Origin of the sequence: Xenorhabdus griffiniae (assembly GCF_001028135.1) — a bacterium.
Classification (GTDB): domain Bacteria; phylum Pseudomonadota; class Gammaproteobacteria; order Enterobacterales; family Enterobacteriaceae; genus Xenorhabdus; species Xenorhabdus bakwenae.
Genome location: NZ_LDNM01000049.1, coordinates 1 through 57,671 on the forward strand (window position 1 = coordinate 1; position 57,671 = coordinate 57,671).

55 protein-coding genes (1 of these 55 running past the window's edge) are annotated in these 57,671 nt (G+C 43.9%); 37 read left to right on the plus strand and 18 right to left on the minus strand.

The window, feature by feature from the left end:
* The 3 genes from AAY47_RS22735 to AAY47_RS11455 form a co-directional block, all read left to right on the plus strand.
* A partial coding sequence (locus tag AAY47_RS22735; protein WP_047769976.1) for a hypothetical protein occupies positions 1–193 on the plus strand: 193 nt, incomplete at its 5' end.
* Between the two features lie 186 nt (positions 194–379).
* A complete protein-coding gene (gene ghrA / locus AAY47_RS11450) occupies positions 380–1,330 on the plus strand; it encodes a glyoxylate/hydroxypyruvate reductase GhrA (RefSeq protein WP_047769979.1) in 951 nt (316 codons plus the stop codon).
* 85 nt (positions 1,331–1,415) lie between these two features.
* Complete coding sequence (locus tag AAY47_RS11455) at positions 1,416–1,958, plus strand: TorD/DmsD family molecular chaperone (RefSeq protein ID WP_047769981.1); 543 nt, start codon at positions 1,416–1,418, stop codon at positions 1,956–1,958.
* Positions 1,959–2,046: 88 nt separating this feature from the next.
* Here AAY47_RS11455 and AAY47_RS11460 read toward each other — a convergent pair whose 3' ends face one another.
* Positions 2,047–2,610 (minus strand): lipoprotein, encoded by a 564-nt coding sequence (locus AAY47_RS11460; RefSeq protein WP_047769982.1) that lies wholly within the window; start codon positions 2,608–2,610, stop codon positions 2,047–2,049.
* Between the two features lie 271 nt (positions 2,611–2,881).
* On the opposite strand from AAY47_RS11460, the gene rimJ reads away from it, so the two are divergent.
* The gene (gene rimJ, locus AAY47_RS11465) at positions 2,882–3,457 is read left to right on the plus strand and encodes a ribosomal protein S5-alanine N-acetyltransferase (RefSeq protein ID WP_047769984.1); all 576 of its coding nucleotides are present in this window, start codon (positions 2,882–2,884) and stop codon (positions 3,455–3,457) included.
* Here rimJ and AAY47_RS11470 read toward each other — a convergent pair.
* Entirely contained in the window at positions 3,446–4,396 is a 951-nt protein-coding gene (locus AAY47_RS11470; RefSeq protein WP_053014270.1) for a serine/threonine protein kinase, read from the minus strand. The genes rimJ and AAY47_RS11470 overlap by 12 nt on opposite strands.
* A 284-nt stretch (positions 4,397–4,680) precedes the next feature.
* On the opposite strand from AAY47_RS11470, the gene murJ reads away from it, so the two are divergent.
* Positions 4,681–6,219 carry a murein biosynthesis integral membrane protein MurJ gene (gene murJ, locus AAY47_RS11475; RefSeq protein ID WP_047769987.1) on the plus strand — a complete coding sequence of 513 codons (1,539 nt, stop codon included), beginning with the start codon at positions 4,681–4,683 and terminating at the stop codon, positions 6,217–6,219.
* Between the two features lie 76 nt (positions 6,220–6,295).
* Here murJ and argS read toward each other — a convergent pair whose 3' ends face one another.
* The gene (gene argS, locus AAY47_RS11480) at positions 6,296–8,026 is read right to left on the minus strand and encodes an arginine--tRNA ligase (RefSeq protein ID WP_047769989.1); all 1,731 of its coding nucleotides are present in this window, start codon (positions 8,024–8,026) and stop codon (positions 6,296–6,298) included.
* A 192-nt stretch (positions 8,027–8,218) separates the two neighbouring features.
* Between argS and AAY47_RS11485 the strand changes: the two genes are divergently transcribed.
* The 6 genes from AAY47_RS11485 to cutC all read left to right on the plus strand — a co-directional run bounded on the left by AAY47_RS11485 (position 8,219) and on the right by cutC (position 13,790).
* Positions 8,219–8,767, plus strand: coding sequence for a VOC family protein (locus tag AAY47_RS11485; protein ID WP_047769991.1), 549 nt, complete (start codon positions 8,219–8,221; stop codon positions 8,765–8,767).
* Positions 8,768–8,979: 212 nt separating this feature from the next.
* The gene (locus tag AAY47_RS11490; protein ID WP_047769993.1) at positions 8,980–9,891 is read left to right on the plus strand and encodes a 2-dehydro-3-deoxygalactonokinase; all 912 of its coding nucleotides are present in this window, start codon (positions 8,980–8,982) and stop codon (positions 9,889–9,891) included.
* Positions 9,842–10,459 carry a 2-dehydro-3-deoxy-6-phosphogalactonate aldolase gene (locus AAY47_RS11495; RefSeq protein ID WP_047769995.1) on the plus strand — a complete coding sequence of 206 codons (618 nt, stop codon included), beginning with the start codon at positions 9,842–9,844 and terminating at the stop codon, positions 10,457–10,459. The genes AAY47_RS11490 and AAY47_RS11495 overlap by 50 nt, the downstream gene beginning before the upstream one ends.
* Entirely contained in the window at positions 10,456–11,604 is a 1,149-nt protein-coding gene (gene dgoD, locus AAY47_RS11500; RefSeq protein WP_047769998.1) for a galactonate dehydratase, read from the plus strand. Before AAY47_RS11495 ends, dgoD begins: the two co-directional genes overlap by 4 nt.
* 112 nt (positions 11,605–11,716) lie before the next feature.
* Positions 11,717–13,009, plus strand: a complete 1,293-nt coding sequence (locus AAY47_RS11505; RefSeq protein ID WP_047770002.1) for an MFS transporter — start codon at positions 11,717–11,719, stop codon at positions 13,007–13,009.
* Between the two features lie 28 nt (positions 13,010–13,037).
* Positions 13,038–13,790, plus strand: a complete 753-nt coding sequence (cutC, locus tag AAY47_RS11510; protein WP_047770006.1) for a copper homeostasis protein CutC — start codon at positions 13,038–13,040, stop codon at positions 13,788–13,790.
* Positions 13,791–13,889: 99 nt separating this feature from the next.
* On the opposite strand, the gene cmoB is transcribed toward cutC, so the two are convergent.
* The 3 genes from cmoB to AAY47_RS11525 form a co-directional block, all read right to left on the minus strand.
* Positions 13,890–14,861 carry a tRNA 5-methoxyuridine(34)/uridine 5-oxyacetic acid(34) synthase CmoB gene (gene cmoB / locus AAY47_RS11515; protein WP_047770008.1) on the minus strand — a complete coding sequence of 324 codons (972 nt, stop codon included), beginning with the start codon at positions 14,859–14,861 and terminating at the stop codon, positions 13,890–13,892.
* A complete protein-coding gene (gene cmoA / locus AAY47_RS11520; protein WP_047770010.1) occupies positions 14,858–15,658 on the minus strand; it encodes a carboxy-S-adenosyl-L-methionine synthase CmoA in 801 nt (266 codons plus the stop codon). The genes cmoB and cmoA overlap by 4 nt, the downstream gene beginning before the upstream one ends.
* 191 nt (positions 15,659–15,849) lie before the next feature.
* The gene (locus AAY47_RS11525) at positions 15,850–16,248 is read right to left on the minus strand and encodes an MAPEG family protein (RefSeq protein ID WP_047770012.1); all 399 of its coding nucleotides are present in this window, start codon (positions 16,246–16,248) and stop codon (positions 15,850–15,852) included.
* Between the two features lie 269 nt (positions 16,249–16,517).
* On the opposite strand from AAY47_RS11525, the gene aspS reads away from it, so the two are divergent.
* From aspS to ruvB, 6 genes are all read left to right on the plus strand, one after another.
* Positions 16,518–18,287 carry an aspartate--tRNA ligase gene (gene aspS / locus AAY47_RS11530; RefSeq protein WP_047770014.1) on the plus strand — a complete coding sequence of 590 codons (1,770 nt, stop codon included), beginning with the start codon at positions 16,518–16,520 and terminating at the stop codon, positions 18,285–18,287.
* Positions 18,287–18,721, plus strand: a complete 435-nt coding sequence (gene nudB, locus AAY47_RS11535; RefSeq protein ID WP_047770016.1) for a dihydroneopterin triphosphate diphosphatase — start codon at positions 18,287–18,289, stop codon at positions 18,719–18,721. The genes aspS and nudB overlap by 1 nt, the downstream gene beginning before the upstream one ends.
* 30 nt (positions 18,722–18,751) lie before the next feature.
* Positions 18,752–19,495 (plus strand): YebC/PmpR family DNA-binding transcriptional regulator, encoded by a 744-nt coding sequence (locus tag AAY47_RS11540; protein WP_047770018.1) that lies wholly within the window; start codon positions 18,752–18,754, stop codon positions 19,493–19,495.
* A 108-nt stretch (positions 19,496–19,603) separates the two neighbouring features.
* Positions 19,604–20,125 carry a crossover junction endodeoxyribonuclease RuvC gene (gene ruvC, locus AAY47_RS11545; protein WP_047770020.1) on the plus strand — a complete coding sequence of 174 codons (522 nt, stop codon included), beginning with the start codon at positions 19,604–19,606 and terminating at the stop codon, positions 20,123–20,125.
* Between the two features lie 78 nt (positions 20,126–20,203).
* Positions 20,204–20,821, plus strand: coding sequence for a Holliday junction branch migration protein RuvA (gene ruvA, locus AAY47_RS11550; RefSeq protein WP_047770022.1), 618 nt, complete (start codon positions 20,204–20,206; stop codon positions 20,819–20,821).
* A 16-nt stretch (positions 20,822–20,837) separates the two neighbouring features.
* Positions 20,838–21,845: a Holliday junction branch migration DNA helicase RuvB gene (gene ruvB, locus AAY47_RS11555; RefSeq protein ID WP_047770024.1), complete on the plus strand. Its 1,008-nt coding sequence runs from the start codon at positions 20,838–20,840 to the stop codon at positions 21,843–21,845.
* An 89-nt stretch (positions 21,846–21,934) separates the two neighbouring features.
* Here the strand turns inward: ruvB and znuB are convergent, their stop codons facing one another.
* The gene (znuB, locus tag AAY47_RS11560) at positions 21,935–22,720 is read right to left on the minus strand and encodes a zinc ABC transporter permease subunit ZnuB (RefSeq protein WP_047770027.1); all 786 of its coding nucleotides are present in this window, start codon (positions 22,718–22,720) and stop codon (positions 21,935–21,937) included.
* A complete protein-coding gene (znuC, locus tag AAY47_RS11565) occupies positions 22,717–23,499 on the minus strand; it encodes a zinc ABC transporter ATP-binding protein ZnuC (RefSeq protein WP_047770029.1) in 783 nt (260 codons plus the stop codon). The genes znuB and znuC overlap by 4 nt, the downstream gene beginning before the upstream one ends.
* Before the next feature lie 52 nt (positions 23,500–23,551).
* On the opposite strand from znuC, the gene znuA reads away from it, so the two are divergent.
* The 3 genes from znuA (at position 23,552) to lpxM (ending at position 26,937) form a co-directional block, all read left to right on the plus strand.
* The gene (znuA, locus tag AAY47_RS11570) at positions 23,552–24,508 is read left to right on the plus strand and encodes a zinc ABC transporter substrate-binding protein ZnuA (protein ID WP_047770031.1); all 957 of its coding nucleotides are present in this window, start codon (positions 23,552–23,554) and stop codon (positions 24,506–24,508) included.
* Positions 24,509–24,528: 20 nt separating this feature from the next.
* Entirely contained in the window at positions 24,529–25,845 is a 1,317-nt protein-coding gene (gene mepM, locus AAY47_RS11575; protein WP_047770033.1) for a murein DD-endopeptidase MepM, read from the plus strand.
* Between the two features lie 123 nt (positions 25,846–25,968).
* A complete protein-coding gene (gene lpxM / locus AAY47_RS11580; protein ID WP_047770035.1) occupies positions 25,969–26,937 on the plus strand; it encodes a lauroyl-Kdo(2)-lipid IV(A) myristoyltransferase in 969 nt (322 codons plus the stop codon).
* An 82-nt stretch (positions 26,938–27,019) separates the two neighbouring features.
* Here lpxM and pyk read toward each other — a convergent pair whose 3' ends face one another.
* Both pyk and AAY47_RS11590 read right to left on the minus strand, forming a co-directional pair.
* Positions 27,020–28,462, minus strand: a complete 1,443-nt coding sequence (gene pyk, locus AAY47_RS11585) for a pyruvate kinase (protein WP_047770036.1) — start codon at positions 28,460–28,462, stop codon at positions 27,020–27,022.
* A gap of 228 nt (positions 28,463–28,690) precedes the next feature.
* Complete coding sequence (locus AAY47_RS11590; protein WP_047770038.1) at positions 28,691–29,539, minus strand: MurR/RpiR family transcriptional regulator; 849 nt, start codon at positions 29,537–29,539, stop codon at positions 28,691–28,693.
* Between the two features lie 470 nt (positions 29,540–30,009).
* Here AAY47_RS11590 and zwf point away from each other — a divergent pair, with 470 nt between their 5' ends.
* From zwf to mdtI, 3 genes are all read left to right on the plus strand, one after another.
* Positions 30,010–31,485, plus strand: a complete 1,476-nt coding sequence (gene zwf / locus AAY47_RS11595; RefSeq protein WP_047770040.1) for a glucose-6-phosphate dehydrogenase — start codon at positions 30,010–30,012, stop codon at positions 31,483–31,485.
* A gap of 569 nt (positions 31,486–32,054) precedes the next feature.
* Positions 32,055–32,465 carry a multidrug/spermidine efflux SMR transporter subunit MdtJ gene (gene mdtJ / locus AAY47_RS11600; protein ID WP_047770042.1) on the plus strand — a complete coding sequence of 137 codons (411 nt, stop codon included), beginning with the start codon at positions 32,055–32,057 and terminating at the stop codon, positions 32,463–32,465.
* Position 32,466: 1 nt separating this feature from the next.
* Positions 32,467–32,799 carry a multidrug/spermidine efflux SMR transporter subunit MdtI gene (mdtI, locus tag AAY47_RS11605; protein WP_047770043.1) on the plus strand — a complete coding sequence of 111 codons (333 nt, stop codon included), beginning with the start codon at positions 32,467–32,469 and terminating at the stop codon, positions 32,797–32,799.
* A gap of 91 nt (positions 32,800–32,890) precedes the next feature.
* Here mdtI and AAY47_RS11610 read toward each other — a convergent pair whose 3' ends face one another.
* Positions 32,891–33,235 (minus strand): RidA family protein, encoded by a 345-nt coding sequence (locus AAY47_RS11610; protein ID WP_047770044.1) that lies wholly within the window; start codon positions 33,233–33,235, stop codon positions 32,891–32,893.
* Positions 33,236–33,335: 100 nt separating this feature from the next.
* Here AAY47_RS11610 and AAY47_RS11615 point away from each other — a divergent pair, with 100 nt between their 5' ends.
* From AAY47_RS11615 to rnd, 5 genes are all read left to right on the plus strand, one after another.
* Positions 33,336–35,255 carry an ATP-dependent DNA helicase gene (locus AAY47_RS11615; RefSeq protein ID WP_047770045.1) on the plus strand — a complete coding sequence of 640 codons (1,920 nt, stop codon included), beginning with the start codon at positions 33,336–33,338 and terminating at the stop codon, positions 35,253–35,255.
* 77 nt (positions 35,256–35,332) lie between these two features.
* Positions 35,333–36,028 carry a tRNA (adenosine(37)-N6)-threonylcarbamoyltransferase complex dimerization subunit type 1 TsaB gene (gene tsaB, locus AAY47_RS11620; protein WP_047770046.1) on the plus strand — a complete coding sequence of 232 codons (696 nt, stop codon included), beginning with the start codon at positions 35,333–35,335 and terminating at the stop codon, positions 36,026–36,028.
* 134 nt (positions 36,029–36,162) lie between these two features.
* A complete protein-coding gene (locus tag AAY47_RS11625) occupies positions 36,163–36,747 on the plus strand; it encodes a Slp family lipoprotein (protein ID WP_047770047.1) in 585 nt (194 codons plus the stop codon).
* A 384-nt stretch (positions 36,748–37,131) separates the two neighbouring features.
* On the plus strand, positions 37,132–38,823 hold the full coding sequence (gene fadD / locus AAY47_RS11630; protein ID WP_047770048.1) for a long-chain-fatty-acid--CoA ligase FadD: 1,692 nt from the start codon (positions 37,132–37,134) through the stop codon (positions 38,821–38,823).
* Between the two features lie 93 nt (positions 38,824–38,916).
* Positions 38,917–40,047: a ribonuclease D gene (gene rnd, locus AAY47_RS11635; RefSeq protein ID WP_047770050.1), complete on the plus strand. Its 1,131-nt coding sequence runs from the start codon at positions 38,917–38,919 to the stop codon at positions 40,045–40,047.
* Between the two features lie 273 nt (positions 40,048–40,320).
* Here rnd and minE read toward each other — a convergent pair whose 3' ends face one another.
* From minE to minC, 3 genes are read right to left on the minus strand one after another with little or no spacing between them, the layout of a single operon-like run.
* Complete coding sequence (minE, locus tag AAY47_RS11640; protein ID WP_047770052.1) at positions 40,321–40,590, minus strand: cell division topological specificity factor MinE; 270 nt, start codon at positions 40,588–40,590, stop codon at positions 40,321–40,323.
* 3 nt (positions 40,591–40,593) lie between these two features.
* The gene (gene minD, locus AAY47_RS11645) at positions 40,594–41,406 is read right to left on the minus strand and encodes a septum site-determining protein MinD (protein WP_047770055.1); all 813 of its coding nucleotides are present in this window, start codon (positions 41,404–41,406) and stop codon (positions 40,594–40,596) included.
* A 23-nt stretch (positions 41,407–41,429) separates the two neighbouring features.
* Complete coding sequence (gene minC, locus AAY47_RS11650) at positions 41,430–42,113, minus strand: septum site-determining protein MinC (RefSeq protein ID WP_047770057.1); 684 nt, start codon at positions 42,111–42,113, stop codon at positions 41,430–41,432.
* A 156-nt stretch (positions 42,114–42,269) separates the two neighbouring features.
* Between minC and AAY47_RS11655 the strand changes: the two genes are divergently transcribed.
* The 5 genes from AAY47_RS11655 to ghoS all read left to right on the plus strand — a co-directional run bounded on the left by AAY47_RS11655 (position 42,270) and on the right by ghoS (position 45,332).
* Complete coding sequence (locus AAY47_RS11655; RefSeq protein WP_047770059.1) at positions 42,270–42,551, plus strand: YcgL domain-containing protein; 282 nt, start codon at positions 42,270–42,272, stop codon at positions 42,549–42,551.
* A 49-nt stretch (positions 42,552–42,600) separates the two neighbouring features.
* Positions 42,601–43,701, plus strand: a complete 1,101-nt coding sequence (locus AAY47_RS11660) for a lytic murein transglycosylase (RefSeq protein ID WP_047770061.1) — start codon at positions 42,601–42,603, stop codon at positions 43,699–43,701.
* A 45-nt stretch (positions 43,702–43,746) separates the two neighbouring features.
* Positions 43,747–44,403 (plus strand): fumarylacetoacetate hydrolase family protein, encoded by a 657-nt coding sequence (locus tag AAY47_RS11665; RefSeq protein ID WP_047770063.1) that lies wholly within the window; start codon positions 43,747–43,749, stop codon positions 44,401–44,403.
* Positions 44,404–44,420: 17 nt separating this feature from the next.
* Positions 44,421–44,858, plus strand: coding sequence for a YcgN family cysteine cluster protein (locus AAY47_RS11670; protein ID WP_200897778.1), 438 nt, complete (start codon positions 44,421–44,423; stop codon positions 44,856–44,858).
* Positions 44,859–45,020: 162 nt separating this feature from the next.
* A complete protein-coding gene (gene ghoS / locus AAY47_RS11675) occupies positions 45,021–45,332 on the plus strand; it encodes a type V toxin-antitoxin system endoribonuclease antitoxin GhoS (protein WP_047770067.1) in 312 nt (103 codons plus the stop codon).
* Between the two features lie 445 nt (positions 45,333–45,777).
* Here the strand turns inward: ghoS and AAY47_RS11680 are convergent, their stop codons facing one another.
* Positions 45,778–46,773 carry a 2-hydroxyacid dehydrogenase gene (locus tag AAY47_RS11680; RefSeq protein ID WP_047770069.1) on the minus strand — a complete coding sequence of 332 codons (996 nt, stop codon included), beginning with the start codon at positions 46,771–46,773 and terminating at the stop codon, positions 45,778–45,780.
* A gap of 246 nt (positions 46,774–47,019) precedes the next feature.
* Between AAY47_RS11680 and AAY47_RS11685 the strand changes: the two genes are divergently transcribed.
* Genes AAY47_RS11685 through AAY47_RS11695 form a run of 3 tightly spaced genes read left to right on the plus strand, consistent with a single transcriptional unit; the run spans position 47,020 to position 50,195 of the window.
* The gene (locus AAY47_RS11685) at positions 47,020–49,644 is read left to right on the plus strand and encodes a YdbH family protein (protein WP_047770071.1); all 2,625 of its coding nucleotides are present in this window, start codon (positions 47,020–47,022) and stop codon (positions 49,642–49,644) included.
* A gap of 44 nt (positions 49,645–49,688) precedes the next feature.
* The gene (locus AAY47_RS11690; RefSeq protein WP_235428349.1) at positions 49,689–49,865 is read left to right on the plus strand and encodes a YnbE family lipoprotein; all 177 of its coding nucleotides are present in this window, start codon (positions 49,689–49,691) and stop codon (positions 49,863–49,865) included.
* A 9-nt stretch (positions 49,866–49,874) separates the two neighbouring features.
* Positions 49,875–50,195, plus strand: a complete 321-nt coding sequence (locus AAY47_RS11695; RefSeq protein ID WP_047770079.1) for a YdbL family protein — start codon at positions 49,875–49,877, stop codon at positions 50,193–50,195.
* A gap of 57 nt (positions 50,196–50,252) precedes the next feature.
* Here the strand turns inward: AAY47_RS11695 and AAY47_RS11700 are convergent, their stop codons facing one another.
* Positions 50,253–50,891 (minus strand): FMN-dependent NADH-azoreductase, encoded by a 639-nt coding sequence (locus AAY47_RS11700; protein ID WP_047770081.1) that lies wholly within the window; start codon positions 50,889–50,891, stop codon positions 50,253–50,255.
* A gap of 301 nt (positions 50,892–51,192) precedes the next feature.
* On the opposite strand from AAY47_RS11700, the gene hrpA reads away from it, so the two are divergent.
* Positions 51,193–55,107: an ATP-dependent RNA helicase HrpA gene (gene hrpA / locus AAY47_RS11705; RefSeq protein ID WP_047770083.1), complete on the plus strand. Its 3,915-nt coding sequence runs from the start codon at positions 51,193–51,195 to the stop codon at positions 55,105–55,107.
* Between the two features lie 149 nt (positions 55,108–55,256).
* Here hrpA and AAY47_RS11710 read toward each other — a convergent pair whose 3' ends face one another.
* The gene (locus AAY47_RS11710; RefSeq protein ID WP_047770084.1) at positions 55,257–56,255 is read right to left on the minus strand and encodes a fimbrial protein; all 999 of its coding nucleotides are present in this window, start codon (positions 56,253–56,255) and stop codon (positions 55,257–55,259) included.
* Between the two features lie 65 nt (positions 56,256–56,320).
* Positions 56,321–57,671, minus strand: partial view of a fimbria/pilus outer membrane usher protein gene (locus AAY47_RS11715; protein ID WP_235428347.1) — the 3' portion only. 1,091 nt of this gene lie beyond the right edge of the window; only the last 1,351 of its 2,442 coding nucleotides appear in the window; its start codon lies off the right edge, out of view — the gene reads right to left on this strand; its stop codon occupies positions 56,321–56,323.

Sequence of the window (57,671 nt, forward strand, 5' to 3'; positions counted from 1 at the left end):
CGATACGTTTTCACGTATACACACTTTCCAGGCGTGCTCCTTCAGCCTCTCGGACACCTCACCATATTTTTATATTGCAGTGATTTCTCTTGAGTTCATCGCTGCAACGGGGCGCTACTATAGGGAAAAGCAGGGCAGGCGTCAACAGGCTTATGACGATTTTTTCAGGCTTTTTGACCGATTAGACAAATAAAAAACAATTTGTGTGGCTGGTAGCCAATTACGGGAGTAAAAATGCTTTTTTGTTGCAACGCGTCATGGCAAATTTGTTAACCAGATAACATTATCAATATTTTCATTCCTGTCTTCCTAATCGGAGGCTTGCAACCTTTCAGCAATAAGTTAACCCTATTAGAAAAACAAAAAGGAATGAGATTTTATGAACATCATTTTCTTTCACTCTTCTGCTCCTCATTTTAATTGCGATAAATGGTTTCAGGGCATACAAGCTAGGCTACCTGAGGCTAACATCCGGCAATGGGTGAGGGGTGATAATGCTCCTGCTGATTATGCTTTAGTTTGGTTGCCTCCCCATGAAATGTTATCTAGCCGCCAGGATATCAAAGGGATATTTTCGCTTGGGGCTGGAGTGGATGCCATCCTTCAAAAAGAGCTAGAAAACCCGGGAACATTACCTAAAGGGATCCCGCTAATACGTCTTGAAGATACAGGTATGGCACAGCAAATGCAGGAATATGCGGTTTCCTCAGTGTTATATTATTTCCGCCGCATGGATGAATATAAACAATATCAAGCACAGCGTCTTTGGAACCCCATGCCTGCCTATAATCGAAAAGAGTTTGTTATTGGCGTCTTGGGGGCAGGCATTTTGGGGCGTAGCGTTATTGAAAAATTGAAAGAATTTGGTTTCAACGTTCGTTGCTGGAGCCGAACGCCAAAACAAATTGATCATGTCGAGAATTTCTATGGGAAAGCACAGCTAGATGACTTTCTTTCTGAATGTAAGGTATTGATTAATATCCTGCCAGATACGCCAGAAACTCGTGGTCTCTTAAATCTTTCATTATTCAGGCAGTTAAAATCTGGCTCATATGTGATCAATATTGCACGAGGCGCTCAATTGGTAGAGCAAGATCTGCTGACAGCCATTGATAAAGGTTATGTGGCCGGTGCGACCCTTGATGTATTTGTTGACGAACCACTATCAAAATTTCACCCTTTCTGGACTCACCCACGCATTAATATCACTCCACATATCGCGGCTAAGACTATTCCTGATGAAGCTATGGATATGATTTGTGACAATATCAGACGAATGGAAAAAGGCGAATCACCCATTGGTCTCGTTGATATGCGCCGTGGTTATTAACAAGTCGCTTTACAGCAAGGCAGACGATTAGGGACAATAACAGATATCTATTATTTAGGTAAGTTATTGGGAGGTAAATTAAACCATGAACGAATTTTCTATTGTCTGCCGCATATTGGGAACATTGTTTAACCGGGCACCACAAGATCCTGTTTTGCAACCTATAATCACCCTGATTGCTGAGGGAAAATTGAAACCATTGTGGCCTTTGGAACAGGATGAGTTATTGGATAGGTTACAGAAAAACAGTGAGTTATCGGTAATTGAAGTCGATTATCATGCCTTGTTTACCGGAGCGTCTGCGGGTGTTGCAGTCTGCCGTTCTGATTATACTGATCAGGATGAAAGTGAAGTACGCCAGTTTTTGGTGGAACGAGGCATGCCTTTGTCTGATACTCCGGCCGATCAATTTGGCTCCTTATTGTTGGCTGCATCATGGCTGGAAGATCAGGCCGCAGAAGATGAAGTCCAGGCCCAGATTAAGTTGTTTGATGAATATTTGTTGCCTTGGTGTGGGCAATTTCTTGGTAAAGTTGAAGCCCATGCGACCAGCGGTTTTTATCGAACACTGGCGATGATGACCCGAGAGGCATTGCAAGCGTTACGTGAAGAGCTGGAAGTAGAGTGATCACTCACACAGATAAGTCAATCTAGCGACAATAAGTAAGGACGGGTTGTTAAATGACCCGCCTTTGCTATTTTATCGATAATGAAAATTATTTATCATCCAAATCAATAACCAATTTACCAGGTTGAATTTTCAAGCCCTTGGCTAATTTTAAAGCAGTGGCTTCAGACTTGCTTTTTTCTGGATTTAAGACATAAACCGGATGAGCATCAAAAAACTCACTTAAAGACACATTCAAATAAGGGAGTAACATTTTAATTGGCGTGGCGACTTTTTCTGGTGTGGTTTGGTAGTCTACGATTTCCAATTCCTTAATGAAAATAGCGCCTTTTTTCGCATCGAATAGCGGTTTAGCCCTGATAGTCAGTTTCATATCAGCATGAACCGTTCCCAGCAAGGTCACTAATTGAACTTTTGCCAGAGTTGATAATTCAATTTTTTCTGGATCCTGGCGGCCGATTTGACTGGTCAACTCTCCCAGTGTGATATTGGCTTTGGTCGCTGCGGGCAGGCTAATTTGCTTTTGATAATGAACTCTTTTTAATAAATAATCATTCAGCAAACCTTCGTTAATACTGACTTCCTTGAATTGATCACAGCCGCTGATTAATCCTGCCAATACCAATACAGCCCCTAAGAAAAATCGTCTCATTGTTATCTCCTTTCGTTTTCAATGGGCAGATCTTACACTAATTATGACGTAATTAGCTCATCATATGACTAATGCTTGCCAATAATGATAGGTTCAATTTTCTTCTGGTTGAATTGAGGGGGCAGGGCATATGTGGTAACTAAGTCCACTAATTTTAAGTATTAAGGTAGAGGGATAGATATGATATTTTTTTATCGTCGGATGGTGATTAAAAATGCTGTAATCGCTCAATTAGTTAATAAATTTTCTAAGGTAAATATCAGGAGAAAACATGTTTGGTTATCGTTCTGCATCTCCCAAGATTCGTTTTATTACGCATAGAATAGTTGTTCGTGTGGTGTATGAACGGGATACCTATAAATTGGCTGAATATTATGCAGAAAATAAAGATTTTCTTAAGCCATGGGAACCAACAAGAGAGAGTAGTTTTTATCAACCTTCTGGATGGACAAATAGGCTGAATTATATTGCGGAATTACAGCGGCAGGGATCGGCATTTAATTTTTTGTTATTAGATCTTAATGAAAATGAAGTCATGGGGATTGCTAATTTCACTAATGTTGTACGGGGAGCGTTCTATTCCTGTTATCTGGGTTATTCTTTAGGCGAAAAATGGCAAGGTCAAGGGTTAATGTATGAAGCCTTGCAACCGACAATCCGTTATATGCAACGCCACCAAAAAATGCACCGGATTATGGCTAATTACATGCCACATAATCATCGCAGTGGAAATTTACTTAAGAGGTTAGGTTTTGAACGAGAAGGTTATGCCAGGAACTATTTAATGATTGACGGAGTTTGGCAGGATCATGTGTTGACATCACTGATTGATGATTCATGGGGATAAATTTGTTGAAAAAAGAGCAATGAATTCGGATATAGACAGTGGCCGTCTTGAGGGGTTTATTGCCAGGGCAGAGTCAATGGCATGCAGAAACGGTAAGGAATATCCCGCTGGACGCAGTTTGACCAGCGGCTGATAATTATCGTCAAGATTGCGCACGATACTGACCGGAGGGGATTTACCCACAATCAAAGTATAGAGTACGGCCCCCAACGCATAGAGATCTGTCCAGGGACCATGTTGGTTTTCTTCATTGGCAGTATATTGCTCAACGGGCGTAAAGCCGGAGCGGATGGTTATTTCTGTATCATCAGACAAGCGTGTTGTTGTTTGGCGGGTAGATCCTAAATCCAGCAATATGGGTGATTGATTCTCTTGGATCAAAATATTGTCCAAGGAAATATCACAATGTAAATAATTTCTTTGATGGAGCGTATCAAGGACATTTAACAAGGGAAACAGTATCTGACGCAGCCAATGTTCATTGATGAAATGTGGATGTTTTATCCTCAATTTATTTAATGTCATTCCCTTATAGAAGGAAGCTGCTATATATGCTGTGCAGTTTTGTTGCCAAAAGCGCAGAAAACGGGGAAGACAGGGGTGTTGGAAACAGGACATCAAGTGGGCTTCACGGATAAAGTCTTGCAACCCAGCATAAAATCGTTCTTCTAATTTTTTTCCTCGTAAGTTGAGTTTCATATCTTGACGGCGTATAGCAAAAGAGTGGGGCGTATATTCTTTGATAGCAATAGATTGCTTGAGATGGTGATCCCAAACACGATACACAATACTGCCGCCGCTTTTGCCAATGACTTCTTCGATTTCGAATTCATTGAGGCAGTATCCGATTGGAAGAGGGGGGGTAAAGCCAATGCTACCACCGATATGTGTCCTGTGAAAATTTTGCAAATGGATGGCCTCTTGGTTATTTCTGGACACCTGCTGATCATGACATCTCAAATAACTTCATCATTCAATGGATAGTAAGGAATGACCAGTCATATATTGAGTTAAGCATAATGTTTATTATTTGTGATCTGTGGATGTGACTCTGTTTATGGAATATATATTTGATAGGATATGAACGAGGTTTTGTGTTCACCTGTCCAGTCATTGAAATGAATGGAAATTATTAATTTTCAACAATATTATCTTGATTTCTTTGGCTTAATCGCTTTACATCTTTTATGCTCATTCCATAAAAATCAATCTTAGAAGATACCATGAATTTACTGAAATCACTGGCAGCGGTCAGCTCAATGACGATGTTCTCCCGCGTTCTGGGCTTTATTCGTGATGCCATCATTGCCCGTATATTTGGTGCGGGTATGGCAACAGATGCCTTTTTCGTTGCCTTCAAACTCCCTAACTTATTGCGCCGTATTTTTGCTGAAGGCGCTTTTTCACAAGCGTTTGTTCCGATACTTGCTGAGTATAAAAATCAGCAGGGGGATGAGGCAACACGCACCTTTATTGCCTATGTATCAGGGATGTTGACGCTGATTTTGGCGATAGTCACGGTGATTGGGGTGATTGCCGCGCCTTGGGTCATCTATGTCACGGCACCGGGTTTTACCGATACACCGGATAAATTCACTTTAACCCGTGATCTACTCAGAATTACCTTCCCTTACATTTTTTTGATATCTCTGGCTTCCTTAGCGGGAGCGGTTCTCAATACGTGGAATCGCTTTTCTGTGCCTGCCTTTGCACCAACATTGCTTAATGTCAGCATGATTATTTTTTCGCTGTTTGTGGCACCTTACTGCAATCCACCAGTGATGGCATTAGGTTGGGCAGTGATCGCTGGTGGTATTTTGCAATTGGCTTATCAGCTTCCGCACCTGAAAAAAATAGGTATGCTGGTATTGCCACGAATTTCCTTTCGTGACAGCAGAGTATGGCGGGTTATTCGTCAGATGGGACCGGCTATTTTGGGGGTTTCAGTCAGTCAAATTTCACTGATCATCAATACCATTTTTGCTTCATTTCTGGTTTCTGGCTCGGTTTCGTGGATGTATTACGCCGATCGTTTAATGGAATTGCCTTCGGGAGTATTGGGGGTGGCGTTAGGGACAATCCTTTTGCCTTCACTGGCAAAAAGTTTTTCCAATGGGGATCATCAGGAATATAGAAGGCTAATGGATTGGGGGTTGCGCCTTTGCTTTTTGTTGGCTTTACCTTGCGCGGTGGCATTGGGCATTTTAGCAGAGCCATTAACCGTGTCACTCTTCCAGTACGGCAATTTTTCTGCCTTTGATGCAGAAATGACACAACGCGCATTAATTGCGTACTGCTTTGGCCTGATGGGATTGATTGTGGTTAAAGTCCTCGCTCCTGGTTTTTACTCTCGTCAGGATATTAAAACCCCAGTCAAGATTGCGATTGCAACCCTGATTTTGACTCAGTTAATGAATCTGGCTTTTATTGGTTCATTAAAACATGCGGGGTTGGCGCTTTCTATTGGTTTGGCTGCTTGCTTCAATGCCAGTATGCTTTATTGGCAATTGCGCAAGCGTGAGATTTTTAAACCGCTGGCAGGATGGGGCATCTTCCTGTTGAAACTGGTGGTGGCCATTGCGGTCATGGTCGGGGTATTGTTGACGATATTGTGGTTTATGCCTGCCTGGGATGAGGGCAATATGGCATTGCGCCTGTTACGGTTGATGGGGGTCGTGGTTGCCGGTGCGGGGAGTTATTTTGCCACATTGGCTGTCATGGGGTTTCGATTGAAGGATTTTGCTCAACGCGGATTGCAGTAACTGATTAATTAATTGCGTTTGTATTAAGTGAACTGAAACCGGCATGATTTTTCCATGCCAGTTTCAGACAAGGTGATTACATCCGTTCTACCGTCTCAATACCCAAGGTATCCAGACCTAGCTTCAACGTTTTTGCCGTCAGCAGGGCTAATTTCAGGCGGCTCTGACGCACTTCTTCGCTATCCGCATTCAGGATTGGGCAATGTTCGTAGAAACCAGAGAACAGGCCAGCCAGATCATAGAGGTAAGCACACATTACGTGAGGCGTGCCTTCACGGGCAACGATTGTGATAGTTTCTTCAAATTGTAACAGACGCGTTGCCAGCGCTTGCTCACGTTCTTCGTTCAGAAGAATAGGGGAGGTCAGGCTGTTTTCATCGATTTGTGCACGTTTGAAAATAGAATTTACGCGGGTATAGGCATATTGCATATAAGGTGCGGTATTACCTTCAAAGGCGAGCATGTTATCCCAGTCAAATACATAGTCGGTAGTCCGGTTTTTGGAGAGATCGGCATACTTCACCGCGCCAATACCTACGGCGTTGACAACTTTTTTCAGTTCGTCTTCCGACATATCTGGGTTTTTCTCACGGATCAGGGCGTCTGCACGTTCGATCGCTTCATCCAGCAAATCAGACAGTCTTACTGTACCCCCTGCACGGGTTTTGAATGGTTTGCCATCTTTGCCCAACATCATGCCGAACATATGGTGTTCGAGCGACATGGATTCAGGAATGTAACCTGCCTTGCGTACGATTGTCCAGGCTTGCATCAGGTGTTGGTGTTGGCGTGAATCGATGTAGTAAAGAACCCGGTCAGCATGCAGGACTTCATGACGGTATTTGGCACAAGCGATATCCGTGGTGGTATAAAGATAGCCCCCATCTTTTTTCTGGATGATAACACCCATTGGTTCGCCTTCTTTGTTCTTATACTCATCAAAGTAAACCACGATAGCACCATCACTCTCAACGGCAAGCCCACGTTGTTTCAGGTCGGCAACAACGCCGGGCAGCATATCGTTATACAGGCTTTCACCCATAACATCGTTTTTTGTCAGCGTCACATTCAGGCGATCATAGGTTTCCTGATTCTGTGACATGGTGATATCAACCAGTTTGCGCCACATAGTCCGGCAATATTCATCTCCGCCTTGCAGTTTTACGACGTAGCTACGGGCGCGAACAGCAAATTCTTCATCTTCATCGTAAGTTTTCTTCGCTTTACGGTAGAAGGCTTCCAAATCGGCTAATGCCATATCACTGGCATCTTCGTTCTGGATTTTTTCCAGATAGGCAATCAGCATCCCGAACTGAGTACCCCAGTCACCAACGTGATTGGCACGAATGACTTTGTGCCCCAAAAACTCAAGGGTACGTGCTGCGGCATCGCCAATAATCGTGGAACGAATGTGCCCAATGTGCATTTGCTTTGCCACATTCGGCGCAGAATAGTCGATAACGATGGTTTGCGGCGCGACCGGCGTGATGCCCAGTTTTTCATCTTTCAGCGCTGTTTCAACATTGGCAGCGACCCACGTTTTATCCAGAAAGATATTGATAAAGCCAGGGCCTGCAATCTCAACTTTGCTGGCAATGCCTTGCAAGTCCAGCAAACTGACGACTTTTTCTGCTAATTGTCGGGGGGGCATGCCCACTTTTTTCGCAGCCGCCATGACACCATTTGCCTGGTAGCCACCAAACTGAGCTTTTGCAGATTGACGGACGTGAGCTTCACTGTCGGCTGGAGCACCAGCAGCAATCAGCGCATGGCTGATTTTTTCTGAAAGAATGGCCTGAATATTCACCGGGTTACCTTAAATTACGCACAAAAGCCCCTGCATCTGGACTGTGCAAATACTCTCAAGCGTGTGGGTTAGACAAAATAACGGGTTTTATACCATATTCAGCATCCTGCATGCTACCATCAGCCGCCGCTTGCGGTATGACTTTTTGTTTTCCGTTCGCCTTTCAGGCGATAGTTTTTTGCTGGGGGAAAGATGACACACTTTTCAACAATTCCTGAATTACAGGATTTGGTGGCTGATTTATATCAGTTTGAACAAAAGCTAAAGCAGTTTGGTGAACATTTGGGCCTGGAACTTACACAGTATACAGCGGATCATATTTCCCTGCGTTGTAATGCTATTTCAATCGCTGATCGCTGGCGTCAAGGTTTTCTGCAATGTGGTCAATTGTTGTCTGAAAGCAGGATCAATGGCCGGCCGATCTGCTTATTTGAGTTAGAACAGCCAATTACTTTACTGGGCTGGCAAATTGATTGTGTCGAATTACCTTATCCGGGTAAAAAGCCATATATTCACGAAGGTTGGGAACATGTCGAATTTGTCCTGCCTGTGCCACCAGAACAACTGATACCCGAAGCCTATAAATTACTGCCTGATCCGTTGCCCGTTGTTTTTCGTACAAAAGAGAGCCATCCGCAAGGTGACAATGAAAGGTTACCAAATCCAACGTTAGCAGTGACAAAAGATGATGTCACAATCAAATTTCACCCTTTTTCTCTCAAAGAGATTATCAAAAATTAAACATGCTGTGTTCTTTTTGTGATCTTTATCGTAGTACTGCAACTCCGCGTAGCGATAAGCTCGTTTCAGTGAGCGATATTTGAACGAATCTGGATGAGCGATTAAGACACGCCAGGAAAAGAAGGCGCTGTTTGATACGGTACGGCATCAAGATGGGAATCAGCGGCCTTTGTCATGATTGCCAGTTCAGCACGAAGGCTTAAGGAAATCACATGACAGCACGCTACATCACGATTGATTGGGGATCGACCAATTTACGCGCCTGGCTATATCAGGGTGATGAATGTCAGGAAAGTAGGCAATCCGCAGCGGGGATCACCCGTCTCAATGGAAAATTCCCACAGGTGGTGTTAGCAGAAATCACTCAAAACTGGCGGGATGACCAAACGCCGATTGTCATGGCAGGGATGATCGGTAGCAACGTGGGTTGGAAAATTGCGCCATATTTGTCGGTTCCCATTCGGTTCTCTGCGATAGGTGAGCAATTAACCCCCGTCGCAGACAATGTTTGGATTATTCCGGGATTGTGTGTTTCACGTGAAGATAACCACAACGTGATGCGAGGCGAAGAGACTCAATTATTAGGCGCTCATCAGCTTTTTCCTGCTTCTCTTTATGTCATGCCCGGCACTCACTGTAAATGGGTATTAGCTGACGACCAACAAATCCATGATTTTCGTACTGTGATGACCGGCGAACTCCACCATTTACTTTTGCATCATTCACTGGTGGGAGCAGGATTGCCAGAACAGGTTGCCTGTCCAGAAGCTTTTAATGCGGGGCTTAAACGGGGAATAGATTCTCCTGTGCATTTGCCATTTTTATTCGAAGTTCGCGCCTCGCATGTATTGGGTGCTCTGCCGCGCGAATATGTCAGTGAATTTTTATCCGGCCTGTTGATTGGTGCAGAAGTTGCGAGTATGAGTCACTATTTTGTGGATCAACAGGCTATCACACTTGTCGCCGGACTTTCGTTAGCGGCTCGTTATAAGCAGGCGTTCAGCGCTATCGGACGAAATATCTCTCTGGCAGACGGTGATACCGTTTTTCAGGTAGGTATAAGGAGTATCGCAAATGCTGTGGCAAACTCATCTTCCACTTATCGCTATTCTTCGCGGTATTAAACCGGACGAAACGCTTGAACACATCGCGGCGGTCATTGACGCTGGGTTCGACACCGTGGAGATCCCACTTAACTCTCCGCAGTGGGAACAGAGTATTCCGACCATGGTGAAAGCGTTTGGCAGTAATGCATTGATTGGAGCGGGAACTGTACTCAAACCAGAACAGGTAGATGTGTTGGCGGAAATGGGTTGCAAACTGATTGTCACGCCTAATATCCGCAGTGAAGTGATCCGCAGAGCGGTTGCTTATGGTATGACAGTATGTCCAGGTTGTGCGACGGCCACAGAGGCTTTTACCGCGCTGGAAGCGGGGGCACAGTCATTAAAAATTTTTCCCTCATCGGCATTTGGCCCGAACTATATCAAAGCGCTGAAAGCGGTTTTACCGCCAGACGTGCCTGTTTTCGCCGTGGGCGGTGTAACGCCGGATAATCTGTCTCAATGGATTAACGCAGGTTGCATGGGCGCCGGTTTAGGCAGTGATCTTTATCGTGCCGGTCAATCGGTTGATCGTACTGCACGGCAGGCAACCCTATTTGTTAATGCGTATCGGGAGGCGGTGCAATGAAAATAATTAAACTCACGACTTATCGTTTGCCTCCACGCTGGCTGTTCCTAAAAATTAAAACAGATGAAGGTGTTGTAGGCTGGGGGGAACCGGTGATTGAAGGCCGTGCCCGCACAGTGGAAACGGCAGTGCACGAGCTAGGTGAATATTTGGTTGGACAAGATCCTGCCCGCATTAATGACTTATGGCAGGTGATGTATCGTGCCGGCTTTTACCGTGGCGGTCCCATTCTGATGAGTGCTCTGGCGGGAATCGATCAGGCTTTATGGGATATCAAAGGCAAAGTCTTGAATGCGCCCGTGTGGCAACTGATGGGGGGATTGGTGCGCGATAAGATCAAAGCATATAGCTGGGTGGGCGGTGATCGCCCGTCGGAGGTGATTGACGGTATTAAAACCTTACGGAAGATCGGTTTTGATACATTCAAATTAAATGGTTGTGCAGAACTGAGCATCATTGATGATTTGCGAAAAATCGACACTGCCGTCAATACGGTAGCGCAGATCCGAGCAGTGTTCGGTAATGAAATTGAATTTGGGCTTGATTTCCACGGTCGTGTTAGTGCACCCATGGCGAAGGTATTAATTAAGGCGTTAGAGCCATATCATCCTTTATTTATTGAAGAACCCGTGCTGGCGGAACAGGCGGAATATTATCCCCGCCTGGCGGCGCAAACCCATATTCCAATTGCGGCAGGTGAGCGTATGTTTTCCCGTTTTGAATTTAAACGTGTACTGGAAACGGGCGGTCTGGCAATTCTCCAGCCAGACGTATCGCATGCGGGAGGCATTACCGAATGCTACAAAATTGCGGGCATGGCTGAAGCTTATGATGTCGCACTGGCACCACATTGCCCACTAGGGCCGATTGCGCTGGCCGCTTGTTTGCACATCGATTTCATATCACGTAATGCGGTATTTCAGGAGCAGAGTATGGGCATTCATTACAATAAAGGGGCGGAATTACTTGATTTTGTGAAAAATAAAGAAGATTTCAGTATGGAAGGGGGGTTCTTTAAACCCTTAATGAAACCGGGTCTTGGTGTTGAAATTGACGAAGCACAGGTCATTGAGCGTAGCAAAAATGTACCAGACTGGCGAAATCCAATGTGGCGACATAAAGATGGCTCCGTTGCTGAATGGTAATCATATCCGTTATTAAATAAATAATTAAATCAATGTGTTCTTTTACACACTCTGTTAACTATAGGGCAGGGTGAACGGTTTCACTGTGCCCAAAATCTGGAGACAGATTGAGATGAATATTTCAGTAACAACTGCGAAAATTGGGCGTCGGCGCTATCTGACGTTGATAATGATCTTTATTACGGTCGTTATTTGTTATGTTGATCGGGCCAACCTTGCTGTTGCGTCAGCAAATATCCAGAAAGAGTTTGCTATCACGAAAACGGAAATGGGCTATATCTTTTCTGCTTTCTCCTGGTTTTATACCTTATGTCAAATTCCCGGGGGTTGGTTCCTTGATCGCGTTGGCTCACGCGTGACCTATTTTATTGCCATTTTGGGCTGGTCGGTGGCGACGCTATTACAGGGCTTTGCAATCGGACTGATGTCACTCATTGGATTACGTTCCATTATTGGTATTTTTGAAGCACCGACATTTCCCACCAATAACCGTATGGTAACAAGCTGGTTCCCTGAACATGAACGTGCCTCTGCCGTTGGTTTTTACACATCAGGGCAGTTTGTCGGGCTTGCTTTTCTGACGCCATTTCTAATATGGATCCAGGAATTAATTAGCTGGCACTGGGTTTTTTTCCTGACCGGGGGTATCGGAATTATTTGGTCATTAATCTGGATTAACGTTTATCGGCAGCCACGGTTAACAAAAAACATGCGTCATACGGAGCTTGAATATATTCGCATGGGCGGAGGATTAGTCGATGATGACTCGCCCGCTAAGAAAATGGCACGCCAGTCTCTGACTATCGCTGACTGGAAGCTGGTGTTCCACTATAAGCTGGTGGGTGTCTATCTGGGGCAATTTGCCGTTGCTTCAACGTTGTGGTTCTTTTTGACCTGGTTCCCGAGTTATTTGACTCAGGAGAAGGGGATTACTGCTCTAAAAGTCGGTTTCATGACTACCGTTCCGTTTCTGGCTGCATTTCTCGGTGTACTGCTCTCTGGCTGGTTGGCAGATAAAATGGTACGTAAAGGTTTTTCTTTGGGAGCGGCGCGTAAGACCCCGATTATTTGTGGTTTGATAATTTCCACCTGTATTATGGGCGCCAATTACACTAACAACCCGATATGGATCATGGTGCTAATGGCACTGGCTTTCTTTGGTAACGGCTTTGCCTCCATTACCTGGTCACTGGTTTCTTCACTGGCACCGAGGCATTTGATTGGTTTGACCGGCGGTATCTTTAATTTTGTCGGCGGGTTGGGGGGGATCTCTGTACCACTTGTGATTGGCTATTTGGCGCAGAGTTACGGTTTTTCTCCAGCACTGGTTTACATTTCTGTCGTCACATTGATTGGTGCACTCTCCTATATCTTTCTTGTGGGCGATGTGAAACGTGTCGGCTAATTGGGCGTTTATATCCGAGGGGCTTTGAATGATAAAGCTGGAAATTTGTTGTTATAGCGTAAACTGTGCTCTGGTTGCACAAAAGGCAGGCGCTGATCGCATTGAATTGTGTGCAAGCCCGTCGGAAGGCGGGGTAACACCCAGCATCGGCGCATTGCAGCACGCGCGACAGAGTTTATCCATTGCAGTACATCCTATTGTACGGCCAAGAGGAGGAGATTTCTGTTACAGCAACATTGATTTTGAAGTGATGAAAAATGATGTTGCTCGTATCCGTGATATGGGATTTCCTGGCGTCGTTTTCGGCGTGCTAAACGAAGAAGGTCATATCGACAGGCTGCGTATGCGGCAATTGATGTCATTGTCAGGGAATATGGCAATCACTTTTCATCGCGCCTTTGATATGTGTTTTAATCCACATGTTGCGTTGGAACAACTGACAGAGCTTGGTGTGCAGCGTATTTTAACTTCGGGTCAGCAACAAAGTGCTGAGTTGGGATTACCTTTGTTAAACGAGTTGTTACAGGCTAGCCAGGGACCGATTATTATGCCCGGGGCGGGAGTCAGAATGAGTAATATCAGTAAATTCCTGGAAATTGGCATAACAGAAGTCCACAGTTCAGCAGGTAAGATCGTGCCTTCTGCCATGAAATACCGGAAAGCCGGCGTAAAAATGAGTTCTGATGACAGTGATGTAGATGAATATGCTTATCACTGTGTTGATGGCCAGTTAGTTGAATCGATGAAGGGCGTGATGAGTTTGGTTCAACGGAAAAAATAGCACACGCTTTATTTCAAACCCCCAGTGACATTGTCAAGGATGTCACTGGGGTAATCAGCCAGCAAAGTAAAGTAATAATCTAAAATATAAAGTAAAAGATTATGGCTTACGGGCAATAAGTACTGCCCGCAGTGGTGCGGGGTAGCCTTCTGTCGTTTTGCTCTGGTCGGTTGGATCAAGAAAATCGATCAGCGATTCAGTCTTCATCCATTCTGTCTGGCGCTGTTCATCCAAAGTCGTCATTGCATGATTAACAATTCGAACATCAATAAAACCACATTTTTCCAGCCAGACTTTCAGCATTTTGGCAGACGGAATAAAGTAGACATTCCGCATTTGAGCATAACGCTCACCCGGAATGAGGCATTGATGTTCGTCCCCCTCAATCACCAGGCTTTCCAAAACTAATTCCCCGCCGGAAACTAACTGGTTTTTCAGTTGCCATAAATGGTCGAAGGGGGAGCGGCGATGGTAAAGCACACCCATTGAAAACACCGTATCAAAGGCTTTTAGTTCGGGTAATTGTTCAACGCCCAAAGGCAGAAGATGGGCACGCTGATCGTTACCCAGTAACTTTCTGGTGGCTTCAAATTGGCAAAGGAAAAGCTGGGTTGGGTCAATACCGACAACTAAATGGGCACCTTCACCCACCATGCGCCACATGTGGTAACCACTGCCACAGCCGACATCAAGGACGGTTCTGCCTGCTAAAGAAGAAATATGGGGAAGGACGCGATCCCATTTCCAGTCAGAACGCCATTCGGTATCAATCTCCACACCATACAGTGAAAAAGGTCCTTTACGCCACGGCATCAATAGCTTCAGGATATTTTGAATACGGGCTTTTTCACCGTTTGGTAGCTCGGGTTCATGGTTCGCAATGACACCATTTTTCAGATCAAGTTGGGTGGGGTTAATTTCAGGCAGGTTCTCCAGAATTTTTACCCATGAACTGAACTGACCATGCAATGAGGCTTGTTGCCAATGGCTTAATTGTGCAGGCAGGCATTCCAACCAGTGACTTAAGTGGTTTTTGGCGATCAATTGATAAAAGTTACCGAAATCAATCATTGTTCAGCGCCTTTTATTGCTAATAATGAGCCAAAGTTAAAACATTGGAACCAGACTTCCACATGCTGGAATCCTGCTTGTTTGAGGCGTGACTTGTGAGTTTCAATAGGATCTGTCCGCATGACATTTTCCAGCATACTGCGTTTTTGGCTGATCTCCAGTTCGCTGTAACCATTGGCTCGCTTGAAATCATAGTGCATGTTGAATAGCAACTCGCCAATCTGCTCATCTTCAAAATTGAATTTTTCAGATAGCACCAAAACGCCTCCGGGTTTTAGACCGGCATAGATTTTATCCAGCATTTTCTGGCGATCATCAGGGTGCAGGAACTGTAATGTGAAATTCAAAACGACCATTGATGCATTTTGAATGTCGGTATCAAGAATATCCTGTTCGATGATTTCAACGGGGATATTGGCTTTGAAAGAGTCAATATGGCGGCGGCAGCGTTCGATCATTGCCGGTGAGTTATCGACGGCAATAATACGGCAGCCCTTTGTATGGGGATGGACACTATTATCTTCGGAACGAATATCTTCGGAACTAATAGCACGACGGATTGACAGCGTGGCTGCACCAAGGGAGCAACCGAGATCGTAAATTTGACTATTTGGTGTTACAAAACGTTCTGCCAGCATACCTATCATGGAAATGATGTTGGAATAACCGGGAATTGAACGTTTCACCATATCAGGAAAGACTTCGGCAACGCGTTCATCGAAACTCCAGTTACCTAAATTGGCAATTGGGGCAGAGAACAGGCTGTCCCGTTGATTATGAGATTCTTGATTTGACATAACAGCATTGATTTTGGAAACAATAAGAAGCGGTTATTCTAACAGAATGCAGGAAAAGGCAGAAAGGGGGATAATCAATAGATAGACCCTCAGGCGGTAGCACACCGCCCTGGGTATCACTCTAATCACCTATGCTTTGCCATTGAGCAAAAACGCAAAATATGCAGCAAACTATTTATACAGGGAATAGATTATGTATAGAGAGAAAAGATCTGCTCCCACGGTAAATAGTAGATGTTGTTAAGAATCATTATGATCATTGAGATATAGGTTGCTGCCATGCCCATACGTCGCCAGCGTATTTCTCGATGACGTAAGCCAAAGTAGTGTAGTATTCTGCCTGATAGTAATACCAATCCACAAATATGCAGCATCCAAACGGGGGCACCATTCATCTCCATCACAATCAATAACAACATTGAAATTGGAATGTATTCAACTGCATTACCATGAACCCGGATGGCTGTTTGTAATTCATAAAAACCGCCATCGCCATAAGCGACCCGATATTGGGTTCTTAATTTGACGACATCCAGAGACAGCTTAATTAACAGTAGTGCGCCCAGTACGATATAAAGCGAGCTAACCATTTTTTAACTCCAATTGCCTAACCAAAAAACGGCCAAATGATGATAAACCGCAAAAAGAAAACTGTCGCTATAAATCATAGTATTTAATAATAAATTCTATGAATGTTAACGGATAGCAAAAAATTGTCTTGTCAAGAACGGCGTTATGGCCTTATCTCCGGTCAGAATTTCCAGTATAATGGCGACCTTTTTTTGCAATTCTTCCTGAAAAGAACAATGCCAAAATTTCCGCAGCAGAAAGCATAACGAGCTGAGTAAAAGGATATTGTATGCGTACTAATTATTGTGGGCAGTTGAACCTGACCCATGAAGGCCAGAAAGTGACTCTTTGTGGGTGGGTAAATCGTCGCCGTGATTTAGGTGGTTTGATCTTTATTGATATGCGAGATCGCGAGGGTATCGTTCAGGTATTTTTTGACCCAGACCAGAAAGAGGTCTTTGCTCAGGCTTCTGAACTGCGTAATGAATTTTGTATTCAAATTACGGGGATTGTGCGTGCGCGCCCTGATAACCAAATCAATAAAGAGATGGCAACCGGCGAAATTGAAGTGTTCGCAGAAAGCCTGATGGTTTTCAACCGCTCGGAGCCATTGCCTCTGGACAGCAACCAGAATAACAGTGAAGAGCAGCGCCTGAAATTCCGCTATCTTGATCTGCGTCGCACTGAGATGTCGCAGCGTCTGAAAACCCGTGCAAAGATCACCAGTTTTGTGCGTCGTTTTATGGATGCTGCGGGTTTCATTGATGTTGAAACACCAATGCTGACGAAGGCAACACCAGAAGGTGCGCGTGACTATTTAGTACCAAGCCGCGTACATAAAGGTGAATTTTATGCACTGCCGCAGTCTCCGCAGCTTTTCAAACAGTTGTTGATGATGTCTGGCTTAGACCGTTATTACCAGATTGTGAAGTGCTTCCGTGATGAAGACCTGCGTGCCGATCGTCAACCTGAGTTTACCCAGATCGACGTTGAAACCTCGTTTATGACCGCTGAACAAGTTCGCGAAATCATGGAAAAAATGATCCGTGAACTGTGGCTGGATGTGAAAGATGTCGATTTGGGCTGCTTCCCAATGATGACATTTGAAGAAGCCATGCGCCGTTTTGGTTCAGATAAACCAGACTTGCGTAACCCTCTGGAATTGGTGGATATCGCCGATCTGGTTAAAGACGTGGAATTCTCTGTTTTTGCCGAACCGGCAAATAATCCAAAAGGCCGTGTTGCGGCTATTCGCGTGCCCGGCGGGGCAGAGCTAAGTCGCAAGCAAATTGATGAGTACGGTAAATTTGTTGGCATTTATGGCGCGAAAGGTTTGGCATGGATGAAAGTAAATAACTGTGCTGCTGGCCTGGAAGGTGTGCAAAGCCCGATAGCTAAGTTCCTGTCTGCGGAAGTGGTTGAAGCCCTGCTGTCCCGTACCAATGCGCAAGATGGTGATATCCTGTTCTTTGGCGCTGACCGGAAAAATGTTGTTACTGATGCGATGGGAGCACTGCGCCTGAAATTGGGCCGCGACTTGAACATCACCGATCTGGCAAGCTGGAAACCGCTTTGGGTTATTGATTTCCCTATGTTCGAAGACAACGGAGCTGGCGGCTTGACGGCAATGCATCATCCATTTACTTCTCCGCGTGATAGGTCGGCGGCTGAATTGGAAAGTAACCCAGAATCCGCTATCGCGAACGCTTACGACATGGTGATCAATGGCTATGAAGTGGGGGGTGGTTCTGTCCGTATCCATCGCAATGAAATGCAGCAGGTGGTATTCCGCATTCTGGGGATCAATGAGCAGGAACAGCAGGAAAAATTTGGTTTCTTGCTGAATGCCCTGAAATACGGCACACCGCCACATGCCGGTTTGGCTTTCGGTTTGGATCGCCTCGTCATGTTGTTGACTGATACCGATAATATTCGTGATGTGATCGCTTTCCCGAAAACAACGGCTGCGGCATGTTTGATGACGGATGCACCAAGCCCAGCGAGTTCAGCCGCGTTGGAAGAACTGGCTATTTCAGTCGTTAAAAAAGAGAACGAATAATGGCTTATAAGCGCCCTGAGTCTGTACTGGTTATGATTTACGCCGTTGACAGCAAAAGGGTGCTGATGCTACAGCGCCGGGACGATCCTGAATTTTGGCAATCTGTGACAGGTAGCCTTGAAGAGGACGAAAAACCGCCGGAGGCGGCGTTACGTGAAGTACAGGAAGAGACAGGCATTGATATTATCAATGAAAATCTTGAACTGAAAGATTGTCAACGCTGTCTTTATTATGAGATTTTCTCGCACCTACGGCATCGATATGCTCCGGGGATAACGCGCAATAAAGAACATTGGTTCTCTCTGGCGTTACCTGAGGAGCGAGAAATTTTGCTGACCGAACATCTGGCTTATCAATGGCTGGCTGCGGAAGAAGCGGCCAGATTGACGAAGTCGTGGAGCAATCGGCAAGCAATTGAAGAATTTGTCATTTAGTCTACAAGATGTTTTATCGGAGATATTTGCATGGCAGGTCATAGTAAATGGGCCAATACGAAACACCGCAAAGCTGCACAGGATGCAAAACGCGGTAAGATTTTCACAAAAATTATCCGTGAATTAGTCACGGCTGCGCGATTGGGCGGTGGTGATCCAGATTCCAACCCACGTCTGCGAGCTGCCGTCGATAAAGCGCTGTCCAACAATATGACTCGTGATACGTTGAATCGTGCAATTGCCCGTGGTGTTGGCAGCGACGAATCGGACAACATGGAAACCATCATTTATGAAGGCTACGGCCCTGGTGGTACGGCAGTGATGGTTGAATGCCTGAGTGATAACCGTAACCGCACGGTTTCCGAAGTTCGTCATGCGTTCACCAAAACAGGTGGTAACTTAGGAACTGACGGTTCTGTTGCTTATCTGTTCACCAAGAAAGGGGTTATTTCCTACGCACCAGGCCTGGACGAAGATGCGGTGATGGAAGCAGCATTGGAAGCGGGTGCTGACGATGTTGAAACTTATGATGATGGTGCGATTGACGTCTATACTACTCCAGAGTCTTTTGGCGAAGTTAAAGATGCACTGGATGCAGCAGGCTTCAAGGCAGATTCTGCGGAAGTTTCTATGATCCCATCGACGAAAGCGGAACTGGATGCAGAAACTGCGCCTAAATTACTGCGTCTGATCGATATGCTTGAAGATTCTGACGATGTGCAGGAAGTTTATCATAATGGTGAAATCTCTGATGAAGTTGCAGCACTGTTGTAATTAGCATTAGGATTCACAGCGTAGAGAAAGTGTTCCTCGAATCAGGGCACTTTCTCTAACGTTTTTATCCCATATCACAGGCAAACCGATTTAAGCGAATAATTCGATATGGCGATTATTCTTGGTATTGACCCTGGCTCCAGAGTCACGGGATATGGCGTTATTCGCCAGCAGGGACGACAACTTATCTATCTCGGTAGCGGTTGTATTCGAACAAAAGTAGATGACTTACCCGGTCGTTTGCAGAAGATTTACGCCGGAATTACTGAAATTATCACTCAATTCCAGCCCACAGTTTTTGCCATAGAGCAAGTTTTTATGGCAAAAAATGCAGACTCTGCCTTGAAATTAGGGCAGGCGCGAGGTGTAGCAATTGTTGCGGCTTCTAACCAATCCATACCGGTATTTGAATATGCCGCCCGTCAGGTTAAACAGACTGTAGTCGGTACGGGAGCGGCTGAAAAAAGCCAGATACAGCACATGGTTCGTTCGATGTTGAAACTGTCTGCTAATCCGCAGGCCGATGCTGCCGATGCGTTGGCTATTGCGATTACACATTGTCATCTCAGTCAAAATTTACTTCGGGTAGGTAATGCGCGGTTAAATTTAACGCGAGGCCGTCTGAAATAGATAGTGCTGGATATACATCCAGCTTTTTTTGTGCTATAAGCTAGCGGAACGATTTATTTTATTTTCAGGGGGTAAGCAGTGATAGGGCGTTTGAGAGGAACCGTGTTGGAAAAACAGCCACCGTTGGTTTTGTTGGAAACTCATGGTGTCGGTTATGAAGTTCATATGCCAATGACCTGTTTTTATGAACTGCCTGAAATTGGTCAGGAAACTATCTTATTTACACAATTTATTGTGCGTGAAGATGCCCAGCTATTATACGGTTTTAATGATAAACAAGAGCGTGCACTGTTCCGTGAACTGATTAAGGTCAATGGCGTTGGGCCTAAATTAGCGCTGGCGATCCTGTCGGGTATGTCTGCCCAGCAATTCGTTACGGCTATAGAACAAGAAGCGATTGCTTCACTGGTTAAGTTGCCGGGGGTTGGCAAAAAAACGGCTGAAAGGCTGGTCGTAGAGATGAAAGATCGCTTTAAGGGGCTTAATGGCGATCTATTTAACCAAAGTAGTGATGTTAATTTGCCGGCTGTCAGCAAACAAGCGAATTCCGCTGCCGATATTGAAGCAGAAGCCGCAGCGGCACTGGTTTCTCTGGGATATAAACCACAGGAAGCCAGCCGGATGGTAAACAAAGTTGCTAAACCGGGTGCAGATTGTGAAACCCTTATTCGAGAAGCGCTTCGAGCGGCTCTGTAATCACAGGAGTTAAGTGATGATTGAAGCTGACCGTCTGGTTTCAGCAGAAGTTCTGCAAGATGATGAAGCCATTGATCGTGCCATTCGGCCGAAGTTTCTGTCTGAATATGTTGGGCAGCCCCATGTTTGTGAGCAGATGGAAATTTTTATTCAGGCGGCACGTCAGCGGGGTGAGGCACTGGATCACTTATTGATTTTTGGTCCCCCTGGATTAGGTAAGACCACGCTGGCAAATATTGTTGCCAATGAAATGGGGGTTAATCTTCGTACCACATCTGGGCCGGTATTGGAAAAGGCAGGAGATCTTGCCGCTATGCTCACTAATCTGGAACCGCATGATGTCCTGTTTATTGATGAAATCCACCGTTTATCGCCGGTTGTGGAAGAGATCCTTTATCCGGCAATGGAAGATTATCAACTGGATATCATGATTGGTGAAGGGCCAGCCGCCCGCTCTATCAAGATTGATCTCCCCCCATTTACTTTGATTGGTGCGACCACTCGTGCAGGTTCTTTAACTTCGCCGTTGCGTGATCGATTCGGTATCGTACAGCGCCTTGAATTTTACAATGTTGATGATTTGCAAAGCATTGTTTCCCGTAGTGCACGCTATATGGGATTAGACATTTCAGATGAGGGGGCAAGGCAAATAGCGATGCGTTCCCGTGGCACTCCCCGTATTACCAATCGATTATTGCGTCGTGTCCGTGATTTTGCGCAAGTGAAAGGTGATGGCACAGTTGATAATAATATTGCCTCCCAGGCCCTGGATATGCTGAATGTGGATTCAGCCGGATTTGATTACCTTGATCGTAAGTTGCTGATTGCCATTATTGATAAATTTATGGGCGGTCCCGTTGGCTTGGATAACTTGGCTGCGGCGATTGGTGAAGAACGAGAAACTATCGAAGATGTGCTGGAACCTTTCCTGATCCAACAAGGATTTATTCAACGAACGCCCCGCGGGCGTATTGCAACCCATCATGCTTATCGGCATTTTGGATTGAGCAAGAAAGACGAATAAAGGGTTATAACTTACCTAAATTATAACCCTCGTCACTTGTATGCATTACCGCTAAAAAGCAGCGAATTGAAAGACAGAGAGGATAAATATCAGCTTCTTGCCTTGATCGTTAAACTCAATGCAAATAACACTGCCGAACAAAGTACCACAGAAGGCCCTGCGGGTGTGTTATAAAACGCCGATAACGTTAATCCTCCCGTAACAGAAAGCATACCGACAATAATTGCCAAAGCGGCCATTTGCTCAGGCGTGCGGGAGAAACGGCGGGAGGTAGCAGCAGGGATAATCAGCAGGGAGGTGATAATTAACGCCCCGACGAATTTCATTGCCAGCCCAATAGTTAATGCTGTCACTAACATCAGCAGGACACGCAGACGTTGAATTTTCATGCCATCAACAAAAGCCAGATCCTGGCTGACTGTCATTGATAGCAGGGCGCGCCATTGCCATGTCAGTAATCCGGTAACAATCACAACACCGGCCGCAATCAACCAGAGATCTTCATAAGTCACGGACAATAAATCGCCGAATAAATAAGCCATTAGATCGACCCTGACATTGGTCATAAAACTAACGACGACTAAGCCCAACGACAAGGCACTGTGAGCCAGAATGCCTAATAATGTATCAACTGCCAATTGTGGGCGTTTTTCCAGCCAAACTAAAATAGTAGCCAGAATAAGTGTAACCGCAATAACCGCATAAAAGGGATTCACATTCAGTAAGAAACCGAATGCAACACCGAGCAGTGATGCGTGTGCCAGTGTATCGCCAAAATAGGACATTCTGCGCCAGACGACAAAAGAACCAAGAGGCCCTGCGGCAATTGCCAGAAAAATACCGGCGAGCCAGCCGGGAAGCAATAATTCAATCATCGATGTGATTCCCCAACATTTTTCAAAATAATTTTCCCTCTAAGATCATGATGATGATTGTGGTGATGGCGGTAAACTGCCAGTTGCTCTGCGCCATGATATCCAAACATTGCAATAAACTCTGGGTGCATTGACACCACTTCCGGTGTGCCAGAACAACAAATGTGTTGATTAAGGCATAAAACTTCGTCTGTTTTCGCCATCACTAAGTGCAGGTCATGGGATACCATAAGCACCGCGCAATTAAGTTCTGTCCTGATTTGATTGATCAGATCGTAAAGGGCCAGTTGTCCATTGACATCGACACCTTGTGTTGGTTCGTCAAGAACCAAAATCTGAGGTTGATTAAGTAAGGCTCTGGCAAGTAGCACCCGCTGAGTTTCGCCACCAGATAGCTTTTGCATTGGTTGCTCCAGTAAATGAGCAGCCTTGACCCGATTTAATACCGGTAAGATATCCGCTTGTTTCACGTTGGGTCTCAGCATCATAAAACGCTTAACGGTCAAGGGCAGAGTGGGATCAAGGTTTAGTTTTTGCGGAACATAACCAATTTTCAACGTAGGGTTTTGTTCGATAGTGCCCGAAGTGGGTTGGATTAATCCAAGAACGACGCGAACCAGAGTTGATTTTCCTGCACCGTTTGGGCCGATCAGGGTCAGAATTTTCCCTTGTTTGAGATTGAATGAGATATTGTTTAATACCTTGCGGTTACCAAATTCAACCGTAATGTTTTTTAGGGTGATCATAGTTGACGAGTTAAAAGTATCTTGCAGAATCATTGAAATGTTATATTATAACATAATTCAATTTTCTGCATGGAATATTCATATTATGTTACACAATTCACAGAAATACGCGCATAAACTTTTTCATAAAATCGCATTAGCTGCTGTGTTAGTGGCAGGAGTGAATGGCTCTGTGCAGGCAGATGTTGTCACATCCATTCGGCCATTGGGCTTTATTGCTGCTGCCATTGCTGATGGTGTAACAAATACTCAGGTACTTCTGCCCGATGGGGCTTCTCCACATGATTATGCGTTACGGCCTCTGGATGTACGGAAAATTAATCAAGCCGATTTGGTGGTTTGGATTGGCCCAGATATGGAAACCTTTTTGGCGAAACCGATAGCTAAAATTGAGCAGAATAAACAACTGGCACTGGCTGAATTATCTACCATTAAGCCATTATTATTGAAAAATAGTGAAGATGGGAATGATTCCGAGACTGAATCATATCAGCATGAACATGAGGAAGATCACGAACATCATCACGGTGAATATAATATGCATCTTTGGCTTTCTCCAGAGATTGCGGGAAAAGCCGCTCAAGCAATATATGACCAGCTTATTGAGCAATATCCTCAACAAAAACAGCAATTAGAAGTAAACCTACGTAAATTCAATGGACAGCTTGCACAAACTGATAAGAATATTACTCATGTTTTAACGCCCATACAAAATCAGGGTTATTTTGTTTTTCATGACGCGTACGGTTATTTTGAAAAACATTACCAATTGGCTCCGCTAGGTGTTTTCACGGTCAATCCTGAAATACAACCTGGTGCGCAGAGATTACACAAAATACGAACACAATTGGTTGAGCAGAAAGCAAGGTGTATTTTTGCTGAACCTCAATTCAGGCCAGCCGTTATTCATGCCGTAGCAAAAGGTACTGATGTACGTATTGGAATACTTGACCCTTTAGGGAGCGGCATCGTATTGGATAAAGATAGCTACATGAAATTTATAACTCAACTATCAAAACAATACGCGAGCTGCCTGAATTAGTACAATAAGGAATTTTATTAGTGCAGCAGATAGCTAAAACTATCGTTCTGGTATACAACAATCTGCCCAAACCACACAAGATCATGCTTGGATCTCTAACGCTGGTCACTTTGGCTATCGCGATATGGCGGCCTGTTGTTTATCATGAACAAGAAGAACGGACAGGTAGTATTATTCTCAGTACTCCGGATAGCATTCCAGAAGCAACGGATGATGTCGCTGGGGATGCTAATGAACAACTCCCCAATGAGGGCATTGGGGATGATGATGGCAGTTCTGTTGATACAGCAGTAAATGTTCCGCACCAATATGTTGTCTCCAGTGGTGATACCCTGAGTTCGATTTTGACTCAGTTCGGAATTGACTCCTCTGATGTTGCTTTGTTAGCAAACCGATATAAGTCATTGCGTAATCTTGGTATTGGTCAGTCATTATCGTGGACTACTGACGATAATGGGAGTTTAAAAACGCTGACCTGGGATATATCACGTCGTGAAACTCGCGTTTATACTCGCGAAGGAGACATTTTTAACGAAACGCAAGAGTTCCAGAAGGGAGAATGGAAAAATAGTGTCATCACAGGTACAGTTGATGGCAGTTTTAATAGTAGTGCCCTGATTGCTGGATTAACAAGCAGCGAAGCCAGAGAAGTGACAAAAGCGTTGCAATGGCAGATAGATTTCCGCAAATTGCGTAAAGGTGATCATTTTTCTGTGCTGATGTCCCGTGAAATGCTTGATGGGAAAAGTGAGCAGAGCCAATTGTTAGGCGTTCGCTTACAGAGTGGTGGCAATGATTATTATGCTTTCCGGGCCAGTGATGGTCGTTTTTACGACAGCAATGCTTCCGGTCTTGAGCGTGGTTTCCTGCGCTTTCCTACAACTAAACAGTTCAGAGTATCTTCCTCTTTCAATCCACATCGCTTAAATCCGGTAACCGGCAGAATTACAGCTCATAAAGGGGTTGATTTTGCTATGCCAGTAGGAACTCCCGTTTTGGCAGTCGGTGATGGTGAAGTCGTTGTCGCTAAATTTGATGGTGCGGCCGGTAATTTCATTGCCATACGGCACGGTCGTCAATATACAACTCGATACATGCACTTGAGAAAAATACTGGTAAAACCGGGTCAGAAAGTGAAACGGGGTGAACGTATTGCGCTATCAGGGAATACGGGGCGTTCAACAGGCCCACACTTGCACTTTGAATTCTGGGATAACCAGAGACCGGTTAATCCGCTCACTGCAAAATTGCCGCGTTCTGGTGGGTTGAGTGGTAAAGAGCGTACAGAATATGTAGCCATGGTTAAGGAAACTAAGCCTCAATTGTTGCTAGATTAAGCGCATCAACTTCCGATTATTGACAGAGATAAAAGCGGATGATGACTATCATCCGCTTTTATCTTATTTTTTGTTGTAAACTTTCGCCTTGAGAGCAAATATTGGGATCATCAGAGTTAGCTCATGAATAAAGAAAAAGATACAGATAGTAAATTGGGATATGTCCCTCGGTTTCATCGAGCTTATTTACATCCCCGTTATTGGGGTCTTTGGGCTGGCGTGGGGCTATTGGCAGGATTGTCTTATGTCCCTGTAAAATGGCGTGATCCATTTCTGGCCAGGATAGGTATTTGGGCGGGAAGAAAAGTGAAAAGTGCTCGTCGCAGGGCGAAAATCAATTTAATTTACTGCTTTCCTGAATTAACGGAACAGCAGCACGAAGAGCTGATTGATCGCATGTTTGCTACCGCCCCTCAATCGTTTGTTATGCTGGCGGAGCTTTGTCTCAGGGGAGCAAAATCGACACTTGAGCGAACCCAATGGCATGGTGAAGACATTATTCAAGCCTTAAAAGCACAAGGCAAAAATGTGATTTTTATGGTTCCACATGGTTGGTCTGTTGATATTCCCGCGATGTTGTTGGCTGCCCGTGGCCAACAAATGTCAGCGATGTTTCATCATCAAAGTAATCCCGTGGCTGATTACTTATGGAATAAAGCGCGCTGTCACTTTGGTGGTCGTTTGCATTCCCGTGATGCGGGAATTAAACCCTTTATCTCTACAGTGCGTGAAGGCTTTTGGGGATACTATTTGCCTGATCAGGATCATGGCGAAGAGCACAGTGAATTTGTCGATTTTTTTGCCACTTACAAGGCTACGTTGCCTGCACTTGGGCGCTTAATGAAGGTTTGCCGCGCCGCCGTTGTTCCGCTATTTCCGGTTTATAATTGCCAAACTCATCAGTTGGACATTTATATCCGTCCACCCATGGAGGATATTGCAGGACAGGATGATACCTATATTGCTCGCCGAATGAATGAGGAGTTGGAGGCATTGGTGAAGCCGAATCCTGAACAATACACCTGGATCTTAAAATTACTTAAGACGCGGAAAGCAGGGGATATTGAGCCTTATAAAAGGGAAGATCTGTGATGATTGGAATAATAAAATTAATCATAATAAGAGGCAGTGTACTGCCCCTTATCCTTTACCATTTGTTTTTATGAATAGCCCATTATTCTACTTCAAGTACGCGACAGGTATTGGTACTGCCAATTGTTCCCATCTGATCACCTTGGGTCACAAGTACTAAATCCCCAGAGATGAGATAATCTTTATCGCGCAGACGATTCACTGCTTCATTTGCCGCTGCGATCCCATCAGTATGCGAGCTACAATAAACGGGTGTTACACCACGATACAGGGCGGTACGGTTTAAGGTTGATTCATGGCGAGACATAGAGAAGATAGGCAGGCCAGAACTGATGCGGGACATCATGCGAGCCGTGCGGCCAGATTCAGTCATCGCAATAATTGCCTTGACGCCTTTCAGATGGTTGGCGGCATACATGGTAGACATTGAAATCGCTTCTTCAATGCTATCAAATGTAATATCCAGGCGATGTTTGGAAACATTGACACTTGGCATTTTTTCCGCGCCAAGACAGACTTGTGCCATAGCGGCAACGGTTTCCGCAGGATACTGACCTGCGGCTGTTTCAGCAGAAAGCATAACCGCATCAGTACCATCCAGTACCGCATTGGCGACATCCATGACTTCAGCACGCGTCGGCATTGGGTTGGTGATCATAGATTCCATCATTTGTGTGGCTGTAATCACAACACGATTCAGTTGGCGAGCGCGGCGGATCAGTTTTTTCTGTACACCAACCAGTTCGGGGTCACCAATTTCAACACCGAGATCACCACGAGCGACCATGACAACATCCGATGCCAGAATAATTTCATCAATAATTTCGTCACTACTAACAGCTTCTGCTCGCTCAACTTTTGCAACGATTTGGGTTTCGCAACCAGCATCTCGTGCGAGACGGCGCGCATAATTCAAATCTTCACCTGAACGAGGGAAAGAAATCGCAAGATAATCAACCCCAATTTTGGCAGCTGTGATGATATCTTCCTTATCTTTTGCTGTCAGTGCTTCGGCTGATAACCCGCCGCCCAATTTATTGATGCCTTTATTGTTGGAAAGCGGGCCTCCTACAGTCACTTCCGTGAAGATTTTTATCCCCTGAACTTCCAGGATTTTCAATTGAACACGTCCATCATCCAATAGCAGGATATCACCAGCCGTTACATCAGATGGCAAACCTTTATAGTCAATACCGACTTTTTCTTTATCTCCCTCTCCCTTACTTAGATTGGCATCCAGCAGGAATTTATCCCCAATATTCAGGAAAATTTTTCCTTCTTTAAAGGTGGATATGCGTATTTTAGGCCCTTGAAGATCACCGAGGATGGCAACATGACAACCTAAACGGGCCGCAATTTCGCGTACTTTATTAGCACGTTGGATATGATCTTCCGCAGTGCCATGAGAGAAATTAAGGCGGACGACGTTGGCCCCTGCTTGGATAACTTTTTCAAGATTATCGTCACGATCTGTAGCTGGGCCAAGTGTAGTGACGATCTTTGTTCTTCTGAGCCGTCTGGACATGCATTACTCCGTTGACCTGTGAAGTATACCTTTTGTTTTTCAAGTTGCCGCATCGGTGGGGGGGCACTTGAAATCCATAGGGTATATGAGTTTTCGATTACCGTAGGATAACCATTAATTTATTGATTATTAACCCCGACTGCGAATATGTAGTGGGGAAAAGTCTACATATGCTATCAGTCTGGAGAATTGATAAATAGTGAACAAAAACACAGTCTATTTTCTGGTTTATTCAGGCTTATCAAACCGTGAATTACGCAACGCTTCTTTGACCCTCTTCAAATTATCTCTGAATTTTGAGCCGCGGCGCAGTGTAAAACCCGTTGCCAGTACATCAATGATGGTTAATTGAGCTATTCTTGAGACCATCGGCATATAGATATCTGTATCTTCGGGAACATCCAACAAAATGGGGAGGGTAGCTTCGTGCGCTAATGGGGAGCCTGTTGAGGTAATGGCGATCACTGTTGCATCGTTTTCGCGGGCCAGTTTAGCAATTTCTACAAGGCTTTTTGTTCTTCCAGTATGGGAAATTAATACGACAACATCGCCTTCGGTACTGCTAATACAGCTCATTCGTTGCATCACAATATCATCAAAATAGGTCACTGGAATATTGAAGCGAAAAAATTTGTTCATGGCATCATGGGCCACAGCGGCTGATGCTCCCAAACCAAAAAAAGAGAGTTTTCTGGCTTGTGTCAGAAGGTCGACTGCGCGGTTGATGGCGGCAATATCCAGATTACTTTTGACCGTTTCCAGATTTGCCATGACTGATTCGAAAATTTTGTTTGTATAAGAGGTGACGCTGTCACTTTCTTCCACGTTTCGGTTCACATAAGGTGTACCATTGGCGAGGCTCTGTGCCAGATGCAATTTAAAGTCAGGAAATCCTTTGGTGTTGAGGCGACGACAAAAACGATTCACCGTCGGTTCACTCACATTCGCCATTTTAGCCAGAGTGGCAATGCTTGAATGGATGGCAGTTTGTGGTGAAGCAAGAATGACCTGCGCAACCTTTTTCTCTGACTTACTCAAAACATCAAGACTATTTTGGAGCCGTTCCAGTGTGTTCATAAAACGAAGTTTAACCTCGGTTTTAACGATTTCATTAACAGGCGAAATCTATTTCATTTTCATGAAAATATACTACTTGTTATTGAAAGCTGGCAGTGGCAATAACCGGATAACATGGGATTTTTCATGAAAACATGACAGGAGTCTAACTTTCAACTTGGTAAGATTAATTCTTAATCGTTGTAAATTTTCAGTTTACAATCACTGCTCGGTATGAATTATAACCATATTGCCAGTGAATACAAAATTACCATGAATGTGAAAGGGGGTACAGGAAGCGGCTGTGCGGTTATTTAATAGCCTGCGGCCAATGGGTTTCATTTTGTCACTAATCCAGCAGCAACGTGAAATACGAAGAGCTATATCAATAATCCATGAATAATCAGTGTTTACTGCATATAACCAAAAGAGTACATTACCCACAGATTCTGTAAAAAAATTACAATATCCCGTAATTGAGGAGATGCAACATGGCGGTGACGTCTACAGCTCAGGCTTGTAATTTGGTAATTTTTGGGGCGAAAGGAGACTTAGCACGCCGGAAATTAATGCCTTCCCTTTACCAGTTGGAAAAAGCGGGTTATATCCATCCTGATACCCGAATTATCGGCGTCGGTCGAGCTGACTGGGATAAAACAGCCTACACCAAAGTCGTTGAAGAAGCATTGGTGACATTTATGTCCGAAAAACTGGATGCAGAATTGTGGAAGAAACTCCGTTCACGTCTGGAATTTTGTAATTTGGATGTAAATGAAACGGAGCATTTCAACGAATTAGCAAAAATAATTAATAAAGATGACTTACCCGCTATTCACTATTTTGCCATGCCTCCAAGTACATTTGGTGCCGTATGCCACGGATTAGGTGCTGCGGAGCTGAATACGGAACCCAATCGTGTAGTGATGGAAAAACCGCTGGGAACCGATCTTGCTTCTTCCAGAGCGATTAATGATGAAGTTGCAAAATATTTCAATGAGAGCCAAATTTACCGTATTGACCATTATTTGGGGAAAGAAACGGTATTGAACTTATTAGCGCTGCGTTTTGCCAACTCGCTTTTCGTTAATAATTGGGATCATCGCACGATTGATCATGTACAAATTACCGTTGCTGAAGAAGTTGGTATCGAAGGGCGCTGGGGCTATTTCGATCAGGCAGGGCAGATGCGCGATATGATCCAAAATCATCTTCTGCAAATTCTGACTATGATTGCCATGTCACCACCGGCTGACCTGACAGCAGATCGTATTCGTGATGAAAAAGTAAAAGTGTTGCGTTCATTGCGTCGGATTAATCAGACCAATGTCAGGGAAAAAACGGTTCGCGGGCAATATACCGCAGGTTTTGTGCATGGTAAGAAAGTTCCCGGTTATCTGGAAGAAGAAGGGGCGAATAAAGCCAGTAAAACAGAAACTTTTGTGTCGATTCGTGTCGATATTGATGACTGGCGCTGGTCTGGGGTGCCTTTCTACCTGAGAACCGGAAAGCGGTTGCCGGCTAAGTGTTCTGAAGTTGTGGTCTATTTCAAAGAACCTTCCCTGAATCTGTTTGCTGAATCCTACCAGCAGTTACCACAAAACAAATTGACAATTCGTTTGCAGCCAGATGAAGGCATTGATATTGAAGTGCTAAATAAAGCACCGGGGCTGGAACATAAACACCGTTTGCAAACGACCAAGTTGGATCTGAGTTTCTCTGAAACATTTAATCAGACACACCTTGCTGATGCTTATGAAAGGTTATTGTTGGAAGCAATGCGCGGTATTCAGGCACTGTTTGTCCGTCGTGATGAAGTGGAAGAAGCCTGGAAATGGGTGGATTCCATTATCGATGCATGGGCGGCGGATAATGAACCACCAAAACCTTATCAGGCCGGCACGTGGGGACCCGTGGCTTCTATCGCGCTGATTACACGTGATGGTCGTTCATGGAATGAGTTTGAATAAACGGTGGTTTTTTTTAGTTTGTACTAAACGACTCATCAAAAGAATGGCCGGACTTAATGTCCGGCCGGTTTTTGTGAAAATAATTCAAAATTTGATATCTGAATGATAAAATTATAGTAAAAATAGCTACTTACTCCACTTTTTTTACTAAAAGTGAAGATTGGCTAACCAAATATAAATTATTGCTTTTTATTTGGTGCTATGATAGAAATACATCATTACATTTTAATACGAGGGTTCTTAGTATATCACGCGGTAGTTATGTGTGATGAAAGAATAAAACATCATGAATAGCGCCAAAAGCGTCAACATTCAACATAGTAACAAAATTCAACGTTGTACCCATGTTTTTTTCCTTTCCACTATCTTATCCAGTGAGCACTACTGGTGCGGCGCCCTTTAGGGCCTTCTCCTGCTAACCGGTTCTTCACCGGTAATTATCACTTGCCAAAATATTTCGCTAAAGGTCAGTTTGATTCTGATGTTGCATAATCGCATTTGCCGCCGACTTTGTGGGCATTTATAGCTTGATATCTTGGCATGCTTATTAGTATGTTCAGGAGAAAAAAATGTTTTATTGGGTATTTCTTGTACTGGCGATTGTGACAGAAGTCATTGGCACTCTGTCAATGAAACAAGCCAGCGTTTCAGGTGGTTTTACAGGCATGATTGTGATGTATACCATGATCACAACTTCTTATATTTTGCTGGCAATCGCTGTGAAAAAAGTGTCATTGGGCGTGGCTTATGCACTTTGGGAAGGTATTGGGATCCTGTTTATTACCGCTTTTAGCGTAATGTGGTTTAACGAGTCGCTGTCATTGATGAAAATAAGTGGATTAGCATTGTTGATAGCTGGGATTGCTTTAATCAAGGTGGGGGAGAAAAAAACCAAAGCCCATGCTTCAAACAAGACATCAAAACATAATCCATCAAGCTCACTAAACGGTATTTTGAACAAGCAAATCAAGGAGGCATGATATGCTAACTCAATTTGAATGGTGGCATGGTGCGTTCCTGGTCTTGGCCGTTGTTTTGGAAATTGTAGCAAATATTTTATTGAAATTATCCAATGGATTTCAGCGCTTCTGGATGGGTATTTTGTCTCTGGTTGCTGTTTTGGGCGCATTCAGTGCGTTGGCTCAGGCAGTGAAAGGGATTGAGCTTTCCATTGCTTATGCTTTATGGGGAGCATTCGGCATTATTGCTACCGTCGCCGCTGGCTGGGTAATGTTTAACCAAAGACTGAATTTTAAGGGATGGAGTGGTATTGTGCTGCTGTTGATTGGCATAATTATTATTAAAATGGCCTAATTTCTACTCTCCATTCCTTAAATTTCATTTCTAACATGGCCTTGAATGAACAATAGCTCATTTAAGGCCATATTTGTTTGATAGATACAGACTATAAAGCGGCAATAATTTTGATTTCGACTTTATACTTAGGGTCCATCAATGCTGCTTGAACAGTACAGCGGACTGGCGCACTTCCGGCAACAACCCATGCGTCCCACGCGGCATTCATGCCTGCAAAATCGGCTTTATCTGCCAGAAAAATTGTAGCATCCAAAATCTTGCTTTTATCTGAACCAAGGCGATGTAACAGGGTATCAATGGCTGCCAGAGTATCGGCGGTTTGCTCTGTAATATTACCGTCCAGTTGTTCTGGCACACTGGTATAATAGATAGTGTCATTGTGAACGACCGCTTCTGACCAGCGGGTATCTGGGTCAATGCGTTTAATAGTCATTAAATCTCCTGTTAATTTATCCAGTTTTTTGCTGAATTGAGTAGTTATTACAACTCAGTATTGGCATAATTCCGCCACATTTTATTGAAAGAGACTGTTTGTGTCAGACGATTTTGCGAAAAATGGCATACTAGCCAAAGCCATACCAGGTTTCAAGCCACGCGATGCCCAGCGGGAAATGTCTTCGGCTATTACAATTGCGATTAAAAAACAGCAACAATTGGTCGTAGAAGCAGGAACGGGAACCGGTAAAACATTTGCTTATTTAGTACCTGCTTTGCGCTCCGGTAAAAAAGTGATTATTTCTACGGGTTCTAAGGCATTACAGGATCAGCTTTACAATCGAGATCTACCCACTATCGTTGAGGCGTTAGGTTTTACCGGCAAGCTGGCGCTATTAAAAGGGCGTTCAAATTATTTATGCCTTGAACGCCTTGAGCAGCAGACGATCGGCAATTCCCAGTTAGACACTGAAATCTTGGCGGAAGTCATCAAATTGAAGCATTGGTCAGGCCATACAAAAGATGGTGATATCAGCACCTGCTACCAAGTGGCGGAAGATAGCACTGTTTGGCCATTGGTCACGAGTACTAATGACAATTGTTTTGGCAGTGATTGCCCATGCTATCAGCAATGTTTCGTTCTGAAAGCCCGTCGAAAAGCAATGGAAGCGGATGTGGTGATTGTTAACCATCATCTGTTTATGGCTGATATGATGGTTAAGGATACCGGTTTTGGTGAATTAATCCCGCAGGCTGATGTGATGATTTTCGATGAGGCGCACCAGATCCCTGATATTGCCAGCCAATATTTTGGCCAGCAACTAAGCAGCCGCCAATTGATGGATTTATCGCGTGATATCATCATGGCTTACCGTACTGAAGTGCGGGATCAGACACAATTGCAAAAAAGTGCAGATCGTCTCAGCCAAAGTGCACAAGATTTCCGTTTGTCATTGGGGGAAAACAGCTATCGGGGTAATCTTCGTGAAGCCTTGCAACAGCAGCAAGTTCAGCGCACATTAGTGCGGTTGGATGATGCCCTTGAGCTGTGTTATGACGTGATGAAACTCTCTTTGGGCCGTTCAACCATGCTGGATGCGGCTTTTGAACGGGCAACGGTGTATCGCAATCGTCTTAAGCGTCTGATTGATGTCAGCATACCTAATTACAGCTATTGGTTCGAAAGTTATGGGCGGCATTTTTTACTGGCTCTGACACCGTTATCTGTTGCCGACAAATTCAGTGAGATGCTCCGTGAACAATCAGGTAGTTGGATTTTTACATCGGCAACATTGTCGGTCAATGAACAGCTAAATCATTTCACTGAACGTTTAGGGCTAAAACAGGCCCAGACATTACTCTTGTCTAGCTCCTTTGATTATCAGCGTCAAATGTTATTGTGTGTGCCGCGTCATTTGCCGTCACCGAACCAAAATGGTGGTGCAAAATGGCTGGCTCGTATGCTGAAACCATTAATTGAAAGCAATAAAGGGCGCTGTTTTTTCCTCTGTACTTCTCACCAAATGATGCGCAGTTTAGCGGAAGAGTTCCGTGCCAGTATGACATTGCCAGTATTAGTGCAGGGTGAGACGAGCAAGTCACAACTGTTGGCACAATTTATCTCTGCGGGTAATGCATTGTTGGTGGCGACCGGCAGCTTTTGGGAAGGGGTGGATGTTCGCGGTGATGCATTGTCCTGCGTTATTATTGATAAATTGCCGTTCACTGCGCCGGATGATCCTTTGCTTAAGGCCCGTATTGAGGATTGTCAACTTAAGGGCGGGGATGCTTTTCACGAAGTCCAGCTTCCTGATGCCGTGATTGATTTGAAGCAGGGCGTTGGGCGTCTGATCCGTGATATTGATGATTATGGCGTTGTGGTCATTTGTGATAATCGGCTGGTGATGCGTCCATACGGTGAGGTTTTTCTAAACAGCCTGCCCCCTGCTTCCCGTACCCGTGATTTATCAAAAGCAATTGCGTTTCTGAACTCACGCCCACCGCGGTCTGGGGAATAAAATGTCGGGGCGATGATGTTGGGGCTATGGTAGTATAGCCCCTTATTTTGGATCCTATATCTTGCCGGAGTTAAGGCATGTCCACGCGAATTTTAGCTATTGATACTGCAACTGAAGCCTGTTCTGTTGCACTTTGGAATGAAGGTGCTATTGAAGCACAGTTTGAAATTTCCCCACGGGAGCACACGCAACGTATTTTGCCGATGGTTCAAGCGGTTTTATCAAAAGGTGGAGTAAACCTGCAACAATTGGATGCGTTAGCGTTTGGTCGTGGACCGGGCAGTTTTACCGGTGTACGGATTGGTGTTGGCATCGCCCAAGGGCTGGCATTGGGCGCTGAATTACCGATGATTGGTGTTTCTTCGCTGAAAACACTGGCGCAAGGGACTTTTCGCTTAACAGGAGCAACAAACGTTTTGGTTGCGATTGATGCGCGGATGGGGGAAGTTTACTGGGGACAATACACTCGTAATTCACAAGGTGAATGGCAGGGCGATGAAACGGAAGCAGTTTTGAAACCTGAGCAAGTGCAAGAAATTATGAATTCCTTATCAGGCGAATGGGGAATTGCGGGAACGGGATGGGAAGCCTATCCTCAATTATTGGACTGCCACTTAATGCTGACAGCAGGCGATGTTATTTTACCCCATGCGGAAGATATGCTGCCACTGGCCATTCAGATGTGGGACGCAGGGGAGGCGACAGCGGTTGAACACGCTGAACCTGTTTACTTACGTAATGAAGTGACATGGAAAAAATTGCCGGGCCGTTAAGGTCTTCTGCCTGGCGCAATAAAATTCATGCAACTTGCGGCAGAAAGCAGTGTCCATGAGTATAAAGGGCTAGAGTCTGACTAACCAGACGATGGATGGTTAGTCTAATAAGTTTTTTCTACGTTGGAGGCGTTATGTTCAATGGAATATACTATCGAAGCATACTGCAAGCGGTGGCATTATTGGGAACCCTGGTACTTACGGGTTGTGTGTCAGTGCCTGATGTTATTAAAGGAACGACTAAAACACCAATGGAAAATCTGCTTTCTGTCAAGAATATGCCTGAGTTATACATTGGACATGAAGGGAGATTTGGCGGCAAAGTGCTGAGTGTCTTGAATGAAAAAAGCCAGACTCGATTAGAAATATCTGCCATGCCACTAGCAGGCAATGCTTCCCCTCGTATGGATACGCCTTCTTTGGGGCGAGTTTATGCCTACGTGAATACTTTTTTAGAACCCAGTGATTTTAAAGATCATTATGTGACTGTTGTAGGTTTGATTACTGGTCTTGAAAAAGGAAAAGTAGGCAATAGTCCGTACAATTACGTTGTGATGAATGCAACAGGAGTAAAACGTTGGTATGAATCTCAGCGAATGATTTTTCCCCCTGCTGTAGGAACTGATCTATGGAGCTATTATGGCAACCCTTATAATCCGTTTTGGCGCGGTTATTCATCATTACAGCCTGTATCAGTTGAAACAATTTTAACTGAATAAACCTCTTGCCAACCAAGTGGGATCTGGTGTGACATGAACTCCTGATAATCATCCTTTAACTGGTATGCCTTACTTATAGCTGTTTGGAATAATAGTAAGACTCCAAGCCAAAAATTATTAAATCAGTGTATAATTAGTTAATTATAAATCCAAGTGTTAATAATTTAACTAATTTATTGATAAATAATAAAAAATATTCAGGCGGCAAAAGCTGCCTTATTTTTTTGCAGTCATTGATAGTATTAAATTAGTGATGTGTATCGCCAACCTGAACATTGTTGCTTTGCAAACTGGTACGCTGAGTTAATAATTTGTTAAATATACAAGTCAGGTTTGTCTTATGGTCAGTGGTTACATCGCAATTAGATTTCAGGAGTATTCAACTTGGAAAAAGTTTGGCTAAAACATTATCCGGCAGATGTTCCGGCAGAAATCGATCCCGATCGTTATTCGTCGTTGATTGAAATGTTTGAAAATGCTGTAGCGCGTTATGCCGATCAAGTCGCATTTATCAACATGGGCGAGGTAATGACTTTCCGTAAATTGGAAGAGCGTAGTCGTGCCTTTGCTGCCTATTTACAGAATGGCCTGGGGTTGAAACAAGGGGATCGCGTGGCATTGATGATGCCCAATTTGCTGCAATACCCTGTGGCACTATTTGGTATCCTGCGTGCAGATATGGTTGTTGTCAATGTGAATCCGCTCTATACCCCACGTGAATTGGAACATCAGCTTAATGACAGTGGCACATCTGCCATTGTTATCGTTTCTAACTTTGCACATACCCTAGAAAAGATTGTCTTTAATACGCAAGTCAAGAACGTTATTTTGACGCGTATGGGTGACCAACTTTCACGTCCCAAAGGGACTCTTGTTGATTTCGTCGTTAAATACGTTAAGAGGCTCGTGCCTAAATATCACTTACCGGATGCTATTTCGTTCCGTAGTGCGATTCATAAAGGCTATCGCATGCAGTATGTCAAACCGGATGTAAAAAACGAGGATTTGGCTTTTCTGCAATATACGGGGGGAACCACAGGTGTGGCAAAAGGTGCAATGCTGACTCATCGTAATATGCTGGCAAACCTCGAGCAGGCCAGAGCCTGTTATTCTCCGTTATTGAGGCCTGGGCAAGAGCTAGTGGTAACTGCACTGCCGTTGTACCATATCTTTGCTTTAACGATAAATTGCCTGTTCTTTATTGAATTGGGGGGGCAAAATTTGTTGATTACCAACCCTCGTGATGTAAATGGCACAATCAAGGAACTGTCGCGTTATCATTTTACCGCACTATCAGGTGTTAACACATTATTCAATGCCTGGCTGAATAATGCGGAATTCCAGAAACTGAATTTTTCCTCACTACGTTTATCTGTTGGTGGTGGCATGGCCGTACAACGAGTAGTGGCTGAAAAATGGCAAAACTTGACAGGTTGTCATCTGTTGGAAGGATATGGATTGACGGAGTGTTCCCCCCTAGTTTCAGCTAACCCGCATAACTTGACCTATTACAGTGGCAGTATTGGCTTTCCCATTGCTTCAACAGAAATCAAGCTGGTAGGGAATGATGGTAATGAAGTTTCACTGGGCGAAGCAGGTGAAATGTGGGTGCGGGGACCACAGGTAATGAAAGGTTACTGGGATCGCCCTGATGCGACTGATGAGGTGTTGAAAGATGGCTGGTTGGCAACTGGGGATATTGCCAGCGTAGATGAAAAAGGCTTTTTACACATTGTTGACCGGAAAAAAGACATGATCCTGGTTTCTGGATTTAATGTCTATCCAAATGAAGTAGAAGATGTTGTTTCTTCCCATCCTAAAGTGTTAGAGTCGGCAGCAGTGGGCGTTCCGAGTGAAAACTCAGGAGAAATTGTCAAAATATTTGTGGTACGCAAAGATCCCAGTTTGACTGAGGATGAACTTAAAACGCATTGCCGTCGTTACCTGACGGGATATAAGGTGCCGAAGCTCATTGAATTTCGTGATGAATTACCAAAATCTAATGTCGGTAAAATTCTTCGCAGAGAACTTCGCAATGAAGAATTGGCAAAAGTGGATAATGCTGCTACAAATTGAGCCTATTTATTGCCATATCCCATTGCACATCAACAACGCCGGTTTTACCGGCGTTGTTGTGCATGTCTTATGAATGGTTAAGAGAATGATGTTTTGAATTATCAGTTGATTACTACCGATGCCCAATTGCAGTCAACTTGTGAGCAGGCAAAAAAACACGCAAGAATTGCACTGGATACTGAATTTGTACGTACACGGACGTATTATCCTCAATTAGGTCTGATACAACTGTTTGATGGTGAACAGCTTTCTCTGATTGATCCCCTCGAAATTTCGAAATGGCAGCCCTTTAAGGAGCTATTGACAGATCCGAACGTATTAAAATTTATCCATGCCGGCAGTGAAGATTTAGAGGTTTTTAGTAATAGTTTCCAGTGCTTGCCAGAACCCATGATTGATACTCAGGTACTGGCTGCATTTATTGGTCACCCCATGTCATGTGGCTTTGCGACATTAGTTGCTGAGTATTTGCATATTGAATTGGATAAGAGCGAATCCCGCACTGATTGGTTGGCTCGACCGTTGAGCGAAAAACAATGTCAATATGCGGCGGCGGATGTCTACTATTTATTACCGCTGGCCGATATTTTGATGGAAAAAACAGGGCAGGCGGGATATTTGGATGCGGCAAAAGATGAAAGCAATCTGATAGCCGAACGCCGTAAAGAAGTATTGATGCCGGAATACGCTTATAAGGATATGAGTAACGCATGGCAATTGCGCCCAAGGCAATTGGCCTGTTTGAAAAAATTGGCTGCATGGCGTTTAAATCAGGCTCGTGAACGTGACTTGGCGGTCAATTTCGTGATCCGCGAAGAAAATTTATGGCAGGTTGCCCGTTATATGCCAACTTCTTTGGCAGAATTGGACGCTTTGGGATTGAGTGGGCAAGAAATTCGTTGTCATGGTCGTCGGTTGCTGGCGATGGTTGCGGAGAGCAGGGATATTCCCGCAGAAGCGTGTCCGGCTCAAATTGTGAATTTGGTTGATTATCCTGGTTATCGTAAGGCGTTTAAAGAAATTAAATCTTTGGTCGCTCAGGTGGGGGAATCCCATTATTTCAGTGCCGAACTGCTGGCTTCTCGCCGTCAAATTAATCAATTACTTTGTTGGCATTGGAAATTGAAAGCGCCGGAATATCAACCTGAGTTAATCAGGGGCTGGCGAGGCAAGTTACTGGCTGAACCTATTGCTGAAATATTGGCAAATTATTCGCAGGAATAGCGTTAATTCAATCACAATTATAGTCTTATTTATGAGATGTAGTACATAAGATGTCAATTTTATCCCTGCCTGATATATAGGCAGGGAAAATTATCTTTACTTCCTGATCTATACCAATCCAACTTCAAGATGCGTGTTATATTTCCCCGCGCAGCGGGGAAATATAAGGCCTCGCGTCGTCTTGCGGGTTGAAGTTTATTGAGTATATTATTTAAATAACAAACTGTTTTACAAAAATCACCGACTTAAATTAAATAGCGTCGTTTGATATGGCTATTTTGGCGATTCCTCAACCTCAGGTAATGTTACATTCAGTTCTAGTACAGAGATATCATCATTTTTTTGCTCAAACTGCACAGAAAGCATATCTGGATCGATTTGTACATACTTACAAATTACAGCCAGAATATCCCGTTTCATGTCGGGCAAATAGGCAGGCTCAGAGTCACCACGGCGCCGCTCTGCCACGATGATTTGTAGCCGCTCCTTGGCGATATTGGCTGTCGGTTTTTTTCTCGACAGGAAGAAATCTAACAAAGCCATGCGTTACCCCCCAAACAGGCGTTTTAAAAAGCCCTTTTTTTCTTCTTCGATGAAGCGGAAAGGCCGCTCTTCACCAAGTAAACGTAAAACAGTATCTTCGTATGCTTTACCCGCGTCAGAGTCTTTGTCCAAAATGACCGGTTCCCCTTGGTTGGATGAACGGAGAACAGATTGATCTTCCGGGATAACACCAAGCAAAGGGATACACAAAATTTCCAGTACATCTTCCATACTCAGCATATCGCCACGGTTCACACGTCCCGGATTATAGCGTGTTAGCAGGAGGTGCTCTTTGATAGATTCGTCACCTTTTTCTGCCCGGCGTGATTTGGATGCCAGGATACCTAAAATACGATCAGAGTCACGAACAGAAGATACTTCTGGGTTTGTCGTAATAATTGCTTCATCGGCAAAGTAGAGCGCCATCAATGCGCCGCTTTCAATACCAGCAGGTGAATCACAGATAATGAAATCAAATCCCTGTTGATCCAATTCATTCAGAATTTTCTCAACGCCATCTCGGGTGAGGGCTTCTTTATCGCGGGTCTGGGACGCGGGCAGAATATAGAGATTATCTGTGCGCTTATCTTTGATAATTGCCTGATTCAAGCTGGCGTCACCTTGAATGACGTTCACAAAGTCAAAAACCACACGGCGTTCACAGCCCATAATGAGGTCGAGGTTCCGTAAACCGATATCAAAATCAATAACGACGGTTTTTTTTCCTCTTTGGGCGAGGCCGGTAGCAATGGCCGCGCTTGAAGTGGTTTTGCCAACGCCACCTTTACCAGATGTAACAACAATAATGCGTGCCATGAAGCGATTCCTTGTTATAAGGGCTAGACTAAAGTTTCAATAGTTAATTCATTGTTTACCAGACGTAATTTTGCTGCCTTGCCAACAAAATTTTCAGGGATTTTCTCGCTGAGCCAATATTGACCTGCAATAGAGGTGAGTTCAGCGTTTAAATGGGTGCAGAAAATCAGGCTTTCTTGATCACCAGATGCGCCAGCCAATACTCGTCCACGCAGCACACCATATATATGAATATTTCCATCAGCGATTAATTCTGCACCAGCGCTCACATTATTTGTCACAATAAGATCACTGTTTGGTGCATAAATTCTTTGTCCTGAACGAACAGGTGTATTAATTATACGAGTTTTTTTGAAAATAGGTTCAGCCGGTTTATTTTCTTGAGTAAGAAATTTCTGACTTTTACCTTCTTTCAACAAAGGAAGTTCAGATTTTAGAACGACTTTTCGTTGTTCTTCATTTTGACAACCGCTGATGCCGACGATGCGCAATCCAACTGACTCGATGGCACGGTGGAGTGTGGGGAGATCTGCATCAACAGGGAGAGCAGATATATTGAGAACAACGGGCGCATTTTTCAGGAACTCGGGCGCTTGCTCCATTTTTTCCTGTATAGCTTTATGAATGACTTCCGGTTGGTCATCATATAAATGAACGACCGAAAGCGTAAAATTACTGCCTTTTAGCTCAATTGGCGATTGTGACATCGATATTCTGACTCAGCAAGGTTAAGTTTCCCAAGGTAGTTTATACAAACATTTTCCTAAGCCTCTGGGAGACGATATTCTTAGATATAATAAGCATGTTATAGTTAGTGAATTATTCAAGCAAGTCACAGCGTTAATTTAAAAGAGTTTATAACAATGATTTGTGTAATCTACAGAAGCCCAAAACGTGACCAAACATATCTATATATTGAAAGAAAGGGGAATTTTTCACGCGTTCCTGAAGATCTGTTAAACGCATTTGGTGAACCTCAATATTCAATGATGATTTCATTATCTGAAAGGAAAAAACTGGCTAATGCTGATATTGAAAAAGTAAAACTCGCGTTGAGTGAGCAGGGTTTTTACCTGCAAGTACCACCGCCAGTGGAAAGTTTGCTCAATGAGCACCTGGCCCCCAATAAGCCGCCTAAGCAATAAAAATCGCTGGTCACTGCCTGATCCTGAATTATTGATGAGGAGCCGATTTATGAAATTAATCACTGGGCTGACTTTATTGACAGCAACTTTGCTGACAGGGTGCAGTACATTAAGTGGTAAACAAATAAGTGCCAAACAATTGTACTATCCATCCGTGTTGGCTTCACGATCTCAAGCCGAAGTCAGGGCATTGGAGCAGGATTTTCCATTGAATGCCCGTGAGCCATCACAATTTCCTGCTTATGTGGCCTTGCTAAAACAGCAAGCCAGAGAGCAGGGGATCAGTGAAAAAACATTGGATCGGGCATTTGCCAACATCCATTTTATTCCGCGCGTCATTAAAGCCGATCGTAACCAGCCAGAAAAAAAAGTGACTTTGGATGATTACCTGACCCGCATCTTGCCAGCGCGGAAGATTGAACAGGGTGTCAAGGAGTATGAAGATAATCATCTCCAGCTAAAAAGGATCAGCGACAAATACGGTGTACCCAAAGCCTATATTGTTGCATTGTGGGGATTAGAAAGCGGTTTTGGCAAATTTCAGGGAAAAGAAGATGTCATTTCGGCGTTATCTACGCTGGCTTTTGAGGGACGCCGAGAAGTATTTTTTATCAAACAGTTACTGGCAGCGTTAGAAATAATTGAAAATCAATATATTGATAAAGATCAGGCGCTGAAAGGCTCCTGGGCGGGTGCAATGGGCCAAAATCAATTTATGCCAACTTCTTACTTAACGTATGGTGCTGATGGCGATAGTGATGGCCAAATTGATATTTGGAATAATAAAGCAGATGTTTTTGCCTCGACTGCCAATTATTTACATAAGGAAGGGTGGAGACAAGGTTTACCTTGGGGGTATGCTGTTTCGTTACCTACAGGCTTTGATATCGCTTTAGAAGGCGTTAAACCTGAACAGGGAAAAACCATTGCACAGTGGCAGGTATTGGGAATTTCATCTCCTCATTTTGCTAAGTTGCCCGCAAATACCAAAGGTTGGATAGTCATCCCTGATGATTCGGCACAACGGGCATTTTGGGTGACACAAAATTTCCGCACTCTCATGCACTGGAATCGTTCTTACTATTTTGCGCTCAGTGTTGGTATGATGGCGGACGGTATCATGCAACGTACTCATTTTTTCACTCGCTGAATCGCTGAAAATCAAATCCTGAAAATAAGATAAAGGAACCATGTAATGTACCAACATCGGGATTGGCAGGGGATATTGTTGGATTTTCCTGCTAATAAGGTTGTTTGTGTCGGCAGTAATTACGACAAGCACATGAAAGAAATGGGTTCTCAATCCACTGAAGAGCCAGTGATATTCATTAAACCTGAAACCGCGTTGTGTGATCTGCGCCAACCTGTTTTCATTCCACAGGAATTAGGTGCTGTGCACCATGAAATAGAATTGGCTGTTTTGATTGGTTCGGCACTTAAGAATGCCAATGAAGAGCGAGTCAGTCAGGCGATTGCAGGCTTTGCAGTTGCACTGGATTTGACATTACGTGATTTGCAACGTGAATTTAAACAATCGGGGCAACCGTGGGAAAAAAGTAAAGCATTTGATCGATCATGCCCGATATCGGGATTTATTCCTGTCAATGCTTTTGATGATCCACAAAATGCCGAACTTTCTTTGACAGTAAATGGCCAATTGCGCCAAAACGGCAATACGAGTGACATGCGAATGCCTATCATCCCGTTGATTAGCTACATGTCGCGTTTTTTTACCTTACGTCCGGGCGATATTATCTTGACGGGAACGCCTGAAGGCGTGGGGCCATTGCAATCTGGTGATGTGTTAGATGTTTCTCTCAATGAGTACGTTTTGACAACCAGAGTGATTTAACACGAGGAGTGACAGAAATTATGTCTCAACCTTTCTGGCAGGTGAAAACCTTAGAACAAATGACAGATCAAGAGTGGGAAGCGCTATGTGATGGCTGCGGTCAGTGCTGCCTGCATAAGTTGATGGATGAGGATACGGATGAAATTTATTTCACCAATGTTGCTTGTAATCAACTGAATATTAAAACCTGCCAGTGCAAGAATTATGAAGATCGTTTCAGATACGAGCCTGACTGCATCAAATTGACCCGTGAGAATATGAACACCTTTGAATGGCTGCCAAAGACGTGTGCCTACCGTCTGATTGGCGAGGGGGGGAAACTCCTTCCGTGGCACCCACTGGTTAGCGGTTCAAAATCGGCACTGCATGCGGAGCGTATTTCTGTCAGGCATATCGCTGTGCGTGAAGCGGATGTGGTAGATTGGGAAGACCATATTTTAAATACACCAATGTAATTATTTTATTATTTGATATGAAAGGGATTTTATATCAAATACATATAATGTAATTACTGGAATTGGCATTAATATCGAATTTTTCTCCCGTTTTTCTGACTTTAAGCAGTAAAGAAAAACTGATAACTTGTTTGGTTGAAAGTTAAAAACAAGGAAAGAGAAATGGCAAGTTATTTGATTCGCGTAGAGCTTTATGGCACGGGTATTGAGGGTTATGAAAAATTACATAAAAGGATGACGGCGAATCAATTCAGCCAATCTATCCGTTTTCCTAATGGGAAATGGCATCGCCTGCCTGGTGGAACTTATATTGGTAATTCGACGATGGAATCCGAGCAGTTGGCGGAAAAAATCAAATCTATGGCTACGCCATTTTCAAACAAAGATCCGTCGATATTTGTTTGCACTTACAGTAACTGGAGTGCATCGTTATATCCCGAAAAACCACATACTGAATCCGGTTCAGGTGAATAATTTGTTAAAAACTACGTATTGTGGTTTTTTTATGCGTTAGCTTTCCTATTCTGGTCAGTTTTATTACCTGAGCATTGTCTTATTACTATAACAACCTGACTAATTTAATACCCTTTGTAATAAATATTAGTCTGGAACTTATGCTGCATACCAAATATATATTAAATGCTGTTTATATTTTTTATGTCAGACAGTCGGGACCACTACCGTGCAGCTATGGATGTTTGTTTGATAATGAGGGAAAGTAAAATGAAGAACAGATTGATGAGCTATGTAACGTTTGTAGGGGTTTGGATTACCGTAACATTGACGATTGGTATTATCTTGTCATAAGAACATAAGAGAAATTAACCATAAACCCTGCATTGTCCTGTCTCTTGATCATATTTCATAGGTCAAGAGACGTGGACAACTAATAACCTGCTTTACTCTCTCTTTTTCCAGTCTATTCAACAATATTTGGACAAACCTTTCCAGAAACTAATTGCTGAATATTTTGCAAAGTTGTTTCACTGATACTGGTTAAGGCTTCTTCGGTTAAGAATGCCTGATGGCCGGTGAACAGTACATTATGGCAAGAAGACAAGCGGCGAAAAATATCGTCCTGGATAACGTCATTTGATTTATCTTCAAAGAATAAATCTCTTTCATTTTCATAAACATCCATACCTAACGCACCAATTTTTTGTTGTTTCAGTGCGTTAATGGCAGCCACGGAATCAATGAGGGCACCTCGGCTGGTATTGATGATCATCACGCCATCTTTCATTTTGGTGAATGCTGTATCATCTAATAAATGGTGGTTTTCCGGTGTCATGGGGCAATGCAGGGAGATCACATCTGATTCAGCATATAAAGTGTCCAGGTCCACATATTCCACACCCATATTCAAGGCTTCAGGATTGGGATAGGGGTCATGTGCCAGTAAACGCATTCCAAAGCCTTTCAGAATCCGCAAAGTAGCAATACCGATTTTTCCTGTTCCGATAATGCCCGCCGTGCGTTTATACATGTTAAAACCGGTTAACCCTTCAAGGGAAAAATTGGCATCGCGGGTGCGCTGGTAGGCGCGGTGGATACGTCGATTAAGACACAACATCAACCCAACAGTATGTTCAGCAACGGATTCAGGGGAATAAGCAGGCACTCTAACAACCTGAATACCTAATTCTTTCGCTGCATCCAGATCGACATTGTTAAATCCGGCACAGCGTAGTGCCAGGATTTTGATATTCATCTCTGCCAGTTCTTGCAGCACTTCCCGTCCACCATCATCATTGACGAAAATACATATGGCATCCGCACCAACGGCATTTTTGGCAGTTTGTGGACTTAAAGGAAAATCAAGAAACTCGATATGATAATCAAAACCAGGTTTTTGGTTGAGCATTTCAAAATGCTTACGGTCATACTGCTTTGTACTGTAAACAACCAGTTTCATAACAACATCTCCACTCAGTAACTATAAAATCATTCGAGCCATTCATTAAATTCACTTTGCTGCAAAAACGGCTTGCAATCATGATGTCTCCTGAAGGTTCTAAGCGTTATCTTTCGCTATACTCGAATAAATCGCCGGATAAGCTATTCATAGGGATAGCTTGTATAATAAATCGGCTTAGAGCCTGATATGAGATTATCATAACAGGAAGTTGTTCTCAGGTTGACAAGATGAGATAAGGATTTAATGGCAAAAATACTCAAAATGTTTGCAGTGATGGGGATACTGCTGGCGTTATTGGTGTCGATGGGATGGTATACACTTCCTCGCTGGTTACCATTGCTTGCCAGTTATTGGTTGCCACAAGGAATCACTTTTTCGTTGAGCCAACCTCGGTGGAAGAACAGTGAATTGTGGTTAGATGAATTGTCATTGCAAGCGAAAGAGTGTGAATGGATCAACGTCTCCGGGCTATCTGTGGAATATTTATCCGGGGAAAATAGTGAAAATCGCCGCTGGAACATTCATGTCGCCAATATTGACAGCCAGAACCAATGCCTGGCGCAACTCCCTGTAACAGAAGGGCAATCAGCCCCATTATCAGTGCAAGAGATATTATCTGCGATACCTTCGGTTAATCTTACTGTTGATCGACTGGCTCTTATGCCCTGGCAGGAGTTTGCTGGCAGATTTCAATTTAGCTCATCATCTCAGGGGCAAGTTTTCTCTTATCAGAGTGAAAAATTAAAACTCAATGCGCATATTGCAGACAAACAGGAACTCATTGTTCAGCGTTTTATTGTGAAGTTGCCTGAACAGGTGATGTCCTTGAATGGAAATATCGCATTACCCTTGAATACTGCAACGCTTCCAGAACAAGGCCAAATCATAGCGCACTTATCTCTGAGCCAATATCCCGATCCGTTGCAACTGATATTGAATTGGCAGGAACAGAGTGGGTTGCTCACCGTGATTGAAGGAAAAAATCAGCGGGTATTGGCAGAATTACCCTGGTCATTTGATGAGTCGCAGTTCCAGATTGTTAATGGAAAATGGCAATGGTTGGAGAGTAATCAAGCGTTGTCTGGAAGGGTGAATATTACACTTGAACAATGGAAAAAAGGTTTGTCAGGTATGTTCGTCAGTGGACGGGTAAATCTGGTCACCCAAAATGAGCAGGGTAAAGGTAATGTTGTTCTTTCCGTGAAACCAACGCCAGTCAATATAACCAATGCTCATATTCCGTTTCAGTTTACCGGGCAAATGAATCGTGGTCGGATGGTCATGACCATGTCATTGCCTGCCATTATTACAGGGCCATTGGTTGATCCTAAAATCACTTTTCGTCCAGGTGCCCTGTTTCGGGCATGGGGGAAGGTCAGTGAAACATTTACGGTCAAGGAAGCCAGATTACCTTTGGCGGGTACTTATTTGACTCGTGATGGCTTTACTGGCCGTCTTCAAGCCATTGTGATGGCACAAGACCGTTATTGGGGGGAATTTAAGCTACATCTGGATGGTTGGGCAAAAGATTTTATACCCGATCAGGGAAATTGGCATTGGCGTTATTGGGGGAATGGGCATTTACCGCCATTACAAGCTAACTGGGATATCGCTGGCAGAGGCAGTTGGAATCAATCAAAGATAACAGTAGAGAAGTTAAATACCGGCTTTGATCTTATCCAATATGGTCTTGTGAAGATGAAAGCACCGCGCTTACAACTGACAAATTCGTTAATTTGGGAGAGGATGGCAGATCGCCCTAATTTAACGGGAGATTTACAATTGTCTGCCCAGAAAACAGAATTTCGTTCTGGTGGTTTTTTGCCTGCCTTTGATTTTAAGGCCACGCTTACAGGAGCATCTCCAGATAACTTTATGTTGAATGGCAAACTGTACTCTAACGGCATTGGTCCCATTCCTTTTTATGGTCGTTGGGATGGAGAGCGATTGAGGGGAGAAGCCCGCTGGCCGAGGCAATCTTTATTAGCCTTTCAATCTCTAATTCCGTCAGATTTGGGTATTACCGTACTTGGTGGAACTATTTATGCTCAGGCCGCTTTTTCTGCAACAAAGGGGCAAGGATTGCGGGCGGGGGGGCATTGGGTGGTCAAAAATGCGGGTATGTGGCTGAAAAATGGGGAAGTGAATGATCTGGATTTTGTTTTACCGTGGCGTTTACAGGGGCACACGTGGCAATTAGGGCTGGGATCTCCCGTTCAGTTGCGGATCAAAGCCATTAAGGGGCTGTTTGATATGCAAAATGTAACAGCTGATCTGCTGGGTTACTACCCAGCCACGGACGGACAACCATTGACGTTGACCAATGTGAATGTGGATATGCTGGATGGGAAATTGGCAATGGATCAATTACAGATCCCACAAAAAGAAGCCGCTGTATTACGGTTTAACAAACTGAATTTGAGTAAATTGTTTGGCATATTAAAAGTCAAACAAATGGCGATGTCAGGAAAAATCAGTGGTGAATTACCCGTATTATTAAATGATAAACGCTGGATTATTCAACGGGGATGGCTAGCCAATGAGGATTATCTGACATTAAGGTTGGATAAGGATACAGTTGATTCTATAGGAAAAAATGACTTATCGGCAGGTATGGCAATGGATTGGCTGCGTTATTTAGAAATCGACCGTTCAAAAGCGTATGTTACGCTCGATAATTTGGGGATCTTAACATTGCATTCAGAAATTAGTGGTGTAAATCCTGTGGTGGATAGAAAACGTGAAGTGAGGCTTAACTATCATCATGAGGAAAATATTTTTCAATTATGGCGTAGCCTGCGTTTTGGCAGTAACTTGGAAGAATGGTTGCAGAAAAATATATCTGTAATGGGTGGGAGTGATAAATGATAACGAACATTGGATTCAGGTTGTCAACGGTCAGAAGGGGTGTGATGTTGGTCAGTGTAGCCTTATTCAGTATGGCATTGATGGGCTGCATCAGGCTGGAAATGGCAACCCCGGATAAGCCTATCAACATCAATATGAATGTCAAAATTGAGCACGAAATTCATATTAAAGTTGACAGGCAAATTGAAGATATGCTTAAAAACAATTCTAACTTATTCTAAGGCTAACACATGAAAAAAGTAGGAACGATATTTCTGTTAAGCCTGTTATTCAGTTCTTTTGCCATGGGCATGACGTTGAATGAAGCAAAACAACAGGGGCTGGTGGGTGAGACATTCAGCGGCTATCTGGCACCGGTAAAAAACACTCAAGATGCTCAATCAGTCGTGGAAAGAATTAATGATGAACGACAAAAGAAATATACTGAGATCGCGGCTCAAAACAACATGACGACAGAACAAGTTGCCAGGATGGCAGGAGAGAAGTTGGTAAACCGAGCAGCCTCTGGAGAATATGTGCTCAGTATTAATGGTCATTGGGTGCAGAAATAAACGCGCCCGTTTGGCGCGCTATCTCATTTTTCTTATGGGATATTTTATTGAACGATCTCAGGCAACGATTTTTTCGATTTGCTTCTGCCCCATTTTCAATATGATATTATCTATCTCTTCACGGGCGTCTTGATGTGTCTGGTTAGCGGATTCTGCCCCCATAGCCAAGCCTTCAGCAAATACAAATTCCACATCTGTAATACCGATAAATCCGAGGAAAGTACGTAAGTAGGGGGTCACCGAATCTGTTGGGTTGTTTTTGTGAATGCCGCCCCGACTGGTTAAAATAACTGCTCGTTTGCCTTCCAGCAACCCTTGTGGGCCTTTTTCAGTGTACTGGAAAGTCATGCCCGCACGGGCAATCAGATCAAAGTAGGCTTTTAGTTGAACAGGAATAGTGAAGTTATACATTGGCGCAGTGATGACAATAACATCGTGTGCTTTTAACTCTGCGATCAACTCATCTGATAGCGCCAATCCGGTTTTTTGGCGTTCTGTCAATTCCGCATCGCTTGGACGCAAGGCACTGACTAACTCTCCATCCAGTACTGGAATGGGGTTTTCAGCCAGATCACGTGTGGTAATGTTGCTCTCTGAATGGTCAGCTAACCACTTTTCAACAAAATAGTCGGCCAGTTTATTGCTTTGGGAATATTGTGCCAGAATGCTGGATTTCAGAACCAGTACTTTACTCATTCTCTATTTCCTCAGTTATCTACAACCCAAGTTACCTAAGATACTAATAACTTCATTGATAATATTGTTTGTGCATCATATTTTATATAGGGAATTGTTCAGTCAATAGCTCAATATTTTGAGATATTCATTCAAATTCATTGAATCAAACGATGAATTGGTGAGGTGGGGACTTATATGGAGTACGTGAGATCGCATAAGATATGTTACACTTCCGATATCGTTATGTCATAAAAAAATAATCCTCTTGGCCTGCAAAGACAGCGCTACTCAGTTAAAAAACGTCACAAGGATTTATCACGTGGAATCACCGTTGACAGCACCATTTGCTGAATTATCCGCTGAACTTGATCACACACCGCTGCGCGATCAGTTCCGTTTAAAAAAACGTCTGCATGGCGCAGCAAAAATTAAGAATCAAGTCTCCTTGCAGGCTGTAGTACAATCCATTGCGGCGGATATAGCGACTGCAAAACAGAAAGTCATGAATCGCCAGGCTGCATGTCCTTCGGTTCAATATCCTGAAAACCTGCCGGTTAGCCAGAAGAAAGCAGATATTTATAAAGCTATTCGGGATAATCAGGTTGTTATCATTGCCGGGGAAACCGGTTCAGGTAAAACAACTCAGATCCCCAAAATCTGCCTTGAATTGGGAAGGGGAGTCAAAGGGCTGATCGGCCATACCCAGCCTCGTCGTTTAGCTGCACGTGCGGTTGCTAACCGTATTGCGGATGAACTGGAAACGCCGCTTGGCTCGACGGTCGGTTATAAAGTTCGTTTTAATGATCAGGTCAGTGAAAATACGTTGGTCAAATTGATGACTGACGGTATTCTGCTGGCAGAATTGCAGCAAGATCGTTTGTTATTGCAATATGATACGTTAATTATCGATGAAGCTCATGAACGCAGCTTGAATATTGATTTTATCCTCGGTTATCTGCGCCAATTACTGCCAAAACGCCCGGATCTGAAAGTCATCATTACCTCAGCAACTATCGATCCTGAACGCTTTTCCCGTCATTTTAACACTGCTCCGATTATCGAAGTATCTGGACGTACTTATCCGGTAGACGTGCGTTATCGTCCTGTGGCGGGTGAGGATAATGATCGCGACCAGCTTGAAGCCATTATTGACGCAGTGGATGAATTAGGGCGTGAAAGCTCAGGTGACATACTGGTATTCATGAGCGGTGAACGTGAAATTCGTGATACGGCGGATGCCCTCAACAAGCAAAATTTCCCACATACCGAAATCTTGCCACTTTTTGCACGGTTGTCTAACAGCGAACAGAACAGAATATTTCAGCCCCATGTCGGTCGCCGCATTATTTTGGCAACCAACGTGGCGGAAACGTCACTGACTGTACCAGGCATCAAATACGTGATCGATACCGGTTTTGCACGTATTAGCCGATACAGCTATCGCACCAAAGTGCAGCGCTTGCCAATAGAACCGATATCGCAGGCATCAGCCAATCAGCGAAAAGGGCGTTGTGGCCGTGTTTCGGACGGAATTTGTATTCGCCTTTATTCGGAAGAGGATTTTTTGTCACGCCCGGAATTCACTGATCCTGAAATTCTGCGTACCAATCTGGCCTCCGTTATTTTGCAAATGACCGCCATTGGCTTGGGCGATGTCAGTGCCTTCCCATTTGTTGAAGCACCGGATAAACGCAATATCCAGGATGGTGTTCGCCTGTTGGAAGAGTTGGGGGCTATTGATCCAGAGTCATTGTCAGAAGGGCGTTACCGACTGACTCCAATGGGACGACAATTAGCCCAGTTGCCTATCGATCCCCGTCTGGCACGTATGGTACTGGAAGCTAAGGTACATGGTTGCGTTCGCGAAGTGATGGTGATTACTTCCGCATTGTCAATTCAAGATCCACGGGAAAGGCCGTTGGAAAAACAGCAGGCTTCTGATGAAAAACACCGTCGTTTTGCGGAGAAGGATTCAGATTTCATCGCCTTCCTCAAGCTGTGGGATTTTCTGGTGGAACAGCAGAACGCGCTTTCCAGTTCCCAATTCCGTAAACTTTGTCGGCAGGATTATCTGAATTATCTTCGTGTCAGGGAATGGCAGGATATTTATACTCAGCTCCGGCAAGTTGTGAAAGAAATTGGGCTGCCGATTAACAGTCAGGAAGCCGATTATCGCAGTATCCATGTTGCCTTGTTGGCGGGGTTGTTATCCCATATTGGCCAGAAAGATACGGATAAACAGGAATATACCGGTGTGCGTAATGCCCGTTTTTCTGTTTTCCCTGGCTCTGGACTATTTAAAAAACCACCAAAATGGGCGATGGTAGCTGAATTGGTGGAAACCAGCCGCTTGTGGGGACGTATTGCCGCCCGCATCGAGCCAGAATGGGTAGAGCCATTAGCGGCCCATTTAATCAAAAAGCATTATAGTGAACCGCACTGGCAGAAGTCTCAGGGGGCGGTAATGGCAACCGAAAAAGTCACCTTATATGGTTTGCCCATTGTGCCGGGTCGCCTGGTCAATTACAGCCGGATCGATCCGATGTTGTGCCGCGAATTATTTATCCGCCATGCACTGGTAGAAGGTGACTGGCAAACTCGACATTCATTTTTCCGCGCTAATTTGAAATTACGTGAAGAAGTAGAAGAACTGGAACATAAATCTCGCCGACGAGATATTTTGGTGGATGATGAAACCTTGTTCATTTTCTATGATCAGCGTATTGGCAGAGACGTTGTATCGTCACGCCATTTTGATCAGTGGTGGAAAGTCGCCAGCAAAGATCAGCCGGAATTGCTCAACTTTGAAAAGAGTATGTTAATCAAAGGAGACGCAAATAAAGTCAGTGCGCTGGATTACCCAAATTACTGGTATCAGGGTAACTTGAAATTCCGTTTGAGTTATCAATTTGAACCGGGAACCGATGCTGATGGCGTAACAGTACATATTCCTTTACCGGTATTGAACCAAGTCAAAGATGAAGGATTTGATTGGCAAATTCCGGGAATTCGCCATGAATTGGTTGTTGCGTTGATTAAATCATTGCCAAAACCAATACGTCGTAATTTTGTTCCGGCACCTAACTATGCGCAAGCATTCCTGGAGCGTGTGACACAACCTCAGATCCCTTTACTGGATAGCCTTGAGAAAGAATTACGCCGCATGACCGGTGTGACGGTGTCACGTGATAACTGGCAATTAGAACAAGTGCCTGATCATTTAAAGATCACATTCCGCATTATTGGAGAGAAGAAAACAGGTGAAAAAAATCAACCGCTAGCGGAAAGCAAAGATCTGTCAGCATTGAAACTGAAATTGAAAGAAAAAGTTCAGGAAACTCTTTCGGCAGTTGCAGATAATGGCATAGAGCAAAATGGGTTACATATCTGGAGCTTTGGGGCATTGCCTGAATGTTATGAGCAGAAGCGCGGAGGCTATTCTGTTAAGGCATTTCCGGCATTGGTGGACGAAAAGGACAGCATCGGTATTAAACTGTTTGAAACCGAATCTGAACAGCAGAATGCAATGTGGGCAGGAACACGTCGCCTGTTACTGCTGAATATTCCATCGCCGATTAAATACTTGCATGAAAAATTACCGAACAAATCTAAACTGGGGCTGTACTTCAATCCATATGGAAAAGTGTTGGATTTGATTGATGATTGTATTTCCTGTGGTGTTGATAAATTGATCGCAGAAAATGGTGGGCCAGTCTGGGATGAACAGGCATTTTCCGGTTTGCATGATAAAGTTCGTGCCAATTTGAATGACGCAGTGGTTGATATTGCCAAACAAGTAGAGCAGATCCTGACTGCGGTCTTTAATATCAACAAGCGCCTGAAAGGGCGGGTGGATATCTCTCTCGCGTTGGCATTATCCGATATTAAAGAACAAATTTCCGGTCTGGCCTTTAATGGCTTTGTGACTTCGCACGGCTGGAAACGCCTGACAGATGTTTTGCGCTATTTGAATGGTATCGAACGGCGATTGGAAAAATTGGCGGTAGATCCTAATAAAGATAGGGCGCATATGAGCAGGGTTGAGCATATCCAGCGTCAATGGCAACAATGGTTGGCAAAACTGTCTGTTCAGCAGAAGCAGTTAGCGGAAGTCGAAGAAATTCGTTGGATGATTGAAGAACTTCGGATTAGCCTGTTTGCCCAACAACTGGGTACTGCGTATCCAATATCAGATAAGCGTATTTTACAGGCGATGGAAAATATCGCATCGTGATATATGCAGGGCAGTTGTCGTTTACAGCTGCCCAAAAATGATGATAAAGGTTCAACTGTCATTTTAGTTACAACATACTTATTTAAACTACTTAATTCCCCCATTTAACAACACAGCTAATCAATGCCAAACAGGGGGATAATCTTCGTCTATTGATAGACAAAAGTAATTGTTGCTGTTGTATCTGCTTTGCCCGGCTTAATTTCCGTTTCCGTTTGAATATAACGGGCAACTAATGGGATGGTTATATTTCCACCAGATTGAGTGGAGCCAAATACAACTGGAGAACGCATTGTTACGGGGCGGTTTTGATATAATATCTGTAAACCAACCCCTTTTGCTGTGACGTTGTCACTGTGATCCAATGCCCAGATATCTTGGGCATTCCAGCTTGCAGGTCTGCCATCCAGCGCCAGTCCTACATCCACATCAGCATCGCAATTTATATTAATATCAAAACGTTGCATTCCCGCTGTACTATAAATACCCCGAAAATCACTTTTTTTAATATCTCCCATGTTGACTGAAATCATTTTTTGATTGAGAGAACAACCTTTGGTCATAATATTTGTGCTCGATAAATTGAAAGTATGAACAGGGATATTGTGACCTAATGTAGCACGAGTCAGTTTTACCGACTTAACAGCTCCTGAAGAGGTTGTTGGTGCAATCTTGATTAACTGTACCGTCAAATAACCCCATGATTTACCGCAATATTGTTTTTTCCACTGAAATTGCGACGAGGAATGGCAAGTGGATGGATTGGTCACGGTTCTGGGCAGCCAATCAATACCATAACCGGGTCCCCAGGTGTTAATACGGATACCAACTCCCGAAACACCGGATTCATAAATGGCATCCTGATTATAGCTTGCAGGTGTAAGATCGGGTTGTTCCCATATTGCAGGTAAGTGAGTATCGCAGAGGGCGATATTACCTTTTTCATCCACCTGATCCAAACGTATTTCTTTGATAGTTGTTCCGATAGGGTGGTTTCTGGGAATTGTAACCGTACCAAAAGAAACTGGCGTTATGCCAGGTACAAAACCCGCAGAATACTGGCAATAGTCGTTTGTGAAACTGGAAAAATTACTCATCGTGCCGATGAGAAATATACTTGCCAATAATAATTTTAATTTGTTGGCCATAGAATAATTTCCACTATTTTTGTTATATATCAAATGAATATACCGTCATTGTCATTTACAAGAGATTATTCGCAAGAGGCTTCAAGCATATACAAACCTGAAGCAGGCTCTTCACCAGAGAGTCGATAGTTGGCATAACACTCTTGCATTTCTTTATATCCCCATTTAACCCATATCCGACCAAATTTAGGAATACCACTGAGATAAACTTGCCCATCATTACTGACAATCGCGCTGTTGGGAACATCAATATCCTGCTGTTTTTCCAGTGTCGCAGTTGCACCAAATGGGATCTCTTTGCCTTGATAAGAAAGTGTCAGTAAAGCGCGATAACCAATACGAGTCTGGAAATTGGCCAGTGCCAGTGAACCCTGGGTTGGAATAATCGTTTGCGTATTGATATCAATATCAACGTTGTTACCCATTGAATGCGTATCCAGCGCAATACGGTTTTTCCGATAGCTACTGGCATAAGGCACAATGGCATAGCCTTTCCAGTCAGTTTTGATACCGGTATGGTTTTGCACCTTGACTTCTGAAGCACCATTGGCGCGTACTAATACCGATGTACCTCCCAACGGTTGAGAAAGGGTGATACCATACGGATGGGCAACAATCCCGCCATTTAAACCATAAGTCAGTTGCCTGGTATATTTGTCGTAATTGTAACCCGCGCTGACTTGGCCATAGGTTCCTTTATATTCTGCGCTGATATTTCCGCCAACGCTTTGATTACGGTTAGTGTAATTTTGCTGAATGCTATAAATCAGATTGTTATCTTCAAGAGCAGTACCATTTAAACTGACTTGATGAGATGTATCACTGTTTTTGCTGTTGATCATGTTATAGCTTACCCAGCTGTTTTTCAGCCAACGATCAAAGGGAACCTGCATGCTGAATGAAACAATTTGCTCACTGCGATTTGAACCGGGGAAAGCGCTGTGAGCATAATTCAAGCTATAATTAATTGAATTGTAACTTGTGTTATAACCCGCGCTGATATTCCTTTCGTAGCCTTTTTGATGCCAGTAATCTTGTTGAAAAGCAGATAAATAAATGGTTCCCCAATCTCCAAGGGTTTGATTAATATGTAATTGCAATTTACTACGTTTATTGCTGCTCCTTCCATCGATTGCCGTATTTAACTCATTCGCTTCTTTAAAATCGTAAAAATGTTGTGTTGAGTAACGATAACCTGCGAGAGTGAAGTTAGTGCCTGTCTGGGATAGATCTTTGGCATATTGGAAACGGTACGATTGACCATAATTGTTGGAGTTCGGCATTAAATTGGTTTTAGCGTAAGTTACATCAAACGAAAGGGAACCCCAGTCAGAGAGACTATAGCCTGTACCCAAAGCAATGGATTGATAATCTTTTGCAATCGTACTTCCACCATAGGCAGTGACATGATTAGAA

Bases quoted from the DNA above. Each gene is read 5' to 3' on its own strand.
- AAY47_RS11460 (WP_047769982.1), bottom strand. From the start codon at position 2,610: ATGAGACGATTTTTCTTAGGGGCTGTATTGGTATTGGCAGGATTAATC.
- AAY47_RS11680 (WP_047770069.1), bottom strand. From the start codon at position 46,773: ATGAAACTGGTTGTTTACAGTACAAAGCAGTATGACCGTAAGCATTTT.
- minC (WP_047770057.1), bottom strand. From the start codon at position 42,113: ATGTCACAATCGCCAATTGAGCTAAAAGGCAGTAATTTTACGCTTTCG.
- AAY47_RS11655 (WP_047770059.1), top strand. From the start codon at position 42,270: ATGATTTGTGTAATCTACAGAAGCCCAAAACGTGACCAAACATATCTA.
- cutC (WP_047770006.1), top strand. From the start codon at position 13,038: ATGATAAAGCTGGAAATTTGTTGTTATAGCGTAAACTGTGCTCTGGTT.
- dgoD (WP_047769998.1), top strand. From the start codon at position 10,456: ATGAAAATAATTAAACTCACGACTTATCGTTTGCCTCCACGCTGGCTG.
- AAY47_RS11455 (WP_047769981.1), top strand. From the start codon at position 1,416: ATGAACGAATTTTCTATTGTCTGCCGCATATTGGGAACATTGTTTAAC.
- minD (WP_047770055.1), bottom strand. From the start codon at position 41,406: ATGGCACGCATTATTGTTGTTACATCTGGTAAAGGTGGCGTTGGCAAA.
- AAY47_RS11540 (WP_047770018.1), top strand. From the start codon at position 18,752: ATGGCAGGTCATAGTAAATGGGCCAATACGAAACACCGCAAAGCTGCA.
- rimJ (WP_047769984.1), top strand. From the start codon at position 2,882: ATGTTTGGTTATCGTTCTGCATCTCCCAAGATTCGTTTTATTACGCAT.
- ruvB (WP_047770024.1), top strand. From the start codon at position 20,838: ATGATTGAAGCTGACCGTCTGGTTTCAGCAGAAGTTCTGCAAGATGAT.
- nudB (WP_047770016.1), top strand. From the start codon at position 18,287: ATGGCTTATAAGCGCCCTGAGTCTGTACTGGTTATGATTTACGCCGTT.
- AAY47_RS11485 (WP_047769991.1), top strand. From the start codon at position 8,219: ATGACACACTTTTCAACAATTCCTGAATTACAGGATTTGGTGGCTGAT.
- AAY47_RS11710 (WP_047770084.1), bottom strand. From the start codon at position 56,255: ATGGCCAACAAATTAAAATTATTATTGGCAAGTATATTTCTCATCGGC.
- aspS (WP_047770014.1), top strand. From the start codon at position 16,518: ATGCGTACTAATTATTGTGGGCAGTTGAACCTGACCCATGAAGGCCAG.
- AAY47_RS11660 (WP_047770061.1), top strand. From the start codon at position 42,601: ATGAAATTAATCACTGGGCTGACTTTATTGACAGCAACTTTGCTGACA.
- AAY47_RS11590 (WP_047770038.1), bottom strand. From the start codon at position 29,539: ATGAACACACTGGAACGGCTCCAAAATAGTCTTGATGTTTTGAGTAAG.
- znuC (WP_047770029.1), bottom strand. From the start codon at position 23,499: ATGATTCTGCAAGATACTTTTAACTCGTCAACTATGATCACCCTAAAA.
- znuA (WP_047770031.1), top strand. From the start codon at position 23,552: ATGTTACACAATTCACAGAAATACGCGCATAAACTTTTTCATAAAATC.
- znuB (WP_047770027.1), bottom strand. From the start codon at position 22,720: ATGATTGAATTATTGCTTCCCGGCTGGCTCGCCGGTATTTTTCTGGCA.
- cmoB (WP_047770008.1), bottom strand. From the start codon at position 14,861: ATGATTGATTTCGGTAACTTTTATCAATTGATCGCCAAAAACCACTTA.
- AAY47_RS11525 (WP_047770012.1), bottom strand. From the start codon at position 16,248: ATGGTTAGCTCGCTTTATATCGTACTGGGCGCACTACTGTTAATTAAG.
- pyk (WP_047770036.1), bottom strand. From the start codon at position 28,462: ATGTCCAGACGGCTCAGAAGAACAAAGATCGTCACTACACTTGGCCCA.
- AAY47_RS11495 (WP_047769995.1), top strand. From the start codon at position 9,842: ATGCTGTGGCAAACTCATCTTCCACTTATCGCTATTCTTCGCGGTATT.
- AAY47_RS11490 (WP_047769993.1), top strand. From the start codon at position 8,980: ATGACAGCACGCTACATCACGATTGATTGGGGATCGACCAATTTACGC.
- ghrA (WP_047769979.1), top strand. From the start codon at position 380: ATGAACATCATTTTCTTTCACTCTTCTGCTCCTCATTTTAATTGCGAT.
- zwf (WP_047770040.1), top strand. From the start codon at position 30,010: ATGGCGGTGACGTCTACAGCTCAGGCTTGTAATTTGGTAATTTTTGGG.
- murJ (WP_047769987.1), top strand. From the start codon at position 4,681: ATGAATTTACTGAAATCACTGGCAGCGGTCAGCTCAATGACGATGTTC.
- AAY47_RS11610 (WP_047770044.1), bottom strand. From the start codon at position 33,235: ATGACTATTAAACGCATTGACCCAGATACCCGCTGGTCAGAAGCGGTC.
- minE (WP_047770052.1), bottom strand. From the start codon at position 40,590: ATGGCTTTGTTAGATTTCTTCCTGTCGAGAAAAAAACCGACAGCCAAT.
- ghoS (WP_047770067.1), top strand. From the start codon at position 45,021: ATGGCAAGTTATTTGATTCGCGTAGAGCTTTATGGCACGGGTATTGAG.
- tsaB (WP_047770046.1), top strand. From the start codon at position 35,333: ATGTCCACGCGAATTTTAGCTATTGATACTGCAACTGAAGCCTGTTCT.
- cmoA (WP_047770010.1), bottom strand. From the start codon at position 15,658: ATGTCAAATCAAGAATCTCATAATCAACGGGACAGCCTGTTCTCTGCC.
- AAY47_RS11505 (WP_047770002.1), top strand. From the start codon at position 11,717: ATGAATATTTCAGTAACAACTGCGAAAATTGGGCGTCGGCGCTATCTG.
- mdtJ (WP_047770042.1), top strand. From the start codon at position 32,055: ATGTTTTATTGGGTATTTCTTGTACTGGCGATTGTGACAGAAGTCATT.
- ruvC (WP_047770020.1), top strand. From the start codon at position 19,604: ATGGCGATTATTCTTGGTATTGACCCTGGCTCCAGAGTCACGGGATAT.
- AAY47_RS11690 (WP_235428349.1), top strand. From the start codon at position 49,689: ATGTTGGTCAGTGTAGCCTTATTCAGTATGGCATTGATGGGCTGCATC.
- AAY47_RS11700 (WP_047770081.1), bottom strand. From the start codon at position 50,891: ATGAGTAAAGTACTGGTTCTGAAATCCAGCATTCTGGCACAATATTCC.
- AAY47_RS11695 (WP_047770079.1), top strand. From the start codon at position 49,875: ATGAAAAAAGTAGGAACGATATTTCTGTTAAGCCTGTTATTCAGTTCT.
- mdtI (WP_047770043.1), top strand. From the start codon at position 32,467: ATGCTAACTCAATTTGAATGGTGGCATGGTGCGTTCCTGGTCTTGGCC.
- AAY47_RS11685 (WP_047770071.1), top strand. From the start codon at position 47,020: ATGGCAAAAATACTCAAAATGTTTGCAGTGATGGGGATACTGCTGGCG.
- lpxM (WP_047770035.1), top strand. From the start codon at position 25,969: ATGAATAAAGAAAAAGATACAGATAGTAAATTGGGATATGTCCCTCGG.
- AAY47_RS11665 (WP_047770063.1), top strand. From the start codon at position 43,747: ATGTACCAACATCGGGATTGGCAGGGGATATTGTTGGATTTTCCTGCT.
- AAY47_RS11625 (WP_047770047.1), top strand. From the start codon at position 36,163: ATGTTCAATGGAATATACTATCGAAGCATACTGCAAGCGGTGGCATTA.